Source organism: Ventrimonas faecis, from assembly GCF_040096075.1.
Lineage (GTDB): Bacteria > Bacillota > Clostridia > Lachnospirales > Lachnospiraceae > Brotaphodocola > Brotaphodocola faecis.
On record NZ_JBBMFJ010000024.1, the window covers coordinates 1 to 57,671 of the forward strand.

The following is a 57,671-nucleotide window of genomic DNA, read 5'->3' on the forward strand; positions in this document are numbered from 1 at the left end:
ATCGGTCTGCAGGCGCGTAGGTAATGGAAGCCACTACCTTTTTTGTGCCTGAGACCGATTGTTTCCGATACTATTTTGTGCCGCCAGTTTATCTATAGTTGTATTCGCATCTTCTCGGAATGTTACATCCAGATACCAGTGCATACTTTCTATGCTCCAGTGCCCTCTCACTGCACGACTGGCCTGTTCAATGTCTTCCTTTAGACTGCTGATGAAATAGCGATACTCTGTTCTTGTATCTCCTTCTTTCTTCAGTGTTTTCTTTTCCATTACGTTCATTTAGACAGCATTTCATTCAAACTCCTCTTAAGTGGAGCAAGTTCTTCAGTTCGAATATCATTCATAACAGAAAACAAAAATCTTGAAACAAGTCCAATCGCCATAGGGCAGCAAACAGCAATAATCTCCATTATAGACTCATCTTTCACTGGACTAGCTTGATACCACAAGGCCAATCCCACAGTTGCAAGTTGTCCAAATAACAAAAGTCCGATTGACAAATACCCTGTCAACTGTGTAAGCCGCAATACTCTTAGCTTAAGAATCCGAAACTCCGCCCAACTATCATTGAGTACAGCATGGCACATCGCTTTCATAGCTGACGTTAATTCTCTATGAAAAAACATATTCAGCAAAAGCAAAAGTACCATCGTCAAATTAATCATATTTCATGGCATAAGCTTTCGCCTTCTCACTTGGCAGAATGTCCTCACGCTGAATGTTGGAATCCACCATGATAATCGTAGCTTCATCGTCTGTATAATTGCGGACTATCACAGGCATATCCTCTTTTCCTGCCCGTTCTGAACCTCGTTTTCTGCGGTGTCCGGCTATGATTTCATAGCCACCCTCTGCCCTCGGTCTTGCAATTCCCGGTACGAGCACCCCATACTTACTGATGCTTTCCGTTGTTTCTTCCATTTTTTCATCGTCCAGTACACGGAACGGATGATTTCTAAACTCATGCAAATCCGTGAGCTTGGCTCTGATAATCTGCTCTTCGCTCCCTGTCTTTTCTTCTGCATTTCCAAATAAATCATCATAACTGCTTAATTTTACCTTTGCGGCACTTCCTGCTTTACTCATTCCCAAGCACCTCCTCCGTCAAAGACTGATAAGCAGCGGCTACTTTGCCTTTCGGATCATGTTCGTAGATACTGACACCCTCTGCGGAAATCTCTGCCGCACGGACGGAAATGGGAATACTGTTTTCAAATATCCGCACCTTGCTACCGTAATTCTCCACCAGTAATGCAGTAATGTCCTTTGCATAATTGGTTCTGGCATCCACCATTGTCAGCAGAATCCCCTCAATCGTCAGCTTTGGGTTAATCTGCCTCCTGACCTTTCCAATCGTCTTAATAAGCTGCTGTAACCCTTTTGCCGGAAGATATGCCGCCTGTACCGGAATCAGGATACTGTCCGCACAGGCAAAGGCGTTTATGGTAATCATGCCGAGGGAGGGCATACAGTCAATCAAAATATAATCATAATTATCCTTTACCAGCTCTATGTAGGAACGCATCACAAGCTCCCTGCTCATCACATTGACAAGTGATACTTCCAGACCGGAAATCTCGATGTTCCCCGGCATCAGGTCAATTCCCTCTTTGTGTTTCAGGATACCATAATCCGCTTCCATATCTTCATCATTGATGATATTGCCGAGTGCTGTTGCAAGCGTTTCCTCCAGCTTATCCGGCTCTGTAAAGCCAAGACTGTCCGTCAGACTGCCCTGTGCATCGGCATCAATCAGCAGGACTTTCTTGCCATGTTTTGCCAGTCCTATACCTAAATTACTGGTTGTGGTGGTCTTGCCACACCACCTTTTTGGTTTGCGATTGCGATTATTTTACACATGATAGATTCTCCTTTGTTTTCTGCTATTTTTCTGCTACGTTTCTTTTCTTTACTTCTACATACGCCCTGTAAAATTTCTTCGTTCCCTTATTCGGATACATCTCGGAAAACTCCGTTACTTCCACTTTCGGATTCCTCTGCAAAATCTTTCCGAACCACTTAATATCATTCTTTGTTCCCATCAATCTGACTTTTAACATTAGTCTGTTCCTCCCAATAAGGCATACAGCTTATGGTTGTATGTGGCATATTCCGGATACCGAATCTGAATTGCCTGCCAGAAATATGGTGCATAAGCACAGCAGAATATTTCCTCCACCGTGTACTGCCTGCACTCGTCCACCTGTTCTTCTGCATCTTCATAATCGGAAACACTTGGTGTTCCATTGCAATACAGATTGAATGCCATTCTGACCACTCTCACACTTCCACTGGTCTGCCAGCCTTCGTGTAAACACTCTGTTATTACGCATCCTGTTTTGAAATCATAAATTCTGTAAACATTTCTTCTGGTATCATCGCTGATCCCAAGACAATAGCAGAGTGCCTTGTGGTAAACATCCTGATACCGGACTTCCTTTAACTTCTCGTAGTAGAATTTCTCATGTGCATCGCTGATAAAAATAATCTTTTCTTCCTTTTTGGTTTCTGCTCCTAACGCTGTACTTGTCATAATAGAACCCTCCTTGTGTTATTTTGATTTTGTTTTGACCATAACAACAGAAAAAGGACACTCTCCGTTTTATTGGAAAATGTCCTTTTAATAGCATTCAACTATTAAGTTTTGAAAGGTTCTGATTCCTAAAACATCCCTTTTCAGTCCATATTAGTCCACCGAATGACACAAATTTGATGTCAATTTGATGTCAAACACTCGATAAACTCATAAAAGTCTATGGATTTTCTGATTCTTAGTACAGCTTCGCACCTGCCGGAATCCGGTCATTCACCATGAGAAGATTTAATCCCTCATGTCCATCTTCCTCGTGTACTGCTGAAATCAACATACCACAGGAATCAATTCCCATCATCGGTCTCGGCGGCAGATTTACGATTGCGATACAGGTCTTGCCAACCAGTTCTTCCGGCTCGTAATACTCGTGAATACCGCTTAAAATCACGCGTTTCTCGTCTGTACCGTCATCAAGAACGAACTTCAGCAGCTTCTTAGATTTCGGAACTGCCTCACATTCCAGAACCTTTACTGCTCTGAAATCAGACTTGCTGAACGTATCGAAATCAACCATTTCCTCGAACAGCGGCTCGATCTTTACATTGGAGAAGTCGATTGTTTCCGGGGCTTCCGCTGCCGATGTCGTAGTGGTTACTGCTGCCGCAGCCGCCTTCTCGCTCTTCTTTGGGGCATCGAGGCTCTTCATCGTCGGGAACAGTAATACGTCACGGATTGCCGGGCTATTGGTGAACAGCATAACCAGACGGTCGATACCGTAACCGATACCGCCTGTCGGAGGCATACCGATCTCCAGTGCGTTCATGAAGTCCTCATCGGTGGTGTTTGCCTCGTCATCACCTGCAGCCAGTGCAGCCTCCTGTGCCTTGAAACGCTCTCTCTGGTCAATCGGGTCATTTAACTCGGAGTATGCGTTACACATCTCACGGCCGTAGATGTACATCTCGAAACGCTCTACATACTCTGGCTTGTCCGGTTTTCTCTTGGTCAGCGGAGAAATCTCTACCGGATGATCCATGATGAAGGTCGGCTGGATCAGGTTCTCCTCTACGAACTCCTCGAAGAAGAGGTTGATGATGTCGCCGCGCACATGGCGTGCCTCATAAGCTACGCCCTTCTCATCTGCCAGTTTCTTTGCTTCCTCAGTGGTCTTGATCTCCTCGAAGTCGATGCCGGTGTATTTCTTGATGGCGTCAACCATGGTCAGGCGCTCAAACGGCTTACCTAAGTCGATCTCAACATCTGCGTACGGAATGGTGGTGGTACCCAGAACCTCGTTTGCGATATGGCGGAACATGTTCTCGGTTAAATCCATCATGCCGTAGTAGTCGGTGTATGCCTGATACAGCTCCATGAGGGTGAACTCCGGATTGTGACGGGTATCCAGACCCTCGTTACGGAATACACGGCCGATCTCATACACGCGCTCCATGCCGCCTACGATCAGTCTCTTTAAGTACAGCTCCAGGGAAATACGGAGCTTTACATCCTCATCCAGTGCGTTGTAATGGGTCTCAAACGGTCTTGCAGCAGCGCCGCCTGCGTTTGCAACCAGCATCGGGGTCTCTACCTCTAAGAAGCCCTGACCGTCCAGATAACGGCGGATGCAGCTGATGATGCGGGAACGCATTACGAAAGTCTTTTTAACATCCTCGTTCATGATCAGGTCGGTGTAACGCTGACGGTAACGCATATCGGTGTTGGTCAGGCCGTGATACTTCTCCGGAAGAATCTGCAGGCTCTTGGACAGCAGAACCATGGAGGTTGCGTGAATGGAGATCTCGCCCATCTTGGTGGTGAACACGATACCCTTGATACCTACGATATCACCGATATCCATGCGTTTGAAATCTTTGTAGGCTTCCTCACCCAAGTCATCACGTGCAACGTAGCACTGGATGTTGCCCTTTAAGTCCTGCACATTGCAGAAGGATGCTTTACCCATGACACGCTTGGACATCATACGTCCTGCGATGGATACCTCTTTGCCTTCATACTCTGCGTAGTTTACCTTTACATCTTCGCTGTGTACGGTTACGTCGTACTTTGTGATCTGGAACGGGTCCTTGCCTGCTGCCTGAAGCTCTGCCAGTTTCTCACGGCGAACCTTCAGAAGCTGGTTGAGATCCGGCTCCTTCGCATTCTGCTGCTTTGCGTTCTGCTGCTCTGCCATCTTTTTCCTTACTCCTTCGTTCTTCTATAAATAAATGCTACTTTTATGATACTCTCTGGATCTCCAGAACCTTGTACTGAAGTACACCGGCCTGGGTCTCTACGTCTACAACATCGCCGACGCTCTTGCCAATTAATGCTGCGCCTACCGGAGACTCGTTGGAAATCTTGTTCTGCAGGCTGTTTGCCTCGGTGGAACCAACGATCTTGAACTCCATCTCCTCGTCGAAGTCTACATCGTAAACCTTTACCTGGCAGCCGATGCTGACTTTGTCTAAGTCGATCTCGTCCTCATCTACAACCTCTGCGTTCTTTAACAGCTTCTCCAGCTCCTCAATACGCAGCTCGATGTCTCTCTGCTCGTCCTTTGCTGCATCGTACTCAGCGTTCTCGGACAGGTCACCCTGCTCACGCGCCTCTTTGATCTTCTGCGCGATTTCCTGTCTGCGATGGATCTTTAAATCCTGTAACTCATCCTCATACTTTTTTAAACCAGCATAGGTTAAAATGTGTTTCTTGCTATCTGCCATGACACTCATTTCCTTCCTTATTTACACTGCCCCGCGCATGCGCGCTGCAGTTGTTTTTACAACTGAAACCACGGTCTGATACAAAATCTGAGACCTGTGGTCATACATTCTGAATATTATACTTGAAAGCACTTTCCTTGTCAAGCGCTGATGCGGCCCGCACACACTGGTTTTTCCTGCTGTATACGGCAAATGTTTCTTTCCGGAAAGCACATCCCGATTACCGAAGCATTCCATGCTGCCGCAGCAGCTCCACCAGCTCCGCTTCCGTCTCCAGCATGTTGCAGTCTCTGCGAATGGCAGAAGAATGTGGAAGCCCGGCGGTGTACCAGGCAATGTGCTTGCGCATCTCCTTCATGCCGATGTACTCGCCCTTTAATGCCACGTGCATCCGGGTGTGGCGCAGGATCATCTCTCCCACCTCCGCCGGTCCCGGCGGCGGAAGCACTTCCCCGGTCTCCAGATAATGTTGAATCCGATGAAAGATCCATGGGTTTCCTCTGGCGCCACGGCCTACCATCAGGCCGTCACAGCCGGTCTCCTCCAGCATTCGCTTTGCGTCCTGGGGTTCAAAGATATCTCCGTTTCCAATGACCGGAATCTTCACCGCCTCCTTCACCTGACGGATGATATCCCAGTCCGCCTTGCCGGAATAGTACTGTTCCCGGGTCCTCCCGTGCACCGCCACCGCAGCCACGCCGCAGCTCTCCGCGATCTTCGCGATTTCCACGGCGTTCACATGGTCGTCGTCAAAGCCCTTGCGGAACTTGACGGTAACCGGCTTGTGTACTTTTTTTACCAGGGCAGATAAGAGCTCCTCCACCAGCTTCGGATTCCTCATGAGAGCGGAGCCCTCGCCGTTTCCCACGATTTTTGGCACAGGACAGCCCATGTTCAGATCGATGATATCGTAAGGGCCATCCTCCACCTGATGGGCAATGTTGCTGACGATCTCCGGGTCGGAGCCGAACAGCTGTAACGATACCGGCCGCTCACCTTCGCCAATGGCCATGAGATCCTTCGTGTTGCGGTTCTTATACAGAATCGCCTTGGCGCTTACCATCTCGGTGACCAGAAGACCGCAACCCTGTTCCCGGCAAAGCTGGCGGAAGGACATATCTGTGACTCCTGCCATAGGAGCCAGAACCAGGTTATTCTCCAGTTCTACATTTCCGATTTTCAGCTTCATTCTTCCGGACCCTCACCTGTATCATCCAGATCTTCCGGATAAATGCCGCCCAGCTCAGAACTGTCCTCAGTCTCATACGCTTCTTCGGCGTCATCAGGACCCGCTGAACTGTTCTCAGCAAATCCAGCTTTCAGCGCTTCCGTATCAATTCCGTAGCTTTCCGCCACTGTTTCTGCATCCTCGCCCAGATAAAATACCTTAAAGTACAGCTCCAGTGCCTTTAAGAATTCCTGTCCTTCCTGGCGGTACTGCTTGATTTTCAAATCCGCGCCGATTTCATCACAGTAACCGTCGTACTCGGAAATGGTATGTTTGAACTCCAGCGTGCCGTCCGGCTCAAATTCCATGGTCAGAATGCCGCCGCACTCCTCCGTAAACCAGACACACATCACGTGAAGCTGTTTCTTCACCGCCTCCGGGAGGCTGTCAAACTCTTCATTAAAATAATACTTTTTTTCGTAGCTGTTAGAACCACAAAGAACGATATTTCCGTCCTGTCCTGTCATCTGCGTTCTCCTCCTGAATCGTTTCCGCTGCGCCCTGGTTTTCCGGCCAGGTCGCAGCGCCTTGTCAAAAAAATCTCATGTCCGTAAACACGAAACACGCCCGGCGGATATGCTGCCGGGCGGATGTGTCATTTTCGGTTGTGTCATGCAGTCCTTCTGTTTTCAGGACGGTAACTGTTCAGTACCCTCACAGTTACGGGCAAAAATCCATTGAAAATTGCCTTCGGCAATGGGATTTTTGCCTGCAAGCCCATGTTTTCATACGGTCAGCGCAGTAAATGCGCAGACCTACTGAACAGTTACTCAGGACGTACATTTTTTGCCAGTTGGGTCATTTGCTATCTTGCCAGCATCTTTGCGATCTCGAACTGTTCCTCAGAGATGTCCTTCTTCATCTGAAGAGCTTCCTGGATGTCGAAATCGACGAACTCACCGTGCTTGTAAGCCACCAGACGGTTGCTCTTGCCTTCGCACAGAAGCTCTGCTGCCCGCGCACCCATGATGGACGCGTACACACGGTCCTTACAGGTCGGGGTGCCGCCTCGCTGCATGTGGCCCAGGATGGTTGCTCTGGTCTCAATGCCGGTCGCTGCCTCAATGCGGCGGGCCATGGAAGTGGAATGTCCAATGCCCTCTGCGTTGATGATGATGTTATGCTTTTTGCCGCGTTTACGGTTTTCGATGATCCGGTCAATGAGGGCCTGTTCGTTGCCGTCGTAGCGCTCCGGAAGCAGAATGTCCTCCGCGCCGTTTGCGATGCCGCACCATAATGCGATATAACCGGCATTACGTCCCATAACCTCAATGATACTGCAGCGCTCATGGGAGGTAGAGGTATCACGTACCTTATCGATTGCCTCCATAGCGGTGTTTACTGCGGTATCAAATCCGATGGTGTAATCGGTGCAGGCAATGTCCAGGTCGATGGTTCCCGGAACACCGATGGTGTTAACGCCAAGGGATGCCAGCTTTCCGGCGCCGCGGAAGGAACCGTCACCACCAATGACTACGATACCGTCAATGCCATGCTTGCGGCAGATCTCCGCGCCCTGCTGCTGGCCTTCCGGAGTTACAAACTCCATACATCTTGCTGTATACAGGATGGTACCGCCACGGAAAATGATATTAGACACATCGGTACTGCTCATGTCTACGATTTCTTCCTGTAAAAGTCCCGCGTAACCACGCATGATTCCTTTTACCTTCATTCCCTTACTGATGGCAGTACGAACCACCGCACGGATGGCTGCGTTCATGCCCGGAGCATCTCCTCCGCTTGTCAGGACACCGATTGTCTTTACTTGCTTTGCCATAGTTGTCTCCTCCTGTTACCCTTCAGGTTGGAGCCGCGGCCACAGATCCGTGACCGAAGCTCTTTTCCATTCCGTTTTTATTTTATACCAAATGCACTTTTTTTCATACAAGGTGTATTCTAAAACATTTTGCCTATCTTTTCAATCCCTTTTCCACAACTTTGACATTCTTTTCACCAATTATTTTCTCAAGGCTTTCCGTAACTGCTGCCGATGCTACCACATGCCAGTTGGACGGAAGCACCTTCTTTGCCCGCTCCTTTTCCAGATAGATGATCACGGTGTCATGGCCATCGGAGCCCCGCAAAACCTCTGTCACGGCCGGCCATAATGCGTCATACTGGGTTTTATCGGCAAATTTCAGCCACAGATCCTTCGGCACCTCATCAAACGGGATCACCTGCTCACAGATCAGGCGCCCCACCGGATCATCCCCGATGGAAGTTCGTCCGCTGATAAATACTTTCGCATCCTCATTTAACAGCTGCTTCTTGCTCTCGTAATCCCGCGGGAATACGATGACTTCCACAGAACCCACCATGTCCTCCAGGGTTACAAAGGCCATCTGCTGGCCGTTCTTGGTAAGCTTCACCGTCTTTGCGGTGATCATGCCGCCGATGGTCGCCCGGACTCCGTCTTCCACAACAGCCTTTCCGGACTCCTCATCCACCATAAAATCAGTGGTTTTGGCGGTGATGCTGTTTTTCCAGGTTTCCAGGTATTCATCCATCGGGTGTCCGCTGACATAGATACCCAGGGTTTCCTTCTCAAACGCCAGAAGCTCTCCCTTCGGGAATTCCGGTACATCCGGCATGGTGATCTGGTACTGCTGCTTTTCTTCCTCTGCCGCGAAATCAAAGAGGCTCAGCTGCCCCTCCAGTACATTTTTGCGGTCCTTGTTCTTCTGATCCAGCAGTTCCGGCGCGATCATGGTCTTCTGCCGGCGGTTGCCCGGCAGGGAATCCATGGCTCCGGCCTTGATGAAGTTCTCCAGGGTACGCTTATTTACCTCGCGTCCGCCCATGCGCTCCACGAAATCATCGATGGAAGTAAAGAGCCCGTTATTCTTCCTCTCCCGGATGATCTCGTCCACCACGTTGCGGCCAATGCTCTTGATAGCCGATAAACCGTAGCGGATGGCATCGTCGGAAACCGAGAAGCCGCTCTGTCCCTCGTTGATATCCGGAGGCAGGATGCGGATACCCATCTGGCGGCAGGTCAGAATATACTCGGACACCTTGTTCACGTTGTCCATGACCGATGTCATCAGCGCCGCAAAAAACTCCTTCGGATAATAGTATTTCAGATACGCCGTCTGATATGCCACCACCGCGTAACATGCCGCATGAGACTTATTGAACGCATACCGCGCGAAATCGATCATCTCATCATAAATATGATTCGCCGTCTTCTCATCGATGCCATTCTCAATACAGCCTTTTACGTGTTCCTCCGGGTTGCCGTACACGAAATTCTGGCGTTCCTTCTCCATGACCGCCGCCTTCTTCTTGGACATGGCACGACGCACCAGATCGCTCCGGCCCATGGTATAGCCCGCCAGGTCCCGGACGATCTGCATAACCTGCTCCTGGTAGACGATACAGCCGTAGGTCGGTCCCAGAATATGCTCCAGCTGCGGACATTCATAAGTGATGGAACCTTTGTCGTTCTTTCCTTTTAAATAACGGGGAATAAAATCCATGGGGCCCGGACGATACAGGGAAATACCCGCAATGATATCCTCCAGATTCTCCGGGCGCAGCTCCTTCATGAAGCTCTTCATACCCGAACTCTCCAGCTGGAAGATGCCATCGCACTTTCCGGTGCCGATGGAGGCCAGAACTTCTTTATCGTTGTAATCAATCTCTTCCATGACCAGGTGGACGCCGTAATTCTCCTCTGCCTGACACACCGCGTTCTGAATGACCGTCAGGGTACGAAGGCCCAGAAAATCCATCTTGAGCAGGCCCAGTTCTTCCAGCGTTGTCATGGTAAACTGGGTGGTGATGGTGCCGTCCGAGGCGCGGGAAAGGGGCACAAATTCATCCATGGCCCGCTGGCCGATCACAACACCGGCCGCATGCATGGAGGTATGTCTCGGAAGTCCCTCCAGGCGCTTGGCCATGTCGATGAGGTAGCGCACCTCATCATCGCTCTGGTATGCCTCCCGCAGATCCGGGCTCTGCTTTAATGCCTTATCCAGGGTCATGCCCAGATCCCCCGGAATCATCTTGGCAATGGCGTCACAGCGGGCGTACGGAAGATCCAGCACACGGCCCACATCCCGCACCACGCCCTTGGCCGCCAGAGTACCGAAGGTAACAATTTGTACCACCTGATCCTTGCCGTATTTCTCCACCACATAATCAATGACTTCCTGCCTGCGTTCAAAGCAGAAGTCAATATCAATATCCGGCATGGATACACGCTCCGGGTTTAAGAACCGCTCAAAGAGCAGGTCATAGCGCACCGGATCAATGTTGGTGATCTCCAGGCAGTAGGAAACAATGCTTCCCGCCGCAGAGCCTCGTCCCGGTCCTACCATGATGTCGTGGGATCTTGCGAAATGAATGAAATCCCACACGATCAGGAAGTAATCCACGTAACCCATGTTGTGGATAACGCCCAGCTCGTAGGAAAGGCGCTCCTGCAGCGTGCCATCATCATTCGGGTAACGCTTCGCCATACCGTCCTGGCACAGCTTGTTTAAGTAGCTCCAGGAATCATAGCCCTCCGGCACCTCGTATTTTGGCAGCTTGGTCACGCCAAACTCAATCTCCACATTGCAACGCTCCGCAATCTTGTGGGTATTGTCAATGGCCTCCTGAGCATACGGAAACAGCGCCCGCATCTCTTCCTCAGACTTCACGTAATACTGGCCGCCCTCGTAGCGCATGCGGTTCTCATCGGACACCTTCTTGCCGGTCTGGATGCATAAAAGAATATCGTGCGGTGCCGCGTCCTCCGCCAGAATATAATGAATATCGTTGGTGGCCACCAGATCCATGGAAAGCTCCCGGCTCATGCGCATGAGTCCCTGGTTTACGGTCTTCTGGGTGGGAATGCCATGGTCCTGCAGCTCCAAAAAGAAGTTGCCCTTTCCGAAAATCTGCTCGTAATGCCTTGCAGATCTGCAGGCCTCCTCATACATGCCCCGGGCCAGATAGCGCTGCACCTCGCCCGCCAGGCAGGCACTGAGGGCAATGACACCTTCATGGTAGGTTTCCAGTACCTCATAATCCACACGGGGTTTGTAATAGAAGCCGTCCACAAAACCCTTGGACACAATCTTCATGAGGTTGTGGTATCCGGTATCATTTTCTGCCAGCAAAACCAGATGGTAGTAGCGATCCTCGCCATTGGTGTTTTCCCGGTCAAAGCGGGAGCCAGGCGCCACATAAACCTCGCAGCCGATGATGGGCTTGATGCCCACTTCCCTTGCTGCCCGGTAAAAGTCGATGACACCGTACATAACACCATGGTCGGTGATGGCCATGCTGTCCATGCCAAGCTCTTTGGCCCGCGCCGCCAGTTCTTTGATCTTACAGGAACCATCCAGCAGACTGTACTCTGAATGGACGTGCAAATGTGTAAATGCCACTGTTTTCTCCTTTATCTATGTTCATAAAAACAGGGCGGAAATATCATTTCCACCCTGCCGCTTCAGCATCTCTTGTATAGACTAACTTTTGGGGAAAGGATCGGTAGGATCTTATTTCTCGCCCTTTAAGTATTTTTCAATGTTGTCAAGTGCTTCGTTCTCATCGTCTCCGTCAGCAGAAACGGTAATCTCCTCACCAGCGCCCATGCCAAGTGTCATCATACCCATAATGCTCTTTGCATTCACGCGGGCATTGTTGTTCTCTACATAGATCTGACTGTCAAACTGGCTCGCGATCTGAACCAGCATAGCGACTGGTCTTGCCTCAAGTCCGGATGAAAGTCCAATGGCGATCGTTTTCTTTAACATAATTATCCTCCTCGTTTTCAGGCATATGCAGATCTTCTTCTCTTTCTCTGCCTATGTCTCTGTGTCGGGCCGCTCCTGTCTCAGCAGCTCTGCCATATTTCCCAGTTTCCTGAGACGATGGTTTACGCCTGATTTACCGACCGGCGGATCCAGTGCTTCTCCAAGCTCCTTCAACGTAGCCTCCGGTCTGGCCAGCCTTAACTCTGCGATTTCCCTCAGATTATCCGGCAGACTGTCAAACCCTGCCGTATCTCTGATGTATATGATATCTTCCATCTGCTTGACTGCCGCCGATACCGTCTTGTTGATATTGGCTGTCTCACAGTTTACCTGCCGGTTCACACTTCCGCGCATCTCCTTGAGAATGCGGATGTTCTCCAGCTCCATAAGCGCAACCGGTGCTTCCATAACGTTTAAGATATCAACGATCAGGTTTCCCTCTTTGATATAGACCACGAAATATTTCTTCCGCAGCACGATCTTGGCTTCGATTCCCATGGAAAGGATGAGGCCCTGGATCTGTTTTGCCTTCGCTTCGGTCGCGCAGGCAATCTCAAAATGGTAAAACTTTTCCGGATCGCTGATGGAACCTGCTGCCAGAAACGCTCCTCTGATAAACGCGCGCTTGCAGCAGTTCTGCATGAGGACCACGTTCTGGGCCAGGGACAGATTCTCCTCGATTTCCCCGTAAGGGTCAATGAGCTTGACTGCCTGAAGCACCCGCATGGCGTCCTCGTGATGGGTGACCGCTACGGTGCAGGTCCTGTTTTTGTGGTTCCCGATGCCCTGCCGTATGGAGACATCAATTCTTATATTAAATGTTTTTTTCAATAATGTAAAGTACTTTCTTGCAACTGCCTCATTTTCCGTGTGGATCTTCACCCGGTAGCGGTTGTTCTCCGAAATTTGGATACGCCCGCAAAGGCTTAAGATTGCCGCGATCTCCGCAATCTGGCAGTGCCTGGCCGGGGATAGCTGCCTGGAAAGTTCTTCCTTTACCTTAGAAGAAAATGACATATCCTGCTACCTCTCAATATCCCGGTGTTCAATCTTTAATCCGTACTCCTCCAGTCCGCTTAAATGCTGGTACAGCGCATTGGCCACAGTGACGGAGCGGTGCTTGCCGCCGGTACAGCCAATGGCAATGACGAGCTGGTTTTTCCCCTCCTGCACATAGTTTGGAATCAGGAAATCCAGCATCTCGTAAAGCATGGAAAGAAACCGGTCAGCCGTGCCGCCCTGGCGCACATAGGCCTGAACCTCCGCCTCCTGTCCCGTGTGGCTGCGGAGCGCCTCCACATAGTAAGGGTTTGGCAGGAAACGCACGTCAAACACCAGATCCGCATCGTTCGGGATTCCGTACTTGAATCCAAAGGACAGCACGGTAATAAAGAGATTCTGGTAACGGCGGTCCTGCACAAAAATCTTTTCCAGCTCCTTGCGCAGTTCCCTGGTAAGAAGGCTGCTGGTATCCAGGATCACATTCGCCTGCTGTTTGATAAACGCAAGCTTTTCCCGCTCAAGCTGGATGCCGCTGTCCACCCGGCCCTTTCCGGCAAGCGGATGGGATCGTCTCGTTTCCTTGTAACGCTTGACCAGCGTGGCATCGCTGCTGTCGAGAAACAGGATTTCATAAGGAACCTGCTGTACCTTCCAGTTCTCCAGAACCTGCTCCAGCTGCGGGAGCTCCTCTCCGCTCCGGATATCGATTCCCAGCGCTACCTCCTCATGGGCCGCCGGTTTCTGCATGACAAGCTCCACAAACGCCTCCATCAGGGGAATCGGCAGATTGTCTACACAGTAAAACCCAAGATCCTCCAGCATTTTCAGAGCCGACGTTTTTCCGGCTCCCGACATTCCCGTCACGATTACCAGTCTCATCTGTTTTCTCCGTTTCTAAAATTCACCAAGCAGCTTCACTTCCAGCTCCAGATCCACACCAGACTGCTCCTTCACCTTTTCCTGCACCTGTCTGCACAGGGAAAGGATATCAGCTGAAGTGGCATGATCCCGGTTGATGACAAAGCCGCAGTGTTTTTCTGACACCTGGGCGCCTCCCACGGTAAAACCGCGAAGTCCTGCGTCCTGAATCAGCCTGCCTGCGAAATATCCTGTCGGACGCTTAAATGTGCTGCCCGCGCTCGGGTACTCCAACGGCTGCTTTTCCTTGCGTTTTGATGCCAGTTCATCCATGACCGCACGGATTTCTTCTGCGTTTCCCGGCTGTAATTCCAGTACTGCCTCCAGCACGATGTAACCCATTTTCTGAACGCAGCTGGTGCGGTAGCCCAGTTCCAGTTCCGGAAGTGAAAGTGTTTTCACCTCTCCCTCCGGTGTCAGAACGGTGGCCTCCTTTAGCACCTGGCAGAGTTCCCCGCCGTAGGCTCCCGCGTTCATGACCACGGCACCGCCGATGGTGCCCGGAATGCCGGCCGCAAACTCAAAACCGGTCAGGGACGCGCTCAGGGCCTGCTTTGCCACAACGGAAAGCAGGGCACCGGCACCAGTACGCACCTGAGTTCCTTCCACGGCCACCTGGCCAAAGGGCTTTCCAAAGGAAATCAGCACGCCCCGGTAGCCCTTATCGCCCACCAGCAGGTTGCTGCCATTTCCAATGATGGTATACGCCAGATTTTCTTCCCTGCAGATCTCCAGTACCTGTTTTAATTCTTCCGCGCAGGACGGCTCGATGTAAATATCTGCCGGGCCTCCCGTGCGGAACGTGGTGTGGCGGCTCATGGGCTCATCCGTCAGGAATACGCCCGCGCTCACCGCCTGTTTCAGTTTTTCTGCTGCCTGTTTCATAGTTTTTTTATTCTGCCTTTATTTATTTTCGCTGTTATAAGCTATGCTCCTGGCACATTTTATTTATTGCCGAGGTTTGCCTGTACACGGTTGTACAGCTCCTGAGCCGCATTGTAGCCCATCTTCTTCTGGCGGTAGTTAACCGCTGCGGACTCTACAATGATAGCCAGATTTCTGCCCGGACGGATCGGGATGTTGTGGCAGACTACCTGGTTGCCGAGGAACTCGGTGTAACGGTCCTCCAGGCCCAGCCGGTCATACTCTTTATCTTTGTCCCAGTCTTCCAGCTTGATGACCATATCGATGTTCTGGGTATCTTTTACGCTCTCAACACCATACAGGGATTTCACATCGATGATGCCGATACCGCGCAGCTCAATAAAATGCTTGGTGATATCCGGTGCGCTTCCCACCAGGGTTGCGTCACTGACCTTGCGGATTTCGACCACATCGTCCGATACCAGACGGTGTCCGCGCTTGATGAGCTCCAGGGCTGCCTCGCTCTTGCCGATGCCGCTCTCACCCATGATCAGAACGCCCTCACCAAATACATCCACCAGAACACCGTGAATGCTGATGCACGGTGCCAGCTTTACCTTCAGCCAGCGGATGACCTCTGCCATCAGATCGGAAGTGCTCTTATCCGAAACCATTAACGGTACCTGATAGTGCAGGCACAGGTCCTGCATGTCTTCATCCGGCTCCTGGCCGCGGCTGTAAACCACGCATGGGATCTCGCTGGAAAGCAGCTTGTCGTAGCGCTCTACCCGCACCTCCCGCGGCAGGGTGTTGATGTATGCCTGCTCCACATATCCGATGATCTGGACACGTTCCCGGTCAAAATGGTCAAAGAAACCGGTTAACTGCAGTGCCGGACGGTTCACATCCGGGTGACTTAATACCACCTTGTCTGTGTCAATTTCCGGAAGTACATTTTTCATTTTCATCTTTGTGATCAGTTCTGTAATTGTTACACCGTACATATTGCCCCGCTCCTTTATCTTGTTCATTCAGCCGTGAAAAAGAATGTGGCTGTTTCTATTTTCAGAATATGTTTATCATACCACAAATTGTAAGGGTTGTCATCCGCGTTGGCAGGTTTAGGTATTCCCTGTTTCCTCCACAATTTCTATGGGCGCATCGTCCTTTTTCTTTCGGAAGAACCGGTACACGCTCTCTGCCGCGGCCCGGTTCATGCCCGGAACCTGGGAAAGCTCTTCCTCGCTGGCGGCCTGCACCGCCTCAATGGATTTAAAGTGCTTCATCAGCGCCTTTCTCCGGGTGTCTCCGATGCCCGGAATGTCATCCAGCACCGAGCGCACCTGGCTCTTGCTGCGCAGGCTCCGGTGGTACTCGATGGCAAACCGGTGAGCCTCATCCTGAATTCTGGTGATGAGCCGGAAGCCTTCGGAATGCCGGTCAATGGGAATCTCCACATTCTGGTAATACAGTCCCCGGGTCCGGTGGTTGTCATCCTTCACCATGCCGCAGACTGGAATGGAAAGCCCCAGTTCTGAAAGGACCTCTTCCGCAATGTTCACCTGGCCACGGCCGCCATCCATCATCAGGATATCCGGGAAACGGGTGAAGCTTCCGAACTTCTTTTCCACGCCCTGCTCCTTTAACTGGGACAGTTCCTCCAGGCCGTGGGTAAACCGGCGCGTCAGCACCTCCCGCATGGACGCGTAATCATTCGGTCCGATGACGGTCTTAATGCGAAATTTGCGGTAATCGCTGCGCTTCGGCTTGCCATCCTCATACACCACCATGGAGCCCACCGACTCATAGCCGGAAATGTTGGAAATATCGAAGGCTTCCATGCGGCGCACACCGGTGAGCCCCAGCCAGGACGCCACCTCGTTCATGGCGCCGATGGTGCGCATCTCGTCTCTCTGGTTGCGCTCAAAATCCTGCCTCAGCACCATGGAGGCGTTCTTCTGGGCCAGCTCTACCAGCCGCTCCTTCTCGCCCTTCTTCGGCACGACAATCCGGACCTTCTGGCCTTTTCTGGCACTGAGCCACTGCTCTATGACCTCCATATCCTCAATTTCCTGCTGGATCCACAGTTCCTTGGGCAGAAACGGCGTTCCCGCGTAGAACTGTTTCACAAAGCTGGTAAGAATCTGGCTTTTGTCCTTCTCCGCACCGATGCGGATGCCAAAATGATCCCGCCCGATCAGCTTGCCTTCCCGCACAAAAAAGACCTGCACCACCGCGTCGGTGTCGTTCATGGCCATGGCGATGATGTCCCGGTCCTCCATACTGCTGCTGGTAATTTTCTGCTTCTGAGCCACCTTTTTTACACTGGCCAGCAGATCCCGGTACTCTGCCGCTTTTTCATATTCCATCTTCTCCGCAGCTTCCATCATCTGGTTTTCCAGGCGCTTTAACAGATTGTCGTAATGCCCGTTTAAAAATTCCAGCACCTGTCTGATATGCTCTGCATACTCTTCCCTGCTGATGTATCCCTGACAGGGCGCGTCACACTGTTTAATATGGTAGTTTAAGCATGGACGGTCCTTGCCGATATCCCTTGGCAGGAACCGGTTGCAGGTGCGCACCTTATATAATTTGTGAATTAAGTCAATGGTATCTTTTACCGCCCCGGCACTGGTGTAAGGGCCAAAATACCGGCTCTTGTCCTTTTTCATGGTGCGGGCAAACTGCACCCGCGGAAAATCCTCCCCCACCGTAACACGGATGTACGGGTAAGCCTTGTCATCCTTTAACATGGTGTTGTAGCGGGGCTGGTGCTCCTTGATGAGGTTGCACTCCAGCACCAGCGCTTCCAGTTCCGAGTCCGTCACAATATACTCAAACCGCGCGATGCGGGATACCATCTGCTGGATCTTGGCGGTCTTTCCCCGGCTGCTCTGAAAATACTGACGCACCCGGTTCTTTAAGCGGATGGCCTTGCCCACGTAAATGATCTCGTCCTTTGCGTCGTGCATGATGTACACGCCCGGCTGGGACGGGAGTTTTTTCAGTTCTTCTTCGATGTCAAATAACATGATTCCTCCTGATGACCGTTCTGATCTGGCCTGCTGCCAGTACGCTTTCGCCCGCCAAAACGCAGTCAGCGCAGGCGGCTGCCATCATAGCGCTTCTGCATGGTGAGGAAACGGCGTACTGCGTAAAGCTGCTCCTGCAGAGAGCCGCGCTCCGGCTTCATATCCAGCACCAGATACATGCTGTCTAATTCCTGCTGGGTGATGCGCTCCTCCAGTACTTTTAAGCATTCCATGCGGAGTTCAAAATCCTCGGTATCCAGAAACTGTAAAAACGCCGGGTCCGGGGTGCGGTCCGCGTAGTGCCGGGTAGAATCAGTCTCCGTGTAATGAGCTGTAAGTTCTGGCGCTGCAGACACATCTTCCGCTGATGATTCAGCTTTGCTTCCTGCCGCCACTCCCGCTTCCTGTCGTGCCATCTGAGCGTTTTCCGTGACATTCCGCCTAAATCCCACCCGCTCAAACCGCCACTTCTGGGTCACTTCCGGGTATTTTTCATGGTCCACCTCGCTGGTAAACATATCGTAGGGGCGCACATACACGCCGTAATCCCCGTAAAGGGCCTGGTAGACCACCATGCGCTCTCCGGTTTCCGAATGTCTGGCCACCGCCACGATCTGGTACAGTTTATTTTTAAAATGCCGGTAAAATTCTCCCGGTCTTACAATTCGTTCTGTCATGTCACTCTTCCTGTCTCTCTGTTCCTGCATTTGTTCATTCCTGTCTCTGAGTTTTCTGCATTCCGCCACAGCACCATCCTCGTCATCTGTGCTGACGCATCTGGTACTGAAAACCTCCAGCCTGCCACCCCCCTTTCCGCTTCTTCCCTACGCCGTCGGCGGCAGCGTGGTTCCGGTCTCTGGCGGAGTGCCTGGTTCTTCTGCCGTTTCCAACGCCTCGGAAAGTGCCTGGGCCGCCGGGAAATTTCCCACCGTCAGACCTGTTCCGGCTCTGCCGGAGACTGCCGCGCTGTTTTGCCCTGCGCTTCCTGTCGCGTTTTCTCCTGCGGCACTGTTTTCTCCTGCTGCCGCGCCGTCTCCATTCTGGGTCCCTTCCGTCACGGTCAGGGCATCATGCCCCTCCTCTTCCGGCGCATAAGTGGTCTCCGGGAGTTCCGCCCGGGAAGCCGCAATCCGTTCATCCTCTTCGCTGGCTGCCTCCGGTGTCAGGAGCCCTTCCCAGTCATAGGTGCAGGCCGCATCCCACAAAAGCCACTCATCGTATCCGCAGTCGTACACCGCGCGGATCTGGTCGCGCACCTGCTCGCCGCCGTAGGGGATATGGTTCTTCAGCCAGCTGGCGGTAAAGTCCTGAAGCCACGGGCGCACTGCCGCCACATGACTGCCGTCCAGTCCGGCGAAATAAAGTTCCTTTCTGGATTCCGTCAGCGCCGCGCAGATGGTATCATAGGGGCGCATATCCGGATGGTCAATGCCATAGTTTCCGTCCGAATAATGGGATGGATAGATCATGGGGCTGATGTAGTCCAGGTGCTTTGCCATCTCCCCATAGATCTGGCCTACCGAATCCGCATTCACATTGCTGTTGATGATGGCACCGAACACATCGGCGGACACAAAGAGACCTGCCGCGCTCAATTTCTCATACTCATATTCCATAAAATCCAGGATCACATCAGTCCGGCTGCGGCCCTTCGTATCCTCCTCCGCAAACACCGCGTCCTGCATGCCCTTTTCCGTACAGAAGCGCACATAATCAAACTGGATCTCATCAAAGCCCAGCTTCTGCGCCTCCAGGGCAATCTCTGTCAGATAATCCCAGGCCTCTTCCTTATAAGGATTCACCCAGGCATGGTCATCCCGGTCCTTAAACACGCTTCCATCGGATTTCTTCACACACCAGTCCGGCTGCGCCTCCGAAAGCCAGGCATCCCGAAAAGCCGGAATGCGGGCAATGGTGTAGATATGATGTTCCTTTAATTTCTGCATCAGCCCCGCCATATCTTCAATATAAACCTTTGTGGATCCAAGCTGTTGCACCAGCGGAGACTCTGTCTCGCATACCATACGCCCAAAATCATCTTTGAAGTCAATCACCAGTGCATTGGCTTCCGTCTGGTCAAACTCTGCCAGTAGATTGTCCACCAGAGCCGGGGTTCCTGCCACATAGGCAGAAATGTAGATTCCCTTTGCCCGGGTCGCGTCCCGCTCGTCCTGCTCCGGTTCTTCCGGAATCTGAAGCTCTGAGATCAGCTGCTGCTCTTCCTCTTTGGCTTTCTGCTCTGCAGCATCCACTTCTGCCTGTTCCTCTGCACCGGAACCTACCACTACCGGTTCCGGCGCCGTGGCAATTTTTTCCGCGTTGTGGAGATAACTGCATCCGGTGATTGCAAAAACAGTCAGTAACAGTCCGGCAAAAAGCCATCGTCGTTTTCCATTCATAGTTCACGTTCCTCGTATGTTTTTTATAGAATAACTAGAGTATACCACATAATATATTTTTTTGACAAATCCGGGTGCAAAACTGGTTTTTATATGCTACAATGTAACGCATGGAAAGGGGTATTAACTACTATGAAAATTGGATTTGACAATCAAAAGTACTTAAAGATGCAATCCGAACACATCCGCGAGCGGATCAGCCAGTTCGGAGACAAGCTGTACCTGGAGTTCGGCGGAAAGCTGTTTGACGACTACCATGCTTCCCGTGTCCTTCCGGGCTTCGCACCAGACAGTAAGCTGAAAATGCTTCTGCAGTTAGCCGACCAGGCTGAAATCGTCATTGCCATCAACGCGGCAGACATTGAGAAAAACAAGATTCGCCATGACCTTGGCATCACCTACGATGCAGACGTCCTGCGTCTCATCCAGGAATACCGCGACAAGGGCCTGTATGTAGGCAGCGTGGTCATCACCCGCTACACCGGACAGCCATCCGCAGATGTCTTTAAAACAAAGCTTGAACACCTTGGCATCAAAGTATACCGCCATTATCCGATTGACGGATACCCGAACAACATCGCCCACATCGTAAGCGATGAGGGTTATGGAAAGAACGACTACATTGAAACCACCAAACCGCTGGTCATCATCACTGCACCGGGACCGGGCAGCGGAAAGATGGCAACCTGCCTCTCCCAGCTTTACCATGAGAACAAGCGCGGCATCAAGGCCGGTTACGCAAAGTTCGAGACCTTCCCGATCTGGAACATCCCGTTAAAGCATCCGGTTAACCTGGCATACGAGGCTGCTACCGCAGACTTAAACGATGTCAACATGATCGATCCGTTCCACTTAGAGGCTTACGGTGTTACCACCGTCAACTACAACCGTGACGTGGAGATCTACCCGGTACTGGCTGCCATGTTCGAGGGCATCTACGGTTACTGTCCGTACAAGTCCCCGACCGACATGGGCGTTAACATGGCCGGAAACTGCATCATCGATGATGAAGCGTGCCAGGAAGCATCCCGCCAGGAGATCATCCGCCGCTATTACCAGGCTTTAAACCGTGTAGCCAAAGACAAAGGCAGCAAGGATGAGGTTTACAAAATTGAGCTGCTTATGAAGCAAGCCAAGATCACCACCGACATGAGAAGCGTGGTCCCGGCTGCTGTCAATCTCGCAAAAGAGACCGGCACACCGACCGCAGCTCTGGAGCTTCCGGACGGCAAGATCGTAACCGGAAAGACCACTGCCCTGCTTGGCGCTTCCGCAGCAGTTCTGTTAAACGCAGTGAAGGAGCTGGGTGGAATTTCCGACGACATCCACTTAATCTCCCCGACCTTCATTGAGCCGATTCAGGGATTAAAGACCGGATACCTGGGAAGCAAGAACCCGCGCCTGCACACTGACGAGGTGCTCATTGCCCTGTCCATGTGCGCAGCCACCGACCCGAACGCAAAGCTGGCATTAGAGCAGCTTCCGAAGTTAAGAGGATGTGAGCTTCACACCTCCGTCATGCTCTCTTCTGTAGATACCAACACCTTCAAGAAGCTGGGCCTGCACCTGACTTCCGAACCGATTTATGAGAACAACCGGTTATATCATTAATTTATTTCATAACGAAAAACAGCGAGGGCTGCCATTCTGTTGATGGCAAGCCCTCGCTTTGTTTTACCAAAATCGTCCCCAAATTGAGGACAAATTTCTATATTCTGTTTATTCTTCCTCCGCAAACAGCTCCGGATGTGCTTCCACATAATCCGCCGCATACTGCTTGTCTTTCCCGATCCGCTCTTTGAGCGCCTCCAGGGAATCAAATTTCTGTTCCGGGCGCTCGAAGTTTAAGAGCTGTACCTGGATGTCTTTCCCGTACAGGTTTTCTTCCAGTCCCATGACATAGGTTTCCACTCCGATGGGATTGTCGCCCTGAATGGTCGGCTTGCGGCCGATGTTGCTGACTCCGCCGTAAAACTTCCCATCGATCAGCACCCGGGAAACATAAACGCCAAAGGGCGGCAGATGCTTCTCCGGCGGCGGAAGGATGTTAGCGGTTGGAAAGCCCAGCACGGCACCGCCGATATGGTTTCCATGCACGACTTTGCCGTGGATGGCGTAGGGTTCTCCCAGAAGCTCATTGGCCTTCTCGATATTGCCCCGGTCTAGTTCTTCCCGGACGTAGGTGCTGCTGATATCCCGGTGGTCATCCTGTTTTTTCTCAATGATGATGGTCTCAAAGCCATACTCCGGCCCCAGTTTTCTTAACAGCTCCGCGTTTCCGGCGCCCTTGTACCCAAAGCTGCAGTCCGGTCCGGCCACCACGACCTTTGCGTGCATCTGCTTTACCAGCACTTCGGTAACAAAATCCTCCGGTGACATGGCAGCCACCTCCCGGTTGAAGGGATACTCCACCAGATAGTCCATGCCCATGGCCCGCATGTTATTGCGCCGCTCTTCGTTGGTGGTAATGACCGTTGCCCGCTTGCCCGACACAACACCCAGGGGTGCCATATCAAAGGTAAAGACTGCTGTCTTCCATCCGTGGCATTCCTTCTGACGCAGCATCTCTTTTAACAATTTCTGATGACCCTTATGCCGCCCGTCAAATTTTCCAATGGTTACCACGGTTGGTTCTTCTATACAAAACTCCCTGGTCCCGGTAATTACCTTCATAACTGGTTTCCCCCAAGAAATATTTTCTGCGGCTGATAGCGCCGCTTTTCTTCGCTGTAACGGTAGACTCCTATGAAATGGTGCTCACTGTCGTAGACGCGGACTCCGTCAAAACGGTCTGCCACAGATGATGCCAGGCCGCATTCACTCTCTGACCGGCCAGCCCGTTCCGCAGCCCCGTTGCTGCCTGCTCCAGACTCTGCCGACAGATCGCAGTTCTCTTCTACAGCCAGCTCTGCCAGAAACGGATTCCCGTTATGTACCAGCTTGTCTCCGTCTCCCGGCTTTGTGACAAGGGCCGGAAGTCCCAGAAACACATCTTCCACCGGAACCACAACCTCTTCCACCCGGCCCTCATCCCGGAGCTTTTCAATCTGGGATAGGGTCAGGCTGTCTTCCAGTTTGAAGCGGTCCACACGGGTGCGAAGCAGGGATTCCATGCAGCCTCCGCAGCCAAGCTTCCGCCCGATGTCATAACATAAGGTGCGGATGTAAGTTCCCTTGGAACAGGTCACAGAAAAGGTCGCCCGGGGTAAATCAATGCTCTCAATCTGAATGTCCAGAATCTGCACCGGTCTTGCCTGGCGCTCCACTTCTTTGCCCTGGCGTGCCAGCTCGTAGAGCTTTTTGCCGTTCACCTTCAGAGCGGAGTACATCGGCGGAATCTGCATGTAGTCGCCGAGAAAGCTTACGATGGCCTCCCGCACTTCTTCTTCCGTCACATGGACCGGATATTCCGCCTGCACCACGCCCGTGGTATCCTGGGTATCCGTTTCCTGGCCCAGAAGCAGTACTGCACGGTAGGTCTTGGTTTTATCGGTCAGCATGTCACAGAGACGGGTTCCCTTTCCCAGGCAGACCGGAAGTACGCCCTCCGCCGCCGGGTCCAGGGTTCCGGTGTGACCGATTTTTTTCATGCGCAGGATCCCACGCAGCTTCGCTACCACATCATGGGAGGTAAAGCCTTTTTCCTTGTATACATTGATGATTCCGTCCACTAAGCTTCGTGCTCCTTTATCTGCTTGTCAATCTGCGCGGAAAGGTTGTTGATGACATCATGCACGCTTCCGCTCATGGTACATCCGGCCGCGCGGACATGTCCGCCGCCGCCAAAATAAGAAGCAACCTTGCTCACATTTACGAAATTGTTGGAGCGCATGCTTACCTTGTATACATGATTCTCCGTCTCATGCAGGAAGATTGCCACCTCCACGCCATCGGTAATCCGCAGCTGGTCCACAATACCGTCCAGGTCTGAAGCTTCCACACCGTAGAAGTCCATGTCCTGCTTGCGCACCACGCTGAAAATGCACTTGCCGTCTAAGAACAGTACACTCTCCAGCACCGCGCGGCCCATAATCTGGTTCTGCACGTAGGTCTTCTTATAGAAGCTCTCGTCGATGATGCGGGAGAAATTGATGCCCTTTGCCATCATGGCACCGGCTACCTGCATGGTCCGCTCGGTGGTGTTGCTGTTCTTGAACACGTTGGTGTCGTGAAGGATTCCGGTGTAAATGCACTCAGCCACGTCTCTGCTGATCTTTTCCTCATCCAGAAAATCATAGAGCAGCTCACAGGTTGCGCTGGCGTCCGCCTTCACAAAATTCGCTGCGGCGTAACCCTGGTTCGTAATGTGATGGTCAATGCAGATACTGGTCTTTGCGGCATCCAGATACACCACATTCTTTCCAAGGCGCTCCCGGTCTCCGCTGTCCAGGCAGATGCACAGATCATACAGCTTTCCGGTTTCCGGATCTGAGCAGATGCGCTCAAACTGCTTTAAGTAGGAAAATTTCACCGGAGGAGTCTCCAGATAAACATCTACGGTTTTCTCCGGGTACTGCTCCGTGATATAGTTGCACACGGCCAGACAGGAGCCCACACAGTCCCCATCCGGTCTTACATGGCCCACAATGGCAATGGTGCCTGCGGCCTCTGCCAGTTCCATCAGTTTGCGTTCCTGCATCCTCCGTCACTCCCTTCTCAGTCTTTTAAGTCTTTGGTCACCTCGTCGATCAGTCTGGACATGTTCACGCCATACTCAATGGACTGGTCCAGAACAAAGGTAATCTCCGGGGTGTTACGCAGATTGACGCGGTGCGCAAGCTCTCTGCGGATGTAGCCAACGGCACTCTTTAAGCCGGTCAGCGCATCCTTCGCGCGCTCCTCGTCGCCCAGCACACTGATGTATGCCTTGCAGTATTTCAGATCCGGCGTAACCTCAACCGCCACAACGGACGTCATGGCGCCATTTACACGCGGATCCTTGATTTCGGTGCGGATGATCTCGCTAAGTTCTCTCTGCACCTCCATGTTGATTCTCGTATTTTTAATGCTGTTTTTTCGCATGATTATTCATTCCTCTCTTGAAGTCTGCCCGGACAGGCAGACTCTAAATACTCTTAAAGGAAGCACCGAAAACTCAGTGCTTCCTTTCTAAAGTTCAGGGGATCCGGTTCCAAATCCTAGCGCGGTACCTCTACCATCATATATGCCTCAACCATATCGTCTTCCTTGATATCGTTGAACTTCTCGAATACAAGGCCGCACTCGTAACCGGTTGCAACTTCCTTGACATCGTCCTTGAAACGCTTTAAGGAAGCCAGTGCGCCGTCGAAGATCTGCTCGCCGTCACGGGTAATACGGCAGGAGCATCCTCTCTGGAACTTACCATCCATGACATAAGCACCTGCAATGGTACCAACGCCGGATGCCTTGAAGGTCTGGCGGACAACTGCGTGACCGATGACCTGCTCCTCGAATACCGGATCCAGCATGCCCTTCATGGCTGCCTCGACATCCTCGATTGCCTGGTAGATGACGCGGTACAGACGCAGGTCTACCTTCTCGCGGTCTGCGATGGATTTTGCGGTAGCGTCCGGACGGACGTTAAAGCCGATGATGATCGCGTTGGAAGCGGATGCCAGCGTTACATCGGACTCGTTGATGGCACCTACGCCGCCGTGGATGACTTTAACCACAACTTCCTCGTTGGAAAGCTTGGTCAGGCTCTGTTTTACTGCCTCTACGGAGCCCTGTACATCTGCTTTTACAATGATCGGAAGCTCTTTGACATTACCTGCCTTGATCTGGCTGAACAGATCATCCAGAGACAGTTTTGCCTTGGTGTCTTCCAGTAATTTATTCTTGCTCTCAGAGATGAAGGTCTCTGCGTAGCTTCTTGCTTCTTTCTCGTTCTCGGTAGCCATCAGCACATCGCCTGCGCCCGGAACATCGTTTAAGCCCAGGATCTCAACCGGCATGGACGGACCAGCCTCTTTGACTCTGCGGCCCTTATCGTCCATCATGGCACGGACTTTACCGTAGCACGGACCAGCGGTTACGTTATCGCCGACACGAAGGGTACCCTTCTGTACCAGAATGGTAGCAACCGGGCCTTTGCCCTTATCCAGCTCAGCCTCGATGACAAGGCCTCTTGCGCGGCGGTTCGGGTTTGCCTTTAACTCTTTCACTTCTGCAGTCAGAAGGATCATTTCAAGCAGCTCCGGAATGCCCTCCTTGGTGTGTGCGGATACCGGTACGAATACGGTGTTGCCGCCCCAGTCCTCCGGGATCAGCTCGTACTCAGCCAGCTCCTGTTTTACACGGTCTACGTTAGCGGACGGCTTATCGATCTTGTTGATGGCAACGATGATCTCAACTCCGGCTGCCTTCGCGTGGTTGATAGCCTCAACGGTCTGCGGCATTACGCCATCGTCTGCTGCGACTACCAGGATCGCGATATCGGTAGACTGAGCGCCACGCATACGCATTGCGGTGAATGCCTCATGTCCCGGGGTATCTAAGAAGGTGATCTGCTGACCGCGCACATCTACGGTGTAAGCACCGATGTGCTGGGTGATGCCGCCTGCCTCGCGGGAGGTAACATTGGTCTGACGGATGGCGTCAAGCAGGGAAGTTTTACCGTGGTCAACGTGTCCCATAACGCAGACAACCGGCGGTCTGGAAACCATGTCCTTCTCATCTTCCTCGTCCTCTTTTAAGAGCTCGGCAATGACATCGACCTTCTCTTCCTTCTCGCAGAGTACTTCGTACTCCATTGCGATCTCCTCTGCCTGATCGAAGTCGATCTCAGAGTTTAAGGTTACAATCTTGCCCTGTAAGAACAGCTTCTTAACGATTGCGGACGGCTGCAGCTTCATCTTGTCAGCCAGCTCCTTAATGGTCAGAACCTCCGGAATGGTGATTACCTTTACGGTATCCTCCACCTTCTCCTCAGCCGGCTTCTGCGGCATGATGAACGGGTGCTTGGAAACCTTTCCGTTCTTGCTTCTTGGGCCGTCTTCCATCATTCTGGTCTTATCGTATTTGTCCTTCTTATGCGCGTTGTTGGTCTGCTGACGGTTGTTGGTCGGCTTGGTCTGGATCGGGGTATCGTAGCTCTTGGAACCGCCGTCTCTCTGACCCGGTCTGCCGGAACCACCCTGGCGGTTGCCGCCAAATCCGCCGCCCTGGCGGTTATCTCTGTTAAAGCCGCCACCCTGGCGATTGTCTCTATTGCCGCCAAAGCCACCGCCCTGACGGTTGTTGTCACGGTTAAAGCCGCCTTCGCGGTTTCCGCCCTGACGGTTGTCACGGTTAAAGCCGCCACCCTGGCGATTATCTCTGTTAAAGCCGCCGCCCTGACGGTTGTTGTCACGGTTGAAGCCGCCTTCGCGGTTTCCGCCAAAACCACCCTGACGGTTATTGTCGCGGCCTGCGCCACCCTGGCGGTTGTTGTCGCGGTTTCCGTTAAAGCCGCCCTGGCGGTTGTTGTCGCGGTTTCCGTTAAAGCCGCCCTGACGGTTGTTGTCGCGGTTTCCGTTAAAGCCACCCTGGCGGTTGTTGTCGCGATTTCCGCTAAAGCCGCCCTGGCGGTTGTTGTCGCGGTTTCCGCTAAAGCCGCCCTGACGGTTGTTATCACGGTTTCCGTTAAAGCCACCCTGACGGTTCTCACCGGACTGTGCCGGTCTTGCCTGCTGCGCGTTCTCAGCCGGTTTATTCTGCGGTGCTGCCTGCTGTGCCGGAGCGGAAGCACTCTGTGCCTGCGGGCGTGCTGCCGGCTTCGGCTGAGCCGGTCTCTGCTGGGAGTTCTGCGGACGATATACCGCTGCCAGCTTCTTCTTCGGTGCCGCGCCATCTGCCTTCGGCTCGGAAGCGCCTGCACCCAGTGCCTTCTTTACCATGCCGATCTGTGCGTCACTTACGTTGGATGAATGGGTTGCCACATCCTGATTGTTCTTCTGTAACACATCTAATACATCTTTACTGGATTTTCCCAGCTCTTTTGCCAGTTCACTTACTCTCATACTCACTACCTCCGATTATATTCATTTGTTTCACGATTGCCTTTGCCAGTCCTGCATCCACAACGGCCAGAGACGCGCGCATCTGCTTGCCCATGGAATGCCCAAGTTCCTCTTTGCCGCCTAAAAACAGAATAGGGACCTTATAGTAAGTACACATATTGGTAAACATCTTCTTCGTGTTGTCGGAAGCCTCCTCTGATACGATGACCAGATGGGCTTTTCCGCTCTTCACGGCCTTCTCCGTAGAGAATTCTCCGCTTGCGGTCTTTCCGGCCTTGGTGGCCAGTCCGATCAGGTTCAGGATTTTCTGTCTGTTATCCAAGCTGTTCCATCTCCTTTTCCAGTGTCTCGTACACCTCTTTCGGAATTGCCATCTTAAAGGAACGCTCCAGTCCCTTGCCCTTCACTGCTTTTTTGAAGCAGTCCATGGACGGACAGATGTACGCGCCGCGTCCGTTCTTGCGTCCGGTCGCATCCACAACAAATTCCCCTTCCGGTGTTTTCAGTATACGGATCATTTCTTTTTTGTTTTTCATTTCACCGCAGCCGATACACTGTCTCTGCGGAAACTTCTTCGCATTCACCAATTGCTGTTCACTTCCTATTCTGTATTTCTTATTAGAACTCGGTATTGTTGTCTGAATAATCGTCAGTAGCGGACACTTCGAAATCAGCGTCGAGGTTGTCGTATACGCCCTCTTCCTGATAATCGATGCCCATTTCCTCGAACAGGCCCAGCTCTCTTGCCTGGGTCTCGCTCTTGATATCGATCTTGTAACCGGTCAGGCGTGCTGCCAGTCTTGCGTTCTGGCCCTCTTTACCGATAGCCAGGGAAAGCTGGTAATCCGGAACGATAACCTGTGCCTCTTTGCTGTCCTCATCCGCAACTACGCAGATGACCTTCGCCGGGCTTAACGCGTTCTCGATCATGAAGGCCGGGTTCTCATCCCAGGTGATGATATCGATCTTCTCGCCGCGCAGCTCGTTTACAATGGAGTTCACACGCGCGCCGTTCATGCCGACACATGCGCCTACCGGATCTACGTTCGGATCGTTGGAGCATACCGCGATCTTGGTTCTGGAGCCTGCCTCACGGGCAATGGCCTTGATCTCTACAGTGCCGTCCTTGACCTCGGTAACCTCTTCCTCAAACAGGCGTTTTACCAGATCCGGATGGGTGCGGGATACGGAGATACGCGGTCCCTTCGGGGTGTCCTTTACTTCCAGAACATAAACCTTGATACGCTCGGTTGGCTTGAAGACCTCGCCCTTTACCTGCTCTGCCTCGTTTAAGATGGCGTCTACCTTGCCCAGGTTGATGCTGACATTCTTACCCAGGTAACGCTGTACAATACCGGTCACCACATCCTTCTCTTTCTGGTACCACTCGTTGAACTGCATGCTGCGCTCTTCCTCGCGGATTTTCTGCAGGATAACGTTCTTTGCGTTCTGGGTAGCGATACGGCCAAAGGACTTGGACTCGATCGGGACGTTGATGACGTCGCCCAGGAAGAACTTCGGGTTCTTCAGTCTTGCTTCTGCGTAGCTGATCTGGGTTAACGGATCCTCTACCTCCTCAACGACCTCTTTCTCTGCGTATACGGAGAAATCGCCGGTCTCCGGGTTGATGGTTACTTTGATGTTATCTGCCTTGCCGAAATGGTTCTTGCAGGCGGTCAGCAGAGAGTTCTCGATTGCTTCTAACAGCGTAGCCTTGCTGATATTTTTTTCCTTTTCCAGCAGGTTTAATGCCTCGATTAATTCCTTATTCATGGTTTTATCCTCCTAAGATCTTGTTAAAAAAGCTCAAAACTGTTCCGTATCTTCACAGTCCACGATTAAAAATCAAACGCCAGCCGGATCAGCGCAATGTCCGGACGGTTGAATACCAGTTCGCCTTCTGCCGTTTCGATGGTCACAGTTTCCTTATCGTATGCTTTTAAGATTCCGGTAAACTCTTTCTGTTTGTTCAGGGCCTTGTAAAGACGGATCTCTACTTCTTCGCCCAGGCTGCGCTCAAAGTCGCGCTCCTTCTTCAGCGGACGGCCCAGTCCCGGGGAGCTCACCTCCAGAATGTAGCTGTCTTCGATGAAGTCCGTCTGGTCCAGCCAGTCACTTAAGATGCGGCTGATAACCTCACAGTCATCTACCGCAATGCCGCCTTCTTTGTCAATGTAGGCACGCAGGTACCAGGTGCCTGCCTCTTTTACATATTCCACATCCCACAGCTCGAAATTGTGCTCCGCGAGGACCGGAAGCAGGAACGCCTCGGTTCTGGATTCGTATTCTTCTCTTCTTGTCATGGTTGTCACCTCTCTTCATGTCATGCACTGACAGAATCGCGCACCGGGAATCCGGACCTGCGGCTTTGCCCCGTATGATGAGGCCCCGGCAAAAAATTGAGAGTGGACATATGCCCACTCTCAAACTGTCAGATTATCATGTTATCGTTAGTATTATAGCACCTGCTTTTCGGAAATGCAAGGGGTTTTCCGGAACTCTTCGTTCTTTTCTTCATAAAATAAACTATAAAAACCAGGAAGGACCGGCCATGGAACCACTTTTAAAAGCCTGCTGCGTCAGCTATTCCTACCATTCCCCCGAGGGCGCGACCCCCGCGCTCTTTCAGGTCTCCTTTACTGTAAATCCCGGTGAGTTTCTTGCCATTGTCGGCCCGTCCGGCTGCGGCAAGTCCACCCTGCTCTCCCTGCTCTCCGGACTTTTGGAGCCGGAGGAAGGCACTATTTATATAGAAGATACGCCTCTGAAGGAGGCCAGCACCGGCATTGGCTATATGCTCCAGCGGGATCATCTTTTTGAGTGGCGCACCATCCGGGAAAACGCCGCGCTGGGGCTTGAAATCCGGCACCGGAAAACCAAAGAGGCCATGCAGGAGTTAGACGAAATGCTGCAAAACTACGGGCTGGCCGCCTTTGCCTCCGCACACCCTTCTGAACTTTCCGGCGGCATGCGCCAGCGGGCTGCCCTCATCCGCACTCTCATCTTAAAACCGGATCTGCTGCTTTTGGATGAGCCCTTCTCTGCCCTCGATTACCAGACCCGGCTTTCCGTATGCGACGACATTGCTTCTATTATAAGAGAAACAAAAAAGACTGCCATCCTGATTACCCACGACCTGGCGGAAGCCATCAGCACCGCTGACCGGGTGCTGGTCCTCTCCGCGAGGCCGGGACAGGTAAAGGCCGAGATTCCTCTGGTCTTTGCTCCTCAGTATGACAGTCCTTTAAAACGCCGGAATGCTCCGGAATTTGCCGGTTATTTTAAACAGGTATGGAACGAGCTGCGCGACCCGGATCATAACGCTTTCCAGTAAATGATGCCGTCCCGCTCAGACCGCTCAATAAAGCCTTCGCCCATCATGTACTCCATGCAGGAAAAGGTCTTGGCCCAGATCTGGGTGCAGGAAGCGAAATGCGCGTAATCTGGCGGTCCCTGGCTTCTTCCGTAAGTCCGCACACCGATGTCGCGGGTGGTCAGGGCCGTTCCCGCCTCCTCCAGCACATGCTTCATGATCTCGCATTTTTCCAGATAGCCGTATATGATGCGGTTGACTTCTTTTTCCACATCTTTGATCTCCCCGTAATGGCAGGGCAGGAAATAACAGTCTTTGTATTTGTGCTTCAGCTCCCCCAGGGAATTCATATAGCACTTGAGCATGCCAAGGTCTGTCTCCTGGGTACCCACGATGGGAACAATGGTAGTCATGAGCTGGTCTCCCACAAACATGAGCTTTTTCTGTGGTTCATACAGGCCACACTGTCCGAAGGTATGCCCCTTTAGCAGCACCACCTCGAAACAGTAGCCTCCGTAAGAAAGAGTCTCACCCGGGCGGATCGGGATAAAGGAAAGCTCCGGTGGAATTTTCATAGACTGATACGCCTTCGTGGTGTATTCCATGAAGGTATCAAAGACCTCCGGCGTCTCCTCCTTTGTGACACCTACGATCCGCAGATTTTCAATCCGCGCGTGCTCGTCTGCCAGATAGCTGTGCAGCAGGTCTACCCGCTTTCTGGTTTCGTCGGGATTCATGAACGCCCTTGCGCCGAGGGCCTGAAGTTTGGGAACCAGGCCGGTGTGGTCCGGATGTTCATGGGTAATAAAAATATCCAGCTTTTTGCAGTCGATACCGAGTGCATCGATCATGCCTTTTAATATGTTCCAGTCCCGCTCCGTGTTGTTTGAAGTATCGACCATCAGGCTCCGGTCTTCTCCCCGGATGATGTAAAGGTTGCGGGGACTGATATGGCGGTTCTCATATGGAATTGTTTCCAGAAATATGTTCTTTTTGATCTCCCTCATGACGAGACCTCCTGTATTCTCTCCATCTTCCTCCTATTTTAGGCAGTTTCCACAAAATTGTCAAACCAATTTGCCGGATGTATCTGATAATTTTCTAACAGTTTTTTCACATTATTCTGGAATTTTTATGGATCATCATGTATAATAACAGTAATGTCTGCAGTGTCTCTGGCCTGCAGATTTTGCTTCGAAAAAGCACAAAGGAGAAGGACTATGAATTTGCAGCAGCTGTATTATTTCCGCAAGCTGGCCGAGGTACAGCATTACACCGAAGCCGCCAAAGCGCTCTACATCACACAGCCCAGCCTGAGCGATTCCATTGCCTCTCTGGAAAGCGAACTATCCGTTGCATTGTTCCAGAAAAAAGGAAGAGGCATCGAGCTCACCAAATACGGTCAGGAATTCTATCAGTACGTGAACCAGGCACTGGGGGTTCTGGAACACGGCATTGCCATCATGAAGGAAAAGTCCGATTCCGTGACCGGAACCATCGATGTAGGCTGTATTCCTACCCTGCTCGGAGATTTTCTCCCGGATGCGCTGGATCTGTACCATGAAAAGCATCCGCAGGTAAACTTCAACATTTTTCAGGACAAATCCATCCCGGTGGCCGAGGGCATCTCAGCCGGAGACTACGATATCGGCTTTTGTTCCATGGTAGAAAACAAAGAGGACCTTGTGTTTGTCCCCATCACCTATCAGGAGCTCATCGTCATTGTGCGAAACGACCACCCGCTGGCCCGGTACGATTCCATGGAGCTGACCGCCCTGCGCGACTATACCCTGTCCACCTACCGGGACACCATTCCCATCGGCAAGACCATCCGCAAAATTTTAAAGGATAAGGGCCTGGAAGCCGCCTATTCCTACGACGACGAAATTTCCATTGCCGGGCGCATCAACCGTTCCTCCAAGGCAGCCATTGTCGCGGATACTCCGTTTTTAAAACAGTTTGACAACTTAAAAAAGATCCATCTGACGGATGTCCCCCTGGGCACCCGCATGCTCTATATGGTTTACAGCAAAAAGAATTTCATCACCGCCGCGGTGGAGGCCTTCGCGAACTTTATGGTTGCGAACTGCCTGAACCTGCCGCCGGAATCACCGGCGGACACAGTCGCAGAGACCTGATTCCAAAGCCGCGCGGTTCTGCAAAAAGCATATCTCCATTTTTTAATATACAAAGCCCACGGTTGCCAGCACTGCCACCAGAAGTCCCGCCAGGAAGCACGGAAGTGTTGTTCCCAGCAGCACATGCTTATAGCTGTCTTTAAATTTACAGCCGCAGATGGACATGGTGAGAATGGCCACCGAAGAGTTCGGAAGCTTGTTTAACACCAGCGCTGCCTCGGTGACAATGCGATGCAGGGCCTGCACATTGACCCCCATATCCACAAAGGCCTGGCCAAAGCTTTCCATGAAAATAGTCTCGCCGGAGATGGCGGAACCGGTCAGTCCCGTCAGCACCGTGGTTCCGAAAAACGCTTTTAAATACATCGGCATATTTAAGTTGAGCACGGCCGTCTGCAGGTTCTGGAATACCGGTGACGCGCCCAGCACTCTGGAAAGTCCCATGACCGCGCCCACCGTCAGCATGGAATTTAATCCGAAGGTACTGCCGCTCTTGATGGATGCCTTCACATTTTTGATGCGTTTAAACTGGGTAAGCACGATCAGCAGGATTCCCATTGCCAGGGAAAACAGGATGCTGGTGGAGGTGCCCCAGCCGGAGGTCACCACAACGGCTCCCAGTACCACAATAAACGGGAGCACGGAAATGCCAAAGCCAGGAAGCTCCATCTCTTCCGTTTCCTGATCCTTTTCCGGATACATGGCCAGCAGTTCTTCCAGGCTGTGGTTCTTTCTGCTCTGCTTCTGCGCGTAGTCAAAATACACAAAATAGCTGACTGCCGCAATCGCCGTAAACAAAAAGGAAAGGAACGGAGATGATCCCAGAGAGGTGTTTAAATAATTGCTCGGCAGCACATTGCAGACATCCAGGGAAAAGGCAAAACCGTTGGCGCAGGCGCCGCCGCCCAGGATCAGAAACGGCAGCACACGCCGGTCCATCTGATTCTGTTTTAACAGATTATCCGCAATCGGGTACAGCACAAACACCATGATGTAACCGTTAATTCCCAGAAGGGTGATAAAAAAGCTGCAGATCAGGATCACGGCTCCCACCATCTTCGCTCCCAGCTTTTCGGTCAGGGTCTTCGCGATCCGGGTTGCCAGTCCCGCTTCCAGAACCAGCTGGCCAAACACGCCGCCCAGTCCCAGGATCAGAAACCATGAGGTTACAAAGCTGCCAATACCCCCGGAATACGTGGTCAGAAACCCATCCCATACATTCAGTCCGCTGGTCACAAGAATGACCGCCGCCGTCACCACCGTTGCCGTGATCATGTCAATCCCCCGAATGATCATGTACACAAGCAATCCAATCGCAAACACAAATCCAATCGTTGCAATCATATCGAAATCCTCCTCCATACTGTGATCTCTGTTTTTTCTTCTGCCTCGTCTCTTTTCGTTATTTTTTTAACGTTTTATGGCAAAAAGAACGCGGTTTTATCCTCTACTCCGGTTCTTTTCCCCCTGTCTGCCAGTGGGCAGTCATCTTATCCAGCGGCAGTTCCACAAGGCCTGCCTTAGCATCGTAAATATACGCGGTAAATCCCCGTTTACAGCGGAACACACACTCCAGGCACGGGTCCTCGTCGCAATAGCAGAACGCGTCGGTATCTGCCAGGGCGAATACCACCGGAGAACGTTTTCCGTCTGAAACATATTTTAAATATCCGCCGGTAAAGGTTTTTAAGTAGATCCAGTCCGGATGGCTGCCATAGGGCTTCCGTTTCCACGAAACCCGCACCGCGTTGTCATTGTAACCGCCGGTGATCTGGTAATTGACCTCTATGGTCTCCTTCACCTCCTCCGGCGTTTTCGGCATCAGTTTCCGGGCCGGGGTGCCGCAGCAGGAAATGGTAAGTCCCTCTGCCTTCTCCTCCCCGGTCACCGGAAACAGGGCCCCGCAGGTGTCGCAACGGTAAAACACTACATCCGGGCACTGCTCTGCACGGGGTTTTCTGGTATCACGGCACCGCCTTGCTCCAAATACCTGTTCCATACACGTTCTCCTTCCTGCTTTCCACTCTGCTCCTGCTTCAAATCAGCCGGATTCCCTGTGCGCTTCTCCGGATGCTCCGCTTTCGCGTTTGCCAGTCCGGCTGCCTTCGTGTTTCTCCGCTCCAGTTCCTCCCGCAACAGATATTTTTTCACCTTTCCGCTTCCCGTATGAGGAATGCGGTCAATCAGCTCCAGCCGCTCCGGCCAGAACCGCTTTGGCACTTTTTTCTCTTTCAGATACGCAAGCACATCCTCCAGCGTAAGATTTTCATATCCCGGAAGCGGCACCGCAAAGGCACAGATCCGCTCGCCCAGGCGGTCATCCGGCATGCCGATAATGGTGTGGTCTCCCATGCCCAGACAGCCCTCCAGGGCATCGTTGACCTCATTGGTATTTAAATTTTCCCCGCCCCGGACGATCATGTCTTTTTTCCGTCCGATGATGCGGATATTGCCTGCTGCATCCATGACGCAGAGGTCCCCGCTATGGAACCATCCGTCATCATCCAGCACGCCGTCGGTGATCTCCCTCGCCTTTAAATATCCGGCAAAGACCGCCGGGCCTCTGGACCACTCCTCTCCGGGTGTTCCCACCGGTACGTCCCGGCCGTCTTCATCCACAACCCGCACTTCCATGCCAGGTACCGCGCGGCCAGAGGTAGTTCCGTTTTTCTCCAGCGCCTCCCAGGGACGCACAAACACATGGGGAACACTCTCCGTGGAGCCGTACACCTCACACAGCAGAATTCCATAGCGGTCTGCCCGCTGCACCAGATAGCCCGGCACCGGAGCGCCGCCGCAAAGGTAAAATTTCAGCGTGGGAAGGCTGCCGCCGTTTGCATCCAGTTCGCGCAATATATCATAGATGAATGGCGTAGCTCCCATGGAATACGTTACCTTTTCCCGGTTCATCAGCTCAATGGCCGCCCGGCACTGGTACTTCTGCTGCAGCACCACCTTGCCCCCGTAGAGCATGGGCGCAATGATGGCGTGATGAAAACCGGTCGCGTGGTGCAGCGGTGCCGGCATGAACATGATATCTTCTTTTGTCAGGCCCAGCTCCCGGTTAAAGGCTTCCTCCGCGAACCGCACGTTGTCATGGCTTAAAAGAACGCCCTTGGTGCCGCCGGTCGTACCGGAGGTACATAAGATCACCGCCATATCCTGCCCGTTTTTCGTGTGCACACACTGCTCTTTCGGAAGCGGCTCAAAGGAATGAAGAATTTCCCGGAGAAGCCGGCCCCTGCTCTCTCTCGGCCTTACGCTGTCAATCAGGACAATATCCTTTAACAGCAGAACCTGTTCGCGGACGGATAAAATCCGCTTCTCGTAATCCGTTTTATAAAAGAAGGTGGGACCGAAATAACAGCGGGATTCGGTGACCTTTAAGCTCCGTGCCAGTTCCTTCTCCTCATAGGACATGGCAATGGGATGCGCCACCGCGCCCACCTTATAGCAGGCAATGGTCAGCATGGCAAACTCACTCCAGATCGGAATCTGGAAGGAAACCACCTCGCCCGGCCGGATCCCCAGCCAGGTGAGATACGCAGCCACCCGCCCGGCCGCTTCATCCAGTTCCCGGTAGGTGTAGCGGTAACCACGGTCATCCACCACATACTCCCGGTCCGGAAACTGTTCCACAGCGCGGTCCCAGCAGTCCAGCAGCGTCTCGTCCTTCCAGTATCCCTGCTCACGATACCGTTTCTGAAGTTCCGGGTTGATCTTCCTTTCCTCAAACATAGCCTGCCTCCTTACATCTGACAGCAGATTTCCCACCGGGCGTCCGCTCCTGTACGCAGAAGGCTGCTGCAAAAGATCGGTATGGTTCCATTCTTTTTGCGGCAGCCCTTCTTTCTGGTCCTATGGTATTATGCCTGCTGCTTTGCTTTCAGTTCTTTTACCAGAGCCGGAACGATTTCAAAGACATCGCCCACGATTCCGTAATCCGCAACCTCAAAGATCGGCGCGGTCTCATCCTTGTTGATGGCAACGATGGTACCGGATCCGCTCATGCCCGCTACGTGCTGCACAGCACCGGAGATGGCGCATGCGAAGTAGATTTTCGGGGTTACGGTGGAACCGGTCTGGCCTACCTGCTTACTCTGCGGCATCCAGCCTGCGTCCACGGCTGCTCTGGAACATCCCACGGTTCCGCCCAGCACATCGGCCAGCTCCTTTAAGATCCCGAAATTCTCGGCACTCTTCATGCCGCGACCGCCGGATACAATGACATCGGCCTCATCGAGACGCATATCGTTGTCCTCACAAGCCTTGATGAAGTTCAGCACCTTGGTGCGGATCTCGCTCTCCGGAGTATGAATGTCCTCTTTGATGATCTCCGGCTGGTTATTCTCATTGCGCTCCGGCTTTTTGAATGCGCCCGGACGGCAGGTACCCATCTGCGGTCTGGTCTCGCTGCAAAGGATCTGCGCATATAAGTTTCCGCCGAAAGCCGGTCTCTCCCAGACAACATTGCCGGTGTCCTCGTCTACGCTGAGGGCGGTACAGTCAGCAGTCAGGCCGGTGCGGAGGCTGACTGCGATCTTGGATCCCAAATCTCTTCCGTTTACGGTAGCACCTACTAAAATGGTGTTCGGATCATATTTCTCGCAGAGCTTTAAGAATACGTTTCCGTAAGCGTCTGCGGAATAGTTCTCATACTCGTCGCCCTGGATCACATAGATCTTGTCGGCGCCGTAAGCTGCGGATTCCTTCACAGCTGCATCCACATCCTTGCCAATGACAATGGCGCAGAGCTTCTGTTTCAGTCCGTCCGCCAGTTTTCTTCCCTGTCCAAGCAGCTCCAGGCCAACGCTTTTCGGCTGACCCTGGAAGCTCTCGATAAATACCCATACGTCTTTGCATGTATCAAAACTCATCTTCACGACCTCCTTGTTCTTACAGTACCTTTGCCTCAACCAGCTTTCCGATTAAGTTATCCGCAATCTCCACCGGGCTTACGCCTTCGATGTTCACACAGTTTGCGGTCCGCTTCGGAGTGAAGGTTGCTTTTACTTTGGTCGGTGAACCCTTCAGGCCCATCTTGGTGGTATCTGCGTCCGCCAGGTCTGCCAGGGTGATCTGGCCGATCTCGGTACGGAAGGATCTCATCACGCCCTTTACGGTTGCGTAGCGCGGCTTGTTGCTCTCCTTGGTTGCGGTGCAGAGAACCGGGAACTTTGTCTCAATGACTTCCACACCCTCTTCTACCTGACGCTCTGCAATGACTTTATCTCCCTCCACCTTTAAACTCAGGACATAGGTTAAGCGGGTTGCCCCCAGATGCTCCGCGATACTCGGCGCTGTCTGGCCGGTATCTCCGTCGATGGCCTGCTTGCCGCCCAGGATGACATCGTAAGCACCCAGCTTTTTGATGGCCTGGGATAAGATGTAGCTGGTTGCGTAGGTATCGGAGCCGCCAAAGGCGCGGTCCGTTACCAGATATGCCTCGTCAGCGCCCATAGCCAGCGCCTCTCTTAACACAGCCTTTGCCTGCGGCGGTCCCATAGAAATGACGGTTACCTTGCCGCCATACTGGTCTTTTAAGGAAAGTCCGGTCTCCAGCGCGTTCTTGTCGAACGGATTCATGATGCTCGGCACGCCGGTACGGATCAGTGTATTTTTCACCGGATCGATCTTAATCTCTGTGGTATCCGGAACCTGTTTGATACAAACAACGATATTCATCTTCAATCCTCCTGTCAGTTTTCCTATTTGTATTCCTTATTTAATACATTGGCGATGGTCAGTCTCTGTACCTGGTTCGCGCCCTCAAAGATCTGGAATACCTTGACATCGCGCATCAGCTTCTCGACCGGATATTCCTTGCTGTAGCCGTAGCCGCCAAAAATCTGGACTGCGTTGGAGGTCACCTCCTGGGCACAGTCGGAAACGAAGGTCTTACAGATGGAGCCCTCTTTCTGTACCATGATGCCTGCGTCCATCATCTTCATGGTGTTGTTGACCAGGCATCTGGAGGCCTCGATCTTGATGGCCATATCGGCTAACATCTGCTGTACCATCTGGAATTTGATGATCGGGGTATTGAACTGCTTTCTCTCTTTTGCGTACTTCACGGACTCATCGAGTGCGCGCTGCATGATGCCGACTGCCAGGGTTGCCACGAATGCGCGGGATAAGTTCAGGGCATTCATAGCCAGCTTAAATCCGCTGCCTTCCGGTCCTACCATTGCGGATGCCTTCACGCGGACATTCTCAAAGATCAGGTCGGTGGTGTTGGAGAGGCGCAGGCCCATCTTGTTCTCATGGGCGCCTACGGTCACGCCAGGAGCGTCCGCGTCGATGATGAATGCGGAAATTCCCTTGTGGCCTGCTGCCGGATTGGTTTTAAAGAAGCCTACGAACACGCTTGCCACCGCGCCGTTGGTGATGAAGGTCTTGGTTCCGTTTAAGATGTACTCATCTCCGTCCTTCACTGCGGTCGCGCGCATGGCTGCCGGGTCGGAACCGGCGTTCGGCTCGGTCAGGGCAAAGCCTGCGAATGCGCCCGGTGCTACTTTATCCGCGAAATACTGGCCCTGCTCCTTGGTTCCTGCCAGGATCACATTTCGCAGTGCTACGAAGGATGTAACAAAGGTGATGGCATAACCGGCATCCACCTTTGCCAGCTCCTCAAAGATCATGGCGGTGGTCTCATAGCTTAAACCGGCGCCGCCAAACTCAGCCGGAACCTCCAGCATATGAAGTCCCATGTCAAATCCCCATTTGTAAAGTTCCTTCGGACACTCACCTTTTTCGTCCGCATCTTTCACATACGGCTTGATCTCATTCTCTGCCATCTCTTTTACAAGAGCGATCAGCGCTTTCTGTTCCTCGGTGTACATTAAGCTCATATCTGTGTCACCTTCCCCTTTCTTTTTGCTTCCTTGTTTTATGTTTTCAGACCGGCGGCCCGTCCGGTTTGCGGCGGCCGCCCTGCCATAAAATTTCTGTCCTTACAGCTTCTTAAGCTTCGTCTCGCCCGTTGCGGCACCGGAAGTGATTGCCTCCTCAATCTCCGCGTCACTGTAGCCCAGATGCTTCATCAGTTCTACGGTATGCGCGCCTTGGGAACCGCCGATCACATATTCCGGCTCTCCCATGCTGCCAAAGCGGATCGGGTTGGTCGGCATAAAGCGTTCTCCGGACGGATACGGGATCTTAGCCAGGATATGGTTGGCTGCCGCCTGCTCATCCTTGTAAATATCCTCCGGCTCCATGCAGGCCTCACAGGGCATGTCGTTGGCCTTCAGCCGCTCCATCAGCTCGTCTCTCGTAAACTTTGCGATGGCCCGGTCTAACGCTGCCACAACCTCCTGATTCAGTCCGTTGGCGTTGATACTCTCGCAGCGGCGGTACTTCTCTTTTGCCTCGTCGGTCAGCATCTCCGGCGCATCTAAAACGGTAAACATCTTTTCGTAGTCACGGTCATACTCCGGACAGCAGATGCACACCCACTTGCCGTCGCTGGTGCGGAACACATCGTTGAACGGGTTTACTACCTCGGTACGGTTCTTCGGGTACTGGTTGCCGTACTGGGCGGAAATGAGTCCGGTGCTGAGGGCGTAAACAGCTGCGTGGTGCAGGCTGACGGTTACCTTCTCACCCTTTCCAGATCTGTCTCTTCCATATAAAGCAGCACAGATGCCGGAAGCCAGGGCCAGGGAAACCTGGAAATCACCGAAGCCGTTAGTTGGGATCATCGGCGCATCGCCGCGGTTTACCGTGGTTCCGAATACGCCGCCCCTTGCCATGTAGCAGGTTACATCAAACCCGGCGGTATCCTTCTCCGGTCCGTTTTCACCATAGCCCAGGACCTGAGCGAAGATCAGCTTCGGGAATTTTTCTTTTAAGGTATCGTAATCCAGTCCCAGCTTCTTTAAAGACTTGGTTCTGGTATTGGTTACAAACACATCGGCCTCCGCTAACAGGCGGTAAGCAATCTCAAGGCCCTTTGGGTCTTTTAAGTTCAGAGTGATAAATTTCTTATTTAAATTGGCTACATCGAAAGCCAGATTTTCGTCATCGTTATAAGGCATGTTGAACACTGCCCCCTGGGTTCTTGCCGGATCGCCCTTCGCGGATTCAATCTTCACACAGTCAGCGCCCCACTCACCCAGTACACGCACCGTAGTCGGCGCGGCCAGATACGTCGTTAAGTCAACAACTTTAATTCCTTCCAAAGGTTTCATAAGGTATTCCTCCATATTCGGTCCGGTCAGGTTCGCATCCCAGACCGGTTTAAAGGGGGCAGGGTCCCCAGGTCCAAGCGGGAACCTGACGACCCTGTTTAGGCAAATCTCTATATGGTTATTTCTGGTATCACATAATTGGAATTTCTGTAACTGTTCAGTACCCTCACAGTTACGAATTTCTAAAAGTTACAGCACGTACTCCATGTGAGCGCCGTGTTTGATGGTATTTCTGGAAATGGTGATTCTCTGAACAGTCGGAGCGCCCTCTTCCAGCCACATTGCGCGGCAGTCGCGGTAGAGTCTCTCAACCGGGCCGTACTTGCAGTCCTCAAAGTAGCCTACGCCGCCGAAGATCTCCAGCATCTCATCGCTGACTCTTCTGGTGGTGTCGATACTGAACAGCTTACACATAGCAGCCTTCTCCTCGATGTACTCGCCGGTCGGATTCTCCATGTAAGCCTTTGCGAAGTCATAAACCATGCAGCGCAGCGCGTGTACCATCATGGACATATCTGCAATCTTTACACGGATTGCCTGACGGGTTCCGATCGGTTTTCCGAAGGTTACACGGTCATTTGCATAAGCCAGGGACAGCTCTAACATTCTCTGTGCCATGCCCAGGTTGCTGGCTGCAATGTGGGCGCGGGATACGGATAAGGAGTGAAGCGCGATTTCAAGTCCCTGTCCCTCACGGCCTAACAGATACTTCTTGTCGATGCGGCAGTTGGTGAATTTCAGCTCGCCATGTCCGGCACCGCGGCAGCCCATCATGTGCGGCATGTTGATGACTTCAAATCCCGGTGCATCCATCGGTACGAAGAAAGCGGAAAGTCTGTCGTCTTTGTCGGAATCCGGGTTGGTCACTGCAATGACATATGCGAACTCGCAGCAGTCGGTGTGGGAGATCAGGGTCTTCTCACCGTTTAATATGTAGCTGTCGCCATCTTTTACTGCCAGGGTATGTAAGTCAGCGCCGGTACCGCCGGTTGCCTCAGTCAGCGCGAAGCAGGTGAATACTTCCTTGTTCTGGAACTTGGACATGTACTCTGCTTTCAGCTCCGGGCTGCCGTAGTCATCGAGGATTCTCCAGTTTAAGTCCATTGCGTAGTGCAGATGCATTCTCATTCCGCCCGGGCCTCTGGAGAACTCTTCCTGTACCTGTAAGATCTCAAGCTCGTTTAAGCCCCATCCGCCGTACTCTTCCGGTAAGGAACAACGGTATAAGTTGTTCTCGATTGCCAGATCGTAGAACTCCTGCGGGAACTTGTTGGTAACTTCAACCTCTTTCTGGATCTCTTCCAGCGGTCCCTCTGCCAGCTCGCGGATCTGTTTTAAGTAAGCCTGGAACTCTTCCTTTGTTAACTTGCTCATGTGATATCCTCCTTATATGAGTGGTTTATTTTGATTGTTTTCTTCTTGCTTTTTGTTGCTATTTCTTTAACAATCTTGATGATGCTATTATAACGTGCCTATCCGGAAATATCCAATCGGCTGTAACCGGACGAACAAAACAGATTCATAGGAAATGCCTATCATTCTATTTTCCGCTTGTAAAAGGATTTTTCCAGTGATATAGTCTAGCGTGTGAAGGTATGATCTGGCGTAAAAACCAGCATTTTTCCCTTTTTTCGCACATGTATTTCCTTATTTTACTGATATATTTTTGACAAATGGAGGTTTTTTATGATTACAAGACCTGAGATTATGGAAGGGATCCGCCGCCACATCCAGCGCATCGGCGGACAGGAAAATTTAAAGATTTTAGAGATTGAACCGGGACATGCCCGTCTTTCGATTGAAGTAGCGGAGGAAGCTTTGAACCTGTACGGTAACGCCCACGGAGGTTTCCTCTTTTCTCTGTGTGATATCGCAGCAGGCATGTGCACCTACGCTTATGAAGTCACCAACGTCACCCAGTGCGCCGGGATCAACTTCGTGCGCGGCGTAAATGGCGGAACCATTTATGTAGAATCCAATATCGTTCACAAAGGAAAACACACCGCCGTATGCCGGGTGGATATCACCGGGGAAGAGGGAGAACTGCTGGTGACGGGGAACTTCACGATGTTCCTGGGAAAAGAGATTTAAAATAGTAATACTGAAGCAAAACTAATAAAGAGTCCGGGCGTGCGGGGAATTGAATTCTTTCACTTCCGGACCCTTATTCGTTTCGTTCCCTAATTTTCATTTGGCTTTCGCCAGATCTTTGATGACTTCTGACGCGATGATCAGTCCGACTACGGACGGTACAAAGGCGTTGGAACCCGGGATGTCCCGGCGTTCGGTGCACTTGTGAGCGGCGCCCGGCGGGCAGATGCAGTGGTTTCTGCAGCTGATGGACATATCCTCGATGGGTCTGGTCGGCTGCTCTTTGGAGTAAACCACCTTCAGCTTCTTCACGCCACGTTTTTTCAGTTCCCGGCGCATCACCTTCGCTAACGGGCAGACGGAAGTTTTGTAAATATCTGCTACTTCAAACATAGCCGGGTTTAACTTGTTTCCGGCACCCATGCTGCTGATGATCGGCACATGCTTTTCCTGTGCTTCCATAACCAGCTGCAGCTTTGCTGTCACGGTATCGACTGCATCGATCACATAAGAATACTGGGAAAAATCGAAATCGTCTTTCGTTTCCGGCAGATAAAAGCACTTATGGGTAGTAACCTTACAGTCCGGATTGATGTCATGGATGCGCTCTTCCATCACATCGACCTTGTATTTTCCCACCGTCTTTCTGGTGGCGATGATTTGACGATTTAGGTTGGTCAGGCATACCTTATCATCATCGATTAAGTCAATGGCTCCAACGCCGCTTCTCACCAGCGCCTCTACCGCATAGCCTCCCACTCCGCCGACACCAAATACCGCAACTCTGGACTGGGCCAGACGCTCCATGGCCTCTTTTCCAAATAATAATTCTGTTCTTGAAAACTGATTTAACATTGTATCTACCTTTCTTTTGTTACATATCCCTGTTCTGTCCTGACAGAGAAACCTGTGCATCTGCCATAGAACATTCCGTCCGTGAATCAGGCCAGGTGCACCAGCACCATATACACGACCGTGCCCACGGTAATACTCAAAATAGAACTCTTCTTCCAGAGATGGACGATTGCCGTCACCGCAACACCTGCAAGCAGAATCAGATTGTCCTGCCATGCAGTCTCCAGAATGCTCTTTAAGCAGTATACCACAAGAGTCGCCATAATTGCCATAGGAAATACATTTCCCAGGTACTCAATCCGTTTTGGAAGTACGCGTTTGTTTAGCAGAAGGAACGGCAGTGCGCGCAGACCAAATGTCAGCGCCGCCGGAACCAGAATGGATAATAAAATATGAATTGATCTCATCTCATAGTTCCTCCCATCAGACTGTTTTTCCGACAGCAGAATTTCCGGACACATTGTTTCTATCGTCAGCTGTTTTCAAAATGTTCTCTCCCGGTGTAAAAATCAGCAAAAGAGCTGTAGTCACCATCAGTGATGGCAGCATAAACCGGGATGCGCCAAAGATCAGAAGAAATACCACCGCACTGACTCCGCCAATGACCGCCGGAGCGTGATCTTCAGTCTTCTTCCACTGGTCAATCAGAATGGTCACAAACAGCGCTGTCATGCAGAAATCCACGCCCTCAAAATCGAATGGGATAATCTGTCCCAGCAGCGCTCCCACCAGCGTGCCAATGAGCCAGTAGGCACGGCTGAGCCAGGCAATATCAAACATAACCTGATGATGGTCCAGTTCTTCCGGGTACTCCAGGGAACAATATAGCGCGTAAGTCTCATCCGTCAGGGAAAAGATCATGTAAGGATAACGCTTTCCCATGCTCTTAAACTCTTTTAAGAAGGTCACGCCATAAAACATATGGCGGCAGTTCATGGCCAGGGCCGTGAGCGCAATGGTGGCAATGCCCGCTCCTGCGGAAAGAAACGATACGATGACAAACTGAAACGCACCGGTATAGACCGTGAGACTGACCAGATAAGCCCAGTAAAAGGGAAATCCGGCCTGGTTCATCATGATTCCGAATGCCATGCTTAAGAATAAATAGCTGAACATGATCGGAATGGTCTTTCCCAGTGCGTATTTCAATTCTCGGTTCATCGGCAGGTTCCTCGGCTTTCGTATATTTGAACGAAATTATAAAGCAATTCACCTACCATGTCAATATGTGTTGTAAAGTCAGGAAAATGTTAGCATTGACCAACCGCTGCTCTATTGAGTAGAATAGGCAAAAGATAAGGGAGTAGTCGCCAGGCATTGCCTGGAGCAGGGTCAACATACTGATGCATCCGCGTCTGGTTCTGCTTAATGCATAAAGCTATCGCAAATGATGAGACTTGTCTGCAGGATTTTTTCTGCAGACGGGTCTCTTTTTGTATGATTCGGAAATTGCGTTTTATCATGCGGCATTCCACATAAAATGTATGAAAGAAACAGGAGGGTTTTCCTATGTCACTGATTGAATTATTTCTTCTGGCGGTAGGCCTGTCCATGGATGCTTTTGCGATTTCCGTCTGCAAGGGTCTTTCCATGCAGAAACTGCGTGTGAAGCACGCGCTCATCATCGGTCTGTATTTTGGCGGTTTCCAGGCACTCATGCCCTGGATTGGCTATGTACTGGGAATCCGTTTCCAGGGGGCAATCAAAGCCTATGATCACTGGATCGCATTCATCCTGCTCGGCATCATTGGTTTTAATATGGTGAAGGAATCCCTGGATAAGGAAGCAGAATCCTGCGATGCTTCCATTGATGTCAAAACCATGCTGATGCTTGCCATTGCCACCAGCATTGACGCACTGGCAGTCGGTGTCACCTTTGCTTTTCTGGATGTTCAGATTCTGCCGGCAATCAGCTTTATCGGCTGTACCACTTTCATCATTTCCGTGATTGGCGTGAAGGTCGGCACCGTATTTGGAGCCCGCTATAAGTCCAGAGCCGAGCTGACCGGCGGCGTGATTCTGATTCTGATTGGTCTTAAGATTCTGATTGAGCACCTGTTCTTTTAGGGAACCGGTGCTTTATTTTTTTCGTTTTTTTCACATTTTCCCTGCTGCGCCGCGTTTTTGCTATACTTTTTTTTTCGATTATGGTATCATTTTTTTATTCGCCCGTCGAACGGCTTCGCTTGTCCGTATCACAGAAACATTCGCGATTTCATGACTTCGGCGGTCATATTTTTTACTACGAAAGAAAGGTATCCCTATGTTAAACACAATCGAATCAGTCAATAGTGTGATCAACAATTTCATCTGGGGAGTTCCTGCCATGATCTGTATCATCGGTGTTGGCCTTTACTTAAGCGTTGGCCTGCGCTTTTTGCAGATTTGCAAATTCCCTTATGCCATCCGCGTCACCATCGGACGTATTTTCCGCAAGCGTGACGCATCCGACGGCGCCATGACTCCATTTCAGGCAGTCTGCACGGCTCTGGCTGCTACCGTCGGCACCGGAAATATTGCCGGTGTGGCCGGTGCCATCGCCATTGGCGGACCGGGCGCAGTCTTCTGGATGTGGATTTCCGCAGTCCTTGGCATGTGCACCAAGTTCTCCGAAGTAACCCTGGCAGTCCATTTCCGGGAAACCAACAAAAACGGTGACCTGGTGGGAGGCCCCATGTACTATATCAAAAACGGCCTTGGCCCGAAATGGCACTGGCTGGCGGTTCTTTTCTCCACATTCGGCGTGCTGACCGTGTTCGGCACCGGAAACGCAACCCAGGTTAACACCATCACCACTGCCATCAACTCCGCGCTGGAAAACTATCAGCTCATCAATGACCAGTCCAAGCCGGTTGTCTGCCTGGTCATCGGCATCGTTCTGGCCGCTCTGGTAGGCCTGGTTCTCTTAGGCGGCGTAAAACGAATTGGAACTGTATCTGAGAAACTGGTTCCGTTCATGGCACTGCTTTACATCCTGCTGGCCCTGGGCGTGGTACTGCTTCACGCAAACCGCATCCCGCTGGTCTTCACCATGATTTTTGAGGGTGCCTTCAACCCGCAGGCCGTGACCGGCGGCATCATCGGAAGCTTCTTCACCAGCATGAAGCGCGGCGTATCCCGCGGTATCTTCTCCAACGAGGCTGGTCTTGGTACCGGTTCCATTGCTCATGCGTGTGCTGACACCAAAAAGCCGGTGAAGCAGGGCTTCTTCGGTATCTTTGAGGTATTTACCGACACCATCGTCATCTGCACCTTAACGGCACTGGTTATCCTGTGCAGCGGCGTTACCGTCAACTACGGCCAGGCTGCCGGCGCAGAACTGACCATTTCCGGCTTCACCTCCACCTACGGAAGCTGGGTATCCATCTTTACCGCCGTGTCCATGTGCTGCTTCGCCTTCTCCACCATCATCGGATGGGGACTGTACGGCGCGCGCTGTATTGAATTTATCTTTGACGAGAAGGTCATCAAGCCATTCATGGTGGCCTACTCTCTGGTGGCAATCCTGGGCGCTACGGTAGATCTGGGCCTCTTGTGGAGCATTGCGGATACCTTCAACGGACTCATGGCCATCCCGAACCTGACCGGTGTGTTCCTGCTGTCCGGAACGGTATTTAAGCTGACGAAGGAATATTTTGAGACGGAAGGAAAGAATGCGTAATTTCTCCTCTCCAAAAAAGTCATAAAAAATCGGGAGCAGATTCCAGCTGGAATCCACTCCCGGTTTTTATTTTATAGAAATTTTTATTCTAACGAAATCTCCTGAAAACCATTTGGAGTCAGCACTGTTGTTTTCCGAAAACCGCATTCATACGCAATTTTCTGTGCCTGGTCGAAAGCGTAGGCAATGGTGTCCGCGCTGTGGCTGTCGGAGTTGATCATAATGCGGCCGCCCATGGCGTGTAACTCCCGCAACAGAATCGGGTTCGGGTATGGCGCGGTGCGGTAGCCGCGGGACATGGCACCGGTGTTGATCTCGAAGGGAAGTCCCTGACCATGCAGCTTTTTCATGGCAGCCAGCGCCGGTTCCAGGTAGGCGTCCTTTGTCTCATCAAAGTGCTTATAACCTTCGTTGAACTTGGTGAGCAGGTCAAAATGGCCGACCCAGTCACAGTGGAGTTTATCGTACACTGTGGCCTCCAGTTCAAAATAATCCTGTGCCATGGCATACCAGTCACCGTTCCAGAGTGTTTCCACCGCCTGCACCAGCTTTTCCTCCGTGTCATCCACCGTGACCAGCTGCCCGGCCTTTAAGATGCTGTGGGTGGAGCCGATGGCATATTCCGCCTGTTGCACCAGTCCCAGCGTATCCAGTTCGATTCCAATGTAGATATTGAGTTTTCCGGCATATTCTTCCCGGAGCGCTTCCAGTTCCTGCTTATAAGCCGCCAGTGTGTCATCCGACATGCCGAATCCCGGCTCGTACATAGAAAAATCTGCGTGACCGGAAATGCCAAGATCGGTCAGGCCCATGCGGTATGCCGCCTCCACCATCTGACGGGGCGTGCTCTTTCCGTCACAGTAGGTTGTGTGTGTATGAAAATCTGCGCGTTGCTTCATAAAATTTCGTCCTTTCGTAACTGTTCAGTACCTTCACAGTCACGTCCTTTCTTCTAAAATGGATTACCCCGCATAATACAGCTGCTCAAAACAGTCATACTCGCTGACACCATGAATTTTCCACTCCCAGCCATCCGCGTCTTTGGTTACCGGAATGCGGCAGATACGTCCGTCACTCAGGTTCGCCTCCACAAAGCTTTCGCCATCGGTTGCGGTAATCATGAAGGAAGTGCCGGCCGGCATGGTTTCCTGCTTTTCCGAGCCGGATTCCAGAACAGTCACCTCCAGATCCCGGGTGGACACCAGTGTGATCGGATTTTCGTGGCTCATAGCGCCAAGGCGAAACAGCGTGTCATCGGTCTCTGGCATGCCATCTGCGCCTACATGGTACTCCTTATAGGCACTGTAGGTTCCCAGCACATCCAGGCGGTTCCACAAAAGGAAGCTGTCCGGGTCGGTAATCGGAGATCCGGACCAGCTGCTTCCGGTAAAGCCCACATAGGATGGTGTTCCGGTGGTTAGGTCAAAGACATTGATGTAATGGCTGTCATTATCCGACTGATGCTGCAAATACAGATACGTCTTTCCATCTTCCGTATGGATCACATAACCCTCTGAGGAATAGCCGCCGCTGGCACCATAATCCTGATCGATCAGGGATGCGGTGCTGAAGGAAACAGCTCCGCAGGTCACCGTAATGGCACCACCGGTTCCGTACTCATCCCGCGCTACCTCATAGCTGGTGGCTTCCTTTTTTCCGTCTCCATTTACATCCGCTTCGACCGTTCCATATTCCGGAAGTTCCTTCACATAGGAGGTTTTCGCGGTTTCATACTGCTTTTCAAACAAAGCCCCCTGTTTTTCAAACGGAATTTCCACAGTAACCGGGCCTGCCGCATACGGCGCGATGTCATACTGATTAAACCAGATGGTCACGCCATCGTTTGTTAGGAACCACTGTACCTGGCCGTAGTCAGCATCCCCGCCGTAGAACATGGCTTTTACCGTATCCTCGTAACCCTCAAAAAACATATTCGGATCATTCTCCTCCGCCAGCTTTTGGAGAACGTAATCGTAAATGCCATCATAATCTTTAGCAATGTCTTTCAGGGAAAGTTCCTGTCCCGTCTGCGTATCGTAAGTGATTCCGGTGATATAGGTATTCGGATGCGCGCCTCCGAGCCAGCTGTAATCCGTCTGCATCATACAGAGAACGTTTTCATCTGCCCGGACTGCTGTCAGGGTAAGCTCTGACTCCCAACCATTGTTCTCCATCATCTCCGGCTCATCCTGATACATCTGCCTTGCGTCGGCCTGATTATCCGCCATAAAGGATTTCTGACTGTCCAGATTCTTCTGGTTCAGGGCATCCAGTGCTTTTTGCAGCGCCGCATGGGTTTCATCCAGAATGTGAACCTGGGAAGTTTTTGTGCTGAGCAGGCTGTGATTGTCCTGCCAGTCATTGTCAAACTCTGTGGTAATCTCCAGAGGCAGAGCCGCAGACTTTTCTTTCTGCGCATCCGCTTCGCTCCCGCTTTCCGGTTTGCTGTCAGTTTCCGTTTCCGAAATGGTAACTTCCTGTTCTGATCCATTCTCAGCCCCCGAAACCGTCTCCACACTGACCGCTTTTTTCCCGCAGCCACCAGCCATGCAGGCTGCTGCCGTGACAAGCAATGCTGCTGTATATCTTATGGCTTTCCCATTCTGTTTTCTCATAATCCATTCCTCCCCATATCATCTGAATTGTAATGATGCAGAAAATGCCCTGCCGCAATCCCTTTTTGCGAACAGGACATTCCCATTTGTTATGTCAGACCGACCGCGCATTTGGCCATTCTGACTGAAATGCTATCGCGCAAACAGCACCAGCTTCTGCGCCTGATTCTGGTCATTGCTCCATACCAGCAGGTTGCTGCCCTGTTCCACATCTTCCAGAGAAACAATCTGTCTGGTCAGATACGGCATGATGCGGCAGTCCGCAGAAACCGCATATTCGGTGCCTGCTGTGGAAACCAGAGTCCAGCTTCCATCTGCGTTTGCGGTCATGGACTTTGCGGTAATATACTCCGGTGCCTTTGCGTCTGCCGGAATCTTGCCGATGATGACTTCTCCGTTCGTCTGCGGCGGCAGGCTCATGGTCATGGCCGGTCCGATGTAGGCATACACCGTCTCGCCCGCCTGCAGATCCTTTGCCTCAACCGGATAACCGTTCTCACCGTCCAGAATCAGGGTATCTCCGGAAATATTCACAATGACCTCGCCCTCAAACACGTTGCCGGACGGACACTCCATGTCGATGCTTCCGTTGTCCACACTGATGATGGTTCCCCAGATGGGTGCCTGCTCCTGCGCCTCCGGGCTCTGCACGCCCGGGCCCGCTGCTCCGCTCTGGCTCATGCCGCTTCCGGCTACAATGGTCGGGGACTGAGCCGCCATGGCGGTCAGAACTCCCGTCGCAGTCATAAACGCTGCCATGCCAATGGCGGTAATGGTTTTATTATTTTTTCTGCTCATAAATTCTATCTCCTTGTCTGTAATCGTGGTCCGGCGTGAACATGTGCCATAGCATATTCCCCGCCGCATCGTTTTGGTTACAGGATCCAACTGCTTCCTTCACACACCCACAGTATACCAGAGAGAGTTCTTAATTACCATTGATTATTGCGAACGTTTCTCTTAAGGATTTATTACCGGTTCAGACTTCGTATTTTTCAATTACACACTGATGTTCTTTACTTTTTCTCCAAAGCAAAACCAGGAGCAACATTTCCCACAAGGACATGTCGCTCCTGGTTTATTCTGCTTTGTTTTTCCGCTGGTCTACTTGTCTTCCAGCTTCACCGCACTTTGTTCGCATTTCAGCTGAATCTGTGCGTTGCGGCTGGCTTCTTCGTAATATTTCCGCATGCTGTTTTGGACTTTCTTTCCATTTCGCAGTTCCGGGCTGCTTAACAGCACCAGATACTGATTGTTGCCGTAGCGGGTGCAGAGATCCGAACGGGTGAGTGTTTTTCGAATGGCATATTCTACAGCGGAACGGGCACTTTCCAGCTCCGTAGATGACTCTGGGGCCACTCCGTTTTCATCGGCCAGTGTTAGAAGGAGCAGCTGTGATGTGATGCCTTCGCGGGCAAATACCCGGTTCAGATACCGGTAAATATCCGCAAACTCCAGATACTCACAGGATACCGCGCCTTTTTGTTCCGGCTCGCGGGCCAGATCGGCCTGAATCTGATCCAGGTCAGCGGACTCGTACTGGATCATATGCTTTGCCTTCAGATATTTTTCTTTCAGTTCTCCGGACATGAACGGGCTGCAGGTCTGTCTGGCTTCCTGCTCCAGCGCCTCATAATACGCTGCCGCTTCCCGGTAACGCTTCATGGAAATGAGGCATTCCATTTTCATTCTCTGCCATTCTTCCAGCGGATAATTAGCCAGTACCCGCTCGCATTCTTTCAAAAGCTCCTCATACCGTTTCTGCTTTTTCAGCTGGCGGCTCAGCTCCCGCAGGCTGCGCATATACAGTTCCCGGTAGCGCCAGCTCGTCTTTCCTACCCACTCGTCTGACACCATATCCGGCATGAAGTCTCCGCCATAGAAGCGACAGGCAGTTTTTAACAGATCCGCGCGAAGCTTTGGATCTACCTCCTCAAAGGCTGCCTTGACGAGCTTCTGAAATGTTTCTACATCCAGTTCTGTTTCCAGCGGCTGGTTGGTCCAGGTGTAGCGGCCGCCCTTTGTGGAGATGTACTCTCCCTCCGGCAGTCCCGATTCCTGAATACTGCGGCGCAGCCGGAAAATCATGGCGCGCAGGGAATTGCTCGCCTGATTGTCCGTTTCGTCGGCATCATAGAGCCGGCGGATCAGTTCCTCACGGCTGACCCCCTCTTCCCTGCTGCAGATTAAAAGCAGGAGCAGATGGATCATCTTCGCGCTCAGCCATTTTCCAAGCTGAATCTGCTTTCCCTGATACACCATACTAAAGTTTCCAAGCATCTGAATATAAATCTTATCTGGTTTCATTTCTGTCTGTCCTTCCACGCAAGCCACCTGTCCTTTTCCTGTTACTGTTCCCATGTGCGGCCAACAGTAACCTTCTTCAAACTGCCTGTCACTATTTACTTATATCTTTGTCTTTTTTATAGTACACGTTTCCATGACAAAAATCAATCAAAATGTAAAAAATTTGCCAGATAGCCAGATAGTTTTCTAAATGATTCGGAATAATCCGCAAAAGCTCATTGATATTTTTTCTCAGTTATTATAAAATACCTCTCAGAAATCCTCAGGATTACTATTATGATAGAAGGAGAGTTACATACCATGGAAAAATCTAAAGTATATTTTACCGATTTTCACACGATTGCGTTTGGTGACAGCCTGCCCACCAAGCTGAAAAAACTCATCAAAAAGGCCGGCATTGCTGATCTGGACATGGACGGTAAATTTGTTGCCATCAAGATGCATTTCGGTGAGCTGGGCAACATCAGCTATCTTCGCCCGAACTACGCCAAAGCGGTTGCCGATGTGGTAAAGGAGCTGGGTGGAAAGCCGTTCCTGACGGACTGCAACACCATGTATCCGGGCAGTAGAAAGAATGCCCTGGAGCATCTGGAGTGTGCCTGGGAGAATGGCTTTACCCCGCTTTCCGTCGGCTGTCCGGTCATCATCGGAGACGGCTTAAAGGGAACCGATGATATAGAAGTGCCGGTAAACGGCGGCGAGTATGTCAAGGCCGCAAAGATCGGCCGTGCCATTATGGATGCCGATGTTTTCATCAGCCTGACTCATTTTAAGGGCCATGAGATGACCGGCTTTGGCGGTACCATCAAAAACATTGGTATGGGCTGCGGCTCCCGCGCCGGAAAAACCGAGCAGCACTGCAGCGGCAAGCCGCACATTGAGGAAAGCATGTGCCGCGGCTGCAGACGCTGTCAGAAGGAATGCGCCAACGGCGGCCTGGTATTCGATGAAGCAACCCGGAAAATGCACGTGAACCAGGACAACTGTGTTGGCTGCGGACGCTGCCTGGGTGCCTGCAACTTTGATGCCATCATCTTCGATAACAACAATGCCAACGCGCTGTTAAACTGCCGCATGGCGGAGTACACCAAGGCTGTGGTAGACGGACGCCCGAACTTCCACATTTCCCTGATCGTGGATGTTTCCCCGAACTGTGACTGTCACGGTGAGAATGATGTACCGATTCTGCCAAATATCGGCATGTTCGCTTCCTTCGATCCGCTGGCACTGGATCAGGCCTGCGTCGATGCCTGCATGGCCGCACAGCCTATGCCGGGAAGCCAGCTGGCTAAACATCTGGCAGACCCGGACTTTCACGACCACCACGACCACTTCACCAACTCTACCCCGGAATCCGAGTGGAAATCCTGCCTTGATCACGCAGAAAAGATTGGACTGGGAAGCCGGGATTATGAACTGATCCGGATGTAAAGTACAATTTTTATTTTGCGCGCACGGCCCACCGCAGTTTTGTAGACCTTGCACGGCTGTTGCGGACGCATTCCTCGGCAGACGGGCGGATGACATCGTCTGCGATTTCGGAGTAGAGTCCTGCCTTCTGATATTGCTTGAAGGATTTCTTCACCATACGGTCTTCGCCGGAATGGAAGGTGAGGATGGCCACGCGGCCGCCTGGTGCCAGCACGTGGGGCAGCTTGTCGAGGAAGGCGTAAAGTACCTCAAATTCACTGTTCACATCAATGCGCAAGGCCTGAAAGGTTCTTGCGCATGCTTTTTTCACGGCTTCTTTCCGCTCTTTTTCCGGAATAAAGCTAAGGGCCTGCTCAATCAGCTCCCGCACTTTCGTGGTGGTGTCTACCTTTTCGCCACGGCGAATGGCTCCGGTGATGCAGCGGGCAATCTCCTCCGCATATGGCTCATCGGAATTTTCCACCAGCATACCGGCCAGTTCTTCCCGGTCGACTTCTTTCAGGCGCTCTGCTGCGGAGATGCCTGCCTGCGGATTTAAGCGCAGGTCCAGCGGGCCGTCAAATTTGTAGGAAAAACCACGCTCCGGGTTATCGATCTGCATGGAGGACACGCCAAGGTCGGCCAGAATAAAGTCGAACGGGCCAACCTCCTCTGCAATCTGGTCGATGTCGGCAAAGTTCATCTGCCGCACGGTCATGATGTCCTCGCCAAACCCCAGATCCTCCAGTCGCTTTTTCGTCTTCACCGACTCAATCGGATCCACGTCCAGGCCGTAAATGTGGCCCTCGCCATGCAGCTGCTCTAACATGGCACGGGTGTGACCGCCGTAGCCCAGCGTGGCATCCAGGCCTTTCTGTCCCGGCTTGATCTGCAGAAAATCCAGAATTTCCTTTACCATAATGGAGATGTGCATGCCCGCCGGTGTGCCGCCCTTCTGAATGACATGCTCAATGGTGTCCGCATATTTTTCCGGGTTCAATTCCTTGTATTTCTCTTCAAATCTTCTCGGATGAGTTCCTTTGTAGCGGACACGGCGCTTGTGGGGTGTCTGCTGCTCCGGGTTCACATCCAGATTCTGATTTCTGTTCTGATTTTTTTCTTCCATATATATTATAGATGACTCCTTTCCATCGTTTCCGTTACTGTTTGCACAACGTGTGAACGTCCGTTTTTCCTGCTTCGCGCACTTCTCTGTCCTTGCTGCTCACACATGCTCTGCAATCCGCCACAGGAATCGTTCTCCGTACTTCTCAAACTTGTGCTCTCCTACACCGGATACCTCCAGCATTTCCGTCTTATTCTTCGGACGCAGACGGCACATGAGCACCAGAGTCTTGTCAGAAAATACAATGTAAGGCGGCACGCTCTCTTCTCTCGCAATCTCGGTGCGCAAACCGCGCAGTGCCTCAAACAGGGCTTCTTCTTCCTCTGTAAGCACCACGGAAGCCGCGGTTTTGAGTTTCTTCTTTTTGCCTTTGGTATCGGCAGATTCCTTCGGTGCCTTGTCCTGCTCCTTTGCCATTTTCATAATGAGCAGGCCGTGCTCTGCCTGCTGTTCCGGATCCAGAAGCTGCGCGGACTTTGCCGTCAGCTGCAGGATGGCGTAGGTGTCATCGGTTACGCTTAAGTAATCATGCATCAGCAGATAGTTCAGTATCTGGCGCATGCGGTAAGCAGGAACCTTTGCGAACTGGCCATACTGGGGCAGTTCGTCCATATGGTACTGGCGGATCTTCGCCGTCTTTGCGCCCCGCAGGGTATCCAGAACCACATTTACGCCATAGCGCTGTCTGCAGGCCGCCACACAGCCAATGAGGCCAATGGCATACTCGGTCACATCCACCTCCTCATACTGGGTCAGGCAGTTCTGGCAGTTGCCACAATAACAGGAAGAACCGTATTCTCCGAAATACCTGAGGATATACTCCCGCAAGCATTCATTGGTATAACAGTAATAGGTCATCTTCCGCAGCCGGTCGCGGTCCCGCTCTTTTACAATCTGCGCCGTGTACGGATCGAGTTCCTGGTTTTCCTGACTGTTTTCAATGAAAAACTGATTGGTGATGACATCCTGGCCGCTGTAGTAGAGGATGCACTCCGCCGGTTCCCCGTCACGCCCGGCTCTTCCGGCCTCCTGATAGTAGGATTCCAGGTTTTTCGGCATACCGCAGTGCAGCACAAACCGCACGTTGGATTTGTCAATGCCCATGCCAAAGGCGTTGCTGGCTACCATAATAGGGGAGCGGTCATACAGGAAATCATCCTGGTTCTGCCGCCGCTCCGCATCGCTTAAGCCCGCGTGATACCGGGTTGCCGCAAAGCCATCTGCCCGCAGACGCTCACAAATTTCTTCTACGTTTTTGCGGGTCAGGCAGTAGATGATGCCGCTCTCCCCCGGATGAGTTTCCAGATAATGGTGAATGGCCCCATAACGGTCCTTTGGCGTCATGACCCCAAAGTATAAGTTTTTCCGGTCAAAGCCGGTGGTCTCCACAGATGGTTCCCGCAGTTGTAAAATGTCGATGATATCATCCCGCACCTCTTTGGTGGCGGTTGCGGTAAAGGCACTGACCACCGGGCGCACCGGCAGCCGGTCAATGAATTCCGTAATTTTCAGATAGCTGGGACGGAAATCCTGTCCCC

General features: G+C 51.9%; 51 protein-coding genes and 3 pseudogenes (1 of these 54 running past the window's edge). 7 read left to right on the forward strand and 47 right to left on the reverse strand.

Annotation, left to right across the window (positions count from 1 at the left end):
* Positions 1-72: 72 nt before the first annotated feature.
* From WMO41_RS11250 to WMO41_RS11345, 20 genes and pseudogenes are all read right to left on the reverse strand, one after another.
* Positions 73-273 (reverse strand): annotated as a pseudogene (locus tag WMO41_RS11250) (ISAs1 family transposase); the annotation flags it as partial.
* Positions 274-275: 2 nt separating this feature from the next.
* Entirely contained in the window at positions 276-665 is a 390-nt protein-coding gene (locus tag WMO41_RS11255) for a hypothetical protein (protein WP_349229835.1), read from the reverse strand.
* Positions 661-1,086: pseudogene (locus tag WMO41_RS11260) on the reverse strand (ParB/RepB/Spo0J family partition protein); the annotation flags it as partial. The gene WMO41_RS11255 and the pseudogene WMO41_RS11260, both read right to left, overlap by 5 nt.
* Positions 1,079-1,860: pseudogene (locus WMO41_RS11265) on the reverse strand (ParA family protein). The pseudogenes WMO41_RS11260 and WMO41_RS11265, both read right to left, overlap by 8 nt.
* 23 nt (positions 1,861-1,883) lie before the next feature.
* Positions 1,884-2,060 carry a hypothetical protein gene (locus tag WMO41_RS11270; protein ID WP_002596300.1) on the reverse strand — a complete coding sequence of 59 codons (177 nt, stop codon included), beginning with the start codon at positions 2,058-2,060 and terminating at the stop codon, positions 1,884-1,886.
* Entirely contained in the window at positions 2,060-2,533 is a 474-nt protein-coding gene (locus WMO41_RS11275; protein ID WP_227200083.1) for a DUF6075 family protein, read from the reverse strand. Before WMO41_RS11275 ends, WMO41_RS11270 begins: the two co-directional genes overlap by 1 nt.
* Before the next feature lie 238 nt (positions 2,534-2,771).
* Positions 2,772-4,724, reverse strand: a complete 1,953-nt coding sequence (gene lysS, locus WMO41_RS11280) for a lysine--tRNA ligase (protein WP_349229836.1) — start codon at positions 4,722-4,724, stop codon at positions 2,772-2,774.
* A 43-nt stretch (positions 4,725-4,767) separates the two neighbouring features.
* Positions 4,768-5,253 carry a transcription elongation factor GreA gene (gene greA / locus WMO41_RS11285; protein WP_118531978.1) on the reverse strand — a complete coding sequence of 162 codons (486 nt, stop codon included), beginning with the start codon at positions 5,251-5,253 and terminating at the stop codon, positions 4,768-4,770.
* 220 nt (positions 5,254-5,473) lie between these two features.
* Positions 5,474-6,442 (reverse strand): tRNA dihydrouridine synthase DusB, encoded by a 969-nt coding sequence (gene dusB / locus WMO41_RS11290; protein WP_349229837.1) that lies wholly within the window; start codon positions 6,440-6,442, stop codon positions 5,474-5,476.
* Positions 6,439-6,948, reverse strand: a complete 510-nt coding sequence (locus tag WMO41_RS11295) for a DUF6145 family protein (RefSeq protein WP_353963979.1) — start codon at positions 6,946-6,948, stop codon at positions 6,439-6,441. Before WMO41_RS11295 ends, dusB begins: the two co-directional genes overlap by 4 nt.
* A 338-nt stretch (positions 6,949-7,286) precedes the next feature.
* On the reverse strand, positions 7,287-8,261 hold the full coding sequence (gene pfkA / locus WMO41_RS11300; protein WP_177292281.1) for a 6-phosphofructokinase: 975 nt from the start codon (positions 8,259-8,261) through the stop codon (positions 7,287-7,289).
* A 133-nt stretch (positions 8,262-8,394) separates the two neighbouring features.
* Positions 8,395-11,862, reverse strand: coding sequence for a DNA polymerase III subunit alpha (locus WMO41_RS11305; protein ID WP_349229838.1), 3,468 nt, complete (start codon positions 11,860-11,862; stop codon positions 8,395-8,397).
* Between the two features lie 111 nt (positions 11,863-11,973).
* Complete coding sequence (locus WMO41_RS11310; protein ID WP_349229839.1) at positions 11,974-12,231, reverse strand: HPr family phosphocarrier protein; 258 nt, start codon at positions 12,229-12,231, stop codon at positions 11,974-11,976.
* Positions 12,232-12,282: 51 nt separating this feature from the next.
* The gene (gene whiA, locus WMO41_RS11315) at positions 12,283-13,248 is read right to left on the reverse strand and encodes a DNA-binding protein WhiA (RefSeq protein ID WP_349229840.1); all 966 of its coding nucleotides are present in this window, start codon (positions 13,246-13,248) and stop codon (positions 12,283-12,285) included.
* 6 nt (positions 13,249-13,254) lie between these two features.
* Entirely contained in the window at positions 13,255-14,112 is an 858-nt protein-coding gene (gene rapZ / locus WMO41_RS11320) for an RNase adapter RapZ (RefSeq protein ID WP_177292615.1), read from the reverse strand.
* 15 nt (positions 14,113-14,127) lie between these two features.
* On the reverse strand, positions 14,128-15,036 hold the full coding sequence (gene murB / locus WMO41_RS11325) for a UDP-N-acetylmuramate dehydrogenase (RefSeq protein WP_349229841.1): 909 nt from the start codon (positions 15,034-15,036) through the stop codon (positions 14,128-14,130).
* A 59-nt stretch (positions 15,037-15,095) separates the two neighbouring features.
* Positions 15,096-16,019, reverse strand: a complete 924-nt coding sequence (hprK, locus tag WMO41_RS11330) for an HPr(Ser) kinase/phosphatase (RefSeq protein WP_177292613.1) — start codon at positions 16,017-16,019, stop codon at positions 15,096-15,098.
* 117 nt (positions 16,020-16,136) lie between these two features.
* Positions 16,137-18,047 (reverse strand): excinuclease ABC subunit UvrC, encoded by a 1,911-nt coding sequence (gene uvrC / locus WMO41_RS11335; protein WP_177292012.1) that lies wholly within the window; start codon positions 18,045-18,047, stop codon positions 16,137-16,139.
* A 65-nt stretch (positions 18,048-18,112) separates the two neighbouring features.
* Positions 18,113-18,724, reverse strand: a complete 612-nt coding sequence (locus tag WMO41_RS11340; protein WP_349229842.1) for a DUF1653 domain-containing protein — start codon at positions 18,722-18,724, stop codon at positions 18,113-18,115.
* Between the two features lie 147 nt (positions 18,725-18,871).
* Positions 18,872-20,446, reverse strand: coding sequence for a putative glycoside hydrolase (locus WMO41_RS11345; RefSeq protein ID WP_349229843.1), 1,575 nt, complete (start codon positions 20,444-20,446; stop codon positions 18,872-18,874).
* Positions 20,447-20,578: 132 nt separating this feature from the next.
* On the opposite strand from WMO41_RS11345, the gene WMO41_RS11350 reads away from it, so the two are divergent.
* Positions 20,579-22,057: a DUF1846 domain-containing protein gene (locus WMO41_RS11350; protein WP_177292009.1), complete on the forward strand. Its 1,479-nt coding sequence runs from the start codon at positions 20,579-20,581 to the stop codon at positions 22,055-22,057.
* Between the two features lie 108 nt (positions 22,058-22,165).
* On the opposite strand, the gene WMO41_RS11355 is transcribed toward WMO41_RS11350, so the two are convergent.
* The 9 genes from WMO41_RS11355 to rimP all read right to left on the reverse strand — a co-directional run bounded on the left by WMO41_RS11355 (position 22,166) and on the right by rimP (position 30,731).
* Positions 22,166-23,119 (reverse strand): bifunctional riboflavin kinase/FAD synthetase, encoded by a 954-nt coding sequence (locus WMO41_RS11355; protein ID WP_349229844.1) that lies wholly within the window; start codon positions 23,117-23,119, stop codon positions 22,166-22,168.
* Positions 23,116-24,117 carry a tRNA pseudouridine(55) synthase TruB gene (gene truB / locus WMO41_RS11360; protein WP_349229845.1) on the reverse strand — a complete coding sequence of 334 codons (1,002 nt, stop codon included), beginning with the start codon at positions 24,115-24,117 and terminating at the stop codon, positions 23,116-23,118. Before truB ends, WMO41_RS11355 begins: the two co-directional genes overlap by 4 nt.
* Complete coding sequence (locus tag WMO41_RS11365) at positions 24,117-25,085, reverse strand: DHH family phosphoesterase (RefSeq protein ID WP_349229846.1); 969 nt, start codon at positions 25,083-25,085, stop codon at positions 24,117-24,119. The genes truB and WMO41_RS11365 overlap by 1 nt, the downstream gene beginning before the upstream one ends.
* A 17-nt stretch (positions 25,086-25,102) precedes the next feature.
* Positions 25,103-25,468, reverse strand: a complete 366-nt coding sequence (rbfA, locus tag WMO41_RS11370) for a 30S ribosome-binding factor RbfA (RefSeq protein WP_118531946.1) — start codon at positions 25,466-25,468, stop codon at positions 25,103-25,105.
* Between the two features lie 116 nt (positions 25,469-25,584).
* On the reverse strand, positions 25,585-28,428 hold the full coding sequence (infB, locus tag WMO41_RS11375) for a translation initiation factor IF-2 (protein ID WP_349229847.1): 2,844 nt from the start codon (positions 28,426-28,428) through the stop codon (positions 25,585-25,587).
* Positions 28,415-28,750, reverse strand: a complete 336-nt coding sequence (locus WMO41_RS11380) for a L7Ae/L30e/S12e/Gadd45 family ribosomal protein (protein ID WP_118531942.1) — start codon at positions 28,748-28,750, stop codon at positions 28,415-28,417. The genes infB and WMO41_RS11380 overlap by 14 nt, the downstream gene beginning before the upstream one ends.
* Positions 28,743-29,012 carry an RNase P modulator RnpM gene (gene rnpM / locus WMO41_RS11385; RefSeq protein WP_118531989.1) on the reverse strand — a complete coding sequence of 90 codons (270 nt, stop codon included), beginning with the start codon at positions 29,010-29,012 and terminating at the stop codon, positions 28,743-28,745. The genes WMO41_RS11380 and rnpM overlap by 8 nt, the downstream gene beginning before the upstream one ends.
* Positions 29,013-29,046: 34 nt before the next feature.
* Entirely contained in the window at positions 29,047-30,201 is a 1,155-nt protein-coding gene (gene nusA, locus WMO41_RS11390) for a transcription termination factor NusA (RefSeq protein ID WP_349229848.1), read from the reverse strand.
* 65 nt (positions 30,202-30,266) lie between these two features.
* Positions 30,267-30,731 carry a ribosome maturation factor RimP gene (gene rimP / locus WMO41_RS11395; protein WP_118733596.1) on the reverse strand — a complete coding sequence of 155 codons (465 nt, stop codon included), beginning with the start codon at positions 30,729-30,731 and terminating at the stop codon, positions 30,267-30,269.
* Positions 30,732-30,979: 248 nt separating this feature from the next.
* Between rimP and WMO41_RS11400 the strand changes: the two genes are divergently transcribed.
* On the forward strand, positions 30,980-31,762 hold the full coding sequence (locus WMO41_RS11400; protein ID WP_349229849.1) for an ABC transporter ATP-binding protein: 783 nt from the start codon (positions 30,980-30,982) through the stop codon (positions 31,760-31,762).
* Here WMO41_RS11400 and WMO41_RS11405 read toward each other — a convergent pair.
* Complete coding sequence (locus WMO41_RS11405; RefSeq protein WP_349229850.1) at positions 31,744-32,748, reverse strand: MBL fold metallo-hydrolase; 1,005 nt, start codon at positions 32,746-32,748, stop codon at positions 31,744-31,746. The genes WMO41_RS11400 and WMO41_RS11405 overlap by 19 nt on opposite strands.
* A 213-nt stretch (positions 32,749-32,961) precedes the next feature.
* Here WMO41_RS11405 and WMO41_RS11410 point away from each other — a divergent pair, with 213 nt between their 5' ends.
* Positions 32,962-33,879: a LysR family transcriptional regulator gene (locus tag WMO41_RS11410; protein WP_349229851.1), complete on the forward strand. Its 918-nt coding sequence runs from the start codon at positions 32,962-32,964 to the stop codon at positions 33,877-33,879.
* Positions 33,880-33,921: 42 nt separating this feature from the next.
* Here WMO41_RS11410 and WMO41_RS11415 read toward each other — a convergent pair whose 3' ends face one another.
* The 8 genes from WMO41_RS11415 to WMO41_RS11450 form a co-directional block, all read right to left on the reverse strand.
* On the reverse strand, positions 33,922-35,223 hold the full coding sequence (locus WMO41_RS11415; protein WP_349229852.1) for a GntP family permease: 1,302 nt from the start codon (positions 35,221-35,223) through the stop codon (positions 33,922-33,924).
* Positions 35,224-35,326: 103 nt separating this feature from the next.
* The gene (locus WMO41_RS11420) at positions 35,327-35,878 is read right to left on the reverse strand and encodes a hypothetical protein (protein WP_349229853.1); all 552 of its coding nucleotides are present in this window, start codon (positions 35,876-35,878) and stop codon (positions 35,327-35,329) included.
* Positions 35,806-37,617, reverse strand: a complete 1,812-nt coding sequence (locus WMO41_RS11425) for an AMP-binding protein (RefSeq protein WP_349229854.1) — start codon at positions 37,615-37,617, stop codon at positions 35,806-35,808. The genes WMO41_RS11420 and WMO41_RS11425 overlap by 73 nt, the downstream gene beginning before the upstream one ends.
* A 128-nt stretch (positions 37,618-37,745) precedes the next feature.
* Positions 37,746-38,756 carry an electron transfer flavoprotein subunit alpha/FixB family protein gene (locus WMO41_RS11430; protein ID WP_349229855.1) on the reverse strand — a complete coding sequence of 337 codons (1,011 nt, stop codon included), beginning with the start codon at positions 38,754-38,756 and terminating at the stop codon, positions 37,746-37,748.
* Between the two features lie 19 nt (positions 38,757-38,775).
* On the reverse strand, positions 38,776-39,564 hold the full coding sequence (locus WMO41_RS11435; RefSeq protein ID WP_349229856.1) for an electron transfer flavoprotein subunit beta/FixA family protein: 789 nt from the start codon (positions 39,562-39,564) through the stop codon (positions 38,776-38,778).
* Between the two features lie 23 nt (positions 39,565-39,587).
* Positions 39,588-40,730, reverse strand: coding sequence for an acyl-CoA dehydrogenase family protein (locus WMO41_RS11440; RefSeq protein WP_177292590.1), 1,143 nt, complete (start codon positions 40,728-40,730; stop codon positions 39,588-39,590).
* Between the two features lie 102 nt (positions 40,731-40,832).
* Positions 40,833-42,068, reverse strand: coding sequence for a CoA transferase (locus tag WMO41_RS11445; RefSeq protein ID WP_177292591.1), 1,236 nt, complete (start codon positions 42,066-42,068; stop codon positions 40,833-40,835).
* Between the two features lie 189 nt (positions 42,069-42,257).
* A complete protein-coding gene (locus tag WMO41_RS11450) occupies positions 42,258-43,442 on the reverse strand; it encodes an acyl-CoA dehydrogenase family protein (RefSeq protein WP_349229857.1) in 1,185 nt (394 codons plus the stop codon).
* Between the two features lie 312 nt (positions 43,443-43,754).
* Here WMO41_RS11450 and WMO41_RS11455 point away from each other — a divergent pair, with 312 nt between their 5' ends.
* Positions 43,755-44,159 (forward strand): PaaI family thioesterase, encoded by a 405-nt coding sequence (locus tag WMO41_RS11455; protein WP_349229858.1) that lies wholly within the window; start codon positions 43,755-43,757, stop codon positions 44,157-44,159.
* A 96-nt stretch (positions 44,160-44,255) separates the two neighbouring features.
* On the opposite strand, the gene WMO41_RS11460 is transcribed toward WMO41_RS11455, so the two are convergent.
* The 3 genes from WMO41_RS11460 to WMO41_RS11470 all read right to left on the reverse strand — a co-directional run bounded on the left by WMO41_RS11460 (position 44,256) and on the right by WMO41_RS11470 (position 46,175).
* Positions 44,256-45,014: a tRNA threonylcarbamoyladenosine dehydratase gene (locus WMO41_RS11460; protein WP_349229859.1), complete on the reverse strand. Its 759-nt coding sequence runs from the start codon at positions 45,012-45,014 to the stop codon at positions 44,256-44,258.
* A gap of 86 nt (positions 45,015-45,100) precedes the next feature.
* Positions 45,101-45,421 (reverse strand): branched-chain amino acid transporter permease, encoded by a 321-nt coding sequence (locus WMO41_RS11465; RefSeq protein WP_349229860.1) that lies wholly within the window; start codon positions 45,419-45,421, stop codon positions 45,101-45,103.
* Between the two features lie 16 nt (positions 45,422-45,437).
* Positions 45,438-46,175, reverse strand: a complete 738-nt coding sequence (locus tag WMO41_RS11470; protein ID WP_349229861.1) for an AzlC family ABC transporter permease — start codon at positions 46,173-46,175, stop codon at positions 45,438-45,440.
* A 348-nt stretch (positions 46,176-46,523) separates the two neighbouring features.
* Between WMO41_RS11470 and WMO41_RS11475 the strand changes: the two genes are divergently transcribed.
* A complete protein-coding gene (locus tag WMO41_RS11475) occupies positions 46,524-47,081 on the forward strand; it encodes a manganese efflux pump MntP (protein WP_349229862.1) in 558 nt (185 codons plus the stop codon).
* Positions 47,082-47,277: 196 nt separating this feature from the next.
* On the forward strand, positions 47,278-48,675 hold the full coding sequence (locus WMO41_RS11480; protein WP_349229863.1) for an alanine/glycine:cation symporter family protein: 1,398 nt from the start codon (positions 47,278-47,280) through the stop codon (positions 48,673-48,675).
* 83 nt (positions 48,676-48,758) lie between these two features.
* On the opposite strand, the gene WMO41_RS11485 is transcribed toward WMO41_RS11480, so the two are convergent.
* The 4 genes from WMO41_RS11485 to WMO41_RS11500 form a co-directional block, all read right to left on the reverse strand.
* Complete coding sequence (locus WMO41_RS11485; protein WP_349229864.1) at positions 48,759-49,574, reverse strand: histidinol-phosphatase; 816 nt, start codon at positions 49,572-49,574, stop codon at positions 48,759-48,761.
* 63 nt (positions 49,575-49,637) lie between these two features.
* The gene (locus WMO41_RS11490) at positions 49,638-51,290 is read right to left on the reverse strand and encodes a DUF3298 and DUF4163 domain-containing protein (protein WP_349229865.1); all 1,653 of its coding nucleotides are present in this window, start codon (positions 51,288-51,290) and stop codon (positions 49,638-49,640) included.
* 132 nt (positions 51,291-51,422) lie between these two features.
* A complete protein-coding gene (locus WMO41_RS11495) occupies positions 51,423-52,088 on the reverse strand; it encodes a hypothetical protein (RefSeq protein WP_349229866.1) in 666 nt (221 codons plus the stop codon).
* 306 nt (positions 52,089-52,394) lie between these two features.
* Positions 52,395-53,651, reverse strand: coding sequence for an AfsR/SARP family transcriptional regulator (locus WMO41_RS11500; RefSeq protein ID WP_349229867.1), 1,257 nt, complete (start codon positions 53,649-53,651; stop codon positions 52,395-52,397).
* A gap of 246 nt (positions 53,652-53,897) precedes the next feature.
* Here WMO41_RS11500 and WMO41_RS11505 point away from each other — a divergent pair, with 246 nt between their 5' ends.
* Positions 53,898-55,028: a DUF362 domain-containing protein gene (locus tag WMO41_RS11505; protein ID WP_349229868.1), complete on the forward strand. Its 1,131-nt coding sequence runs from the start codon at positions 53,898-53,900 to the stop codon at positions 55,026-55,028.
* Positions 55,029-55,038: 10 nt separating this feature from the next.
* On the opposite strand, the gene rsmH is transcribed toward WMO41_RS11505, so the two are convergent.
* The gene (gene rsmH, locus WMO41_RS11510) at positions 55,039-56,133 is read right to left on the reverse strand and encodes a 16S rRNA (cytosine(1402)-N(4))-methyltransferase RsmH (protein WP_349229869.1); all 1,095 of its coding nucleotides are present in this window, start codon (positions 56,131-56,133) and stop codon (positions 55,039-55,041) included.
* Between the two features lie 99 nt (positions 56,134-56,232).
* A protein-coding gene (recQ, locus tag WMO41_RS11515) for a DNA helicase RecQ (RefSeq protein ID WP_349229870.1) crosses the window boundary here: on the reverse strand, positions 56,233-57,671 show its 3' portion. 442 nt of this gene lie beyond the right edge of the window; only the last 1,439 of its 1,881 coding nucleotides appear in the window; the start codon falls outside the window, past its right edge — the gene reads right to left on this strand; it ends in the stop codon at positions 56,233-56,235.

Bases quoted from the DNA above. Each gene is read 5' to 3' on its own strand.
- WMO41_RS11255 (WP_349229835.1), bottom strand. From the start codon at position 665: ATGATTAATTTGACGATGGTACTTTTGCTTTTGCTGAATATGTTTTTT.
- WMO41_RS11270 (WP_002596300.1), bottom strand. From the start codon at position 2,060: ATGTTAAAAGTCAGATTGATGGGAACAAAGAATGATATTAAGTGGTTC.
- WMO41_RS11275 (WP_227200083.1), bottom strand. From the start codon at position 2,533: ATGACAAGTACAGCGTTAGGAGCAGAAACCAAAAAGGAAGAAAAGATT.
- lysS (WP_349229836.1), bottom strand. From the start codon at position 4,724: ATGGCAGAGCAGCAGAACGCAAAGCAGCAGAATGCGAAGGAGCCGGAT.
- greA (WP_118531978.1), bottom strand. From the start codon at position 5,253: ATGGCAGATAGCAAGAAACACATTTTAACCTATGCTGGTTTAAAAAAG.
- dusB (WP_349229837.1), bottom strand. From the start codon at position 6,442: ATGAAGCTGAAAATCGGAAATGTAGAACTGGAGAATAACCTGGTTCTG.
- WMO41_RS11295 (WP_353963979.1), bottom strand. From the start codon at position 6,948: ATGACAGGACAGGACGGAAATATCGTTCTTTGTGGTTCTAACAGCTAC.
- pfkA (WP_177292281.1), bottom strand. From the start codon at position 8,261: ATGGCAAAGCAAGTAAAGACAATCGGTGTCCTGACAAGCGGAGGAGAT.
- WMO41_RS11310 (WP_349229839.1), bottom strand. From the start codon at position 12,231: ATGTTAAAGAAAACGATCGCCATTGGACTTTCATCCGGACTTGAGGCA.
- whiA (WP_349229840.1), bottom strand. From the start codon at position 13,248: ATGTCATTTTCTTCTAAGGTAAAGGAAGAACTTTCCAGGCAGCTATCC.
- rapZ (WP_177292615.1), bottom strand. From the start codon at position 14,112: ATGAGACTGGTAATCGTGACGGGAATGTCGGGAGCCGGAAAAACGTCG.
- murB (WP_349229841.1), bottom strand. From the start codon at position 15,036: ATGAAACAGGCAGCAGAAAAACTGAAACAGGCGGTGAGCGCGGGCGTA.
- hprK (WP_177292613.1), bottom strand. From the start codon at position 16,019: ATGTACGGTGTAACAATTACAGAACTGATCACAAAGATGAAAATGAAA.
- uvrC (WP_177292012.1), bottom strand. From the start codon at position 18,047: ATGTTATTTGACATCGAAGAAGAACTGAAAAAACTCCCGTCCCAGCCG.
- WMO41_RS11340 (WP_349229842.1), bottom strand. From the start codon at position 18,724: ATGACAGAACGAATTGTAAGACCGGGAGAATTTTACCGGCATTTTAAA.
- WMO41_RS11345 (WP_349229843.1), bottom strand. From the start codon at position 20,446: ATGAATGGAAAACGACGATGGCTTTTTGCCGGACTGTTACTGACTGTT.
- WMO41_RS11350 (WP_177292009.1), top strand. From the start codon at position 20,579: ATGAAAATTGGATTTGACAATCAAAAGTACTTAAAGATGCAATCCGAA.
- WMO41_RS11355 (WP_349229844.1), bottom strand. From the start codon at position 23,119: ATGAAGGTAATTACCGGGACCAGGGAGTTTTGTATAGAAGAACCAACC.
- WMO41_RS11365 (WP_349229846.1), bottom strand. From the start codon at position 25,085: ATGCAGGAACGCAAACTGATGGAACTGGCAGAGGCCGCAGGCACCATT.
- rbfA (WP_118531946.1), bottom strand. From the start codon at position 25,468: ATGCGAAAAAACAGCATTAAAAATACGAGAATCAACATGGAGGTGCAG.
- infB (WP_349229847.1), bottom strand. From the start codon at position 28,428: ATGAGAGTAAGTGAACTGGCAAAAGAGCTGGGAAAATCCAGTAAAGAT.
- nusA (WP_349229848.1), bottom strand. From the start codon at position 30,201: ATGAATAAGGAATTAATCGAGGCATTAAACCTGCTGGAAAAGGAAAAA.
- rimP (WP_118733596.1), bottom strand. From the start codon at position 30,731: ATGACAAGAAGAGAAGAATACGAATCCAGAACCGAGGCGTTCCTGCTT.
- WMO41_RS11400 (WP_349229849.1), top strand. From the start codon at position 30,980: ATGGAACCACTTTTAAAAGCCTGCTGCGTCAGCTATTCCTACCATTCC.
- WMO41_RS11405 (WP_349229850.1), bottom strand. From the start codon at position 32,748: ATGAGGGAGATCAAAAAGAACATATTTCTGGAAACAATTCCATATGAG.
- WMO41_RS11410 (WP_349229851.1), top strand. From the start codon at position 32,962: ATGAATTTGCAGCAGCTGTATTATTTCCGCAAGCTGGCCGAGGTACAG.
- WMO41_RS11415 (WP_349229852.1), bottom strand. From the start codon at position 35,223: ATGATTGCAACGATTGGATTTGTGTTTGCGATTGGATTGCTTGTGTAC.
- WMO41_RS11420 (WP_349229853.1), bottom strand. From the start codon at position 35,878: ATGGAACAGGTATTTGGAGCAAGGCGGTGCCGTGATACCAGAAAACCC.
- WMO41_RS11425 (WP_349229854.1), bottom strand. From the start codon at position 37,617: ATGTTTGAGGAAAGGAAGATCAACCCGGAACTTCAGAAACGGTATCGT.
- WMO41_RS11430 (WP_349229855.1), bottom strand. From the start codon at position 38,756: ATGAGTTTTGATACATGCAAAGACGTATGGGTATTTATCGAGAGCTTC.
- WMO41_RS11435 (WP_349229856.1), bottom strand. From the start codon at position 39,564: ATGAATATCGTTGTTTGTATCAAACAGGTTCCGGATACCACAGAGATT.
- WMO41_RS11440 (WP_177292590.1), bottom strand. From the start codon at position 40,730: ATGAGCTTAATGTACACCGAGGAACAGAAAGCGCTGATCGCTCTTGTA.
- WMO41_RS11445 (WP_177292591.1), bottom strand. From the start codon at position 42,068: ATGAAACCTTTGGAAGGAATTAAAGTTGTTGACTTAACGACGTATCTG.
- WMO41_RS11450 (WP_349229857.1), bottom strand. From the start codon at position 43,442: ATGAGCAAGTTAACAAAGGAAGAGTTCCAGGCTTACTTAAAACAGATC.
- WMO41_RS11455 (WP_349229858.1), top strand. From the start codon at position 43,755: ATGATTACAAGACCTGAGATTATGGAAGGGATCCGCCGCCACATCCAG.
- WMO41_RS11460 (WP_349229859.1), bottom strand. From the start codon at position 45,014: ATGTTAAATCAGTTTTCAAGAACAGAATTATTATTTGGAAAAGAGGCC.
- WMO41_RS11465 (WP_349229860.1), bottom strand. From the start codon at position 45,421: ATGAGATCAATTCATATTTTATTATCCATTCTGGTTCCGGCGGCGCTG.
- WMO41_RS11470 (WP_349229861.1), bottom strand. From the start codon at position 46,175: ATGAACCGAGAATTGAAATACGCACTGGGAAAGACCATTCCGATCATG.
- WMO41_RS11475 (WP_349229862.1), top strand. From the start codon at position 46,524: ATGTCACTGATTGAATTATTTCTTCTGGCGGTAGGCCTGTCCATGGAT.
- WMO41_RS11480 (WP_349229863.1), top strand. From the start codon at position 47,278: ATGTTAAACACAATCGAATCAGTCAATAGTGTGATCAACAATTTCATC.
- WMO41_RS11485 (WP_349229864.1), bottom strand. From the start codon at position 49,574: ATGAAGCAACGCGCAGATTTTCATACACACACAACCTACTGTGACGGA.
- WMO41_RS11490 (WP_349229865.1), bottom strand. From the start codon at position 51,290: ATGAGAAAACAGAATGGGAAAGCCATAAGATATACAGCAGCATTGCTT.
- WMO41_RS11495 (WP_349229866.1), bottom strand. From the start codon at position 52,088: ATGAGCAGAAAAAATAATAAAACCATTACCGCCATTGGCATGGCAGCG.
- WMO41_RS11500 (WP_349229867.1), bottom strand. From the start codon at position 53,651: ATGGGAACAGTAACAGGAAAAGGACAGGTGGCTTGCGTGGAAGGACAG.
- WMO41_RS11505 (WP_349229868.1), top strand. From the start codon at position 53,898: ATGGAAAAATCTAAAGTATATTTTACCGATTTTCACACGATTGCGTTT.
- rsmH (WP_349229869.1), bottom strand. From the start codon at position 56,133: ATGGAAGAAAAAAATCAGAACAGAAATCAGAATCTGGATGTGAACCCG.